Genomic DNA, 54055 nt, shown 5'->3' on the forward strand with positions numbered 1-54055 from the left:
GGGCTGGTCGCGCAGTTCCCCGCGCCCCTGGAAAAAGCGGGGCTGCGCCCCGGCTTTTTCCAGGCCCGCAGGGCCTGGAGCTTTTAGGGGCGCGGGGAACTGCGCGAGAAGCCCCCACCCACCCGCACCCGAACAACCGGCCCGCTTCAGACCCGCATCGGCTGTGGGGACTCGCGGCGCGACGCGTCCGGGCCCTCGTACTCTCGGATGATCTCGTACCTCGTGTTGCGTTCGACGGGGCGGAAGCCGGCGTCGCGGATGAGGTCCAGCAGGTCCTCGCGGGTCAGCTTGTTCGGCGTGCCGTAGTTGTCCGCGTCGTGGGTGATCTTGTATTCGACGACCGAGCCGTCCATGTCGTCGGCGCCGTGCTGGAGCGCCAGTTGCGCGGTCTGGACGCCGTGCATGACCCAGAAGACCTTGACGTGGGGGACGTTGTCGAACAACAACCGCGACACTGCGAAGGTCTTGAGGGCCTCCGCGCCCGTCGCCATCTGGGTGCGGGCCTGGAGGCGGTTGCGGACCTTGCCGTCCTTCATGTCCACGAAGTCGTGCTGGTAGCGCAGGGGGATGAAGACCTGGAAACCGCCGGTCTCGTCCTGGAGTTCACGCAGGCGCAGAACGTGGTCGACCCGGTGGCGCGGCTCCTCGATGTGGCCGTAGAGCATGGTGCTCGGGGTCTTGAGGCCCTTCTCGTGCGCCAGGCGGTGGATCCGCGACCAGTCCTCCCAGTGGGTGCGGTGGTCCACGATGTGCTGCCGGACCTCCCAGTCGAAGATCTCCGCGCCGCCGCCCGTCAGCGACTCCAGGCCCGCGTCGATCAGCTCGTCCAGGATCTCCGACGCCGTCAGACCGCTGATCGTCTCGAAGTGGTGGATCTCCGTGGCCGTGAAGGCCTTCAGCGAGACGTTCGGGAGGGCGGCCTTCAGCTCCTTCAGGGAGCGCGGGTAGTAGCGCCACGGGAGGTTCGGGTGCAGGCCGTTGACGATGTGCAGCTCGGTGAGGTTCTCGCCCTCCATCGCCTTGGCGAGCTTCACGGCCTCCTCGATGCGCATCGTGTACGCGTCCTTCTCCCCCGGCTTGCGCTGGAAGGAGCAGTACGCGCAGGAGGCCGTGCACACGTTGGTCATGTTGAGGTGGCGGTTGACGTTGAAGTGGACGACGTCGCCGTTCTTCCGCGTCCGGACCTCGTGCGCCAGACCGCCCAGCCAGGCCAGGTCGTCCGACTCGTACAGCGCGATGCCGTCCTCGCGGGTCAGCCGCTCACCGGAGCGGACCTTCTCCTCCAGCTCGCGCTTGAGCCCGACGTCCATGCCCACACCCTCCACCGATCAACCGCCTCTACGACCTCACCCACCGTACGCCTACCGCCCTACTCCTCTTCCGGCAGCTCACCCACCCGGTTCTCCCACTTCGTGGAGAGGATGATCGTCGTACGAGTGCGGGAGACGCCCTTGGTGCCGGAGAGCCGGCGGATGGTCTTCTCCAGGCCGTCGACGTCGGGGGCGCGCACCTTGAGCATGTACGAGTCGTCGCCCGCGATGAACCAGCAGTCCTCGATCTCGGCCAGCTCCCGCAGCCGGTCCGCCACGTCCTCGTGGTCGGCGGCGTCGGAGAGCGAGATGCCGATGAGCGCGGTCACGCCGAGACCGAGGGAGGCCGCGTTCACGGTGGCGCGATAGCCGGTGATGACACCGGCCGCCTCCAGCCGGTTGATGCGGTCGGTGACACTGGGTCCCGACAGTCCGACGAGGCGCCCCAGCTCCGCGTAGGAGGCCCGGCCGTTCTCCCTCAGGGCCTGGATGAGCTGCCTGTCCACCGCGTCCATGCGATCGGTTGCCTTCCGCTGAAGAGTTGAGTTGTGGGTACTGCTCGGTAGTTCGTCAGTGGTGCGAGATACGGGACTGCGACGGGACCACGAGAACGGGCCGGGGGTGGGTGTGGTGCGGGCCGGGTGAGCGCGTACGGCTCAGTCGGTCGCACCGGAAGCGCGCGCCCCGCCCACCTCGCCCTCCCAGCGCCGGTACAGGGTGTGCGGGACGCCCGCCGCGTCCAGCGCCCGTCCGGCGACGAAGTCCACCAGGTCCTGGATGTGCGTGGCCCCCGCGTAGAACGCCGGGGACGCGGGCAGTACGGTCGCGCCCGCCTCGTCCAGGGTCACCAGGTGCCGCAGGGTCTGCCCGTTCAACGGGGTCTCGCGTACGGCGACCACGAGCCGCCTGCCCTCCTTGAGGGTCACGCTCGCCGCCCGTTGCAGCAGGTCCTTGGAGAGCCCGAGGGCCACGCCCGCGACGCACGCCGTCGACGCGGGGACGATCAGCATCCCCTTGACGGGGTACGAACCCGAGGAGGGTCCGGCGGCCAGGTCGCCCGCGCTCCAGTGCCGTACGCGTTCGCCCTCGACGTCCACCGGGAAGGTCCCGGGCTTGCCGTCCGCGCCACGGGACAGCCATTCCCGCAGGTCGTCGCGCCAGTGCGCGTCCCGGAAGGGGATTCCCGTCTCGTCGAGCAGGGTCAGCCGCGAGGCCCGGGACACCACGAGGTCGACGCTCTCGCCGGCGGCGAGGAGCGCGCGCAGCACAGCCGCAGCGTATGGGGTGCCGGATGCGCCGGACACCCCTACGATCCAAGGCGTACGCGGCGTCTTCCCTGGCTTGACTGGGTTCACGACACCGAGCCTATCCGGCGGCGCGCGGCGGGAACCGGTCAAGGGGGCCCGGCCGTTTCCACGAAGGACGCGTGAGGTCGGGACGGGGGTTCGACATGGCAGGTGGAGTGCGGGGAGCGCTGAGCCCCGAGCGGGAGTGGTCGCGCGGGGACCGCGCGAAGGCGGCGGCCAAGCTGATGGTGGGCTGGGTGGCCCTGCTGTGGGTCCTGGAGGTCGTCGACGTGGCGACCGGCCATGCCCTGGACGACTTCGGGATCGTGCCGCGTTCGGTGCCCGAGCTGGTCGATGTCGTGCCCGCGTCGTTCATCCACTTCGGCTTCGGCCATGTCGCGGCGAACAGCGTGCCGTTGCTGGTGCTGGGGTTCCTCGCGGCGCTGGGCGGGCTGCGCCGGTTCGCCGCCGTGTGCGCGCTGATCATCGTCGCGGACGGGCTGGGGGTCTGGCTGATATCGCCCGACCACACCAACACCGCCGGTGCGTCCGGTGTCGTCTTCGGGCTCTTCGGTTTCCTCGTCGTCACCGGCTTCGTCGAGCGTCGGCTGCTGGGGGTCGCGGTGGGCGTCCTGGTCGCGGCCGTCTGGGGCGGCGCGATCCTCGGCGGCATCGCCCCCACCGAGACGGGGATCAGCTGGCAGGGCCATCTGATCGGCCTGGTGACGGGCGTGGTGGCGGCGTTCGTGTTCCGGCGCCGGACCACGGGCCCGGGCCCTGGTTCCTCGGTCGCCTGACGACTCGGGGGTGCGGGTTCTTGGGCGGGCGCGGGTCCGGTGGGGGTTGCTCGCGCAGTTCCCCGCGCCCCAAAAGACACAGGCCCTGCGGGCATGAAAAGCACGGGGCGCGCCCCTGTTTTTCAGGGGCGCGGGGAACTGCGCGAGCAACCCCCACCGGACCCGCAGTCGCCAGTGAACCCGCACCCCCACCCCCTGAGGCGCTCCTAGAACGTCAACCCCCGCACCACCAGATCCAGCAGCGCGCACACGAACAGGGCGATACCGATGAACCCGTTGACGGAGAAGAACGCGCGGTTCAGGCGGGACAGGTCGTGCGGGCGGACGATGGTGTGCTCGTAGACGAACGCGCCCGCGACGATCGCGAGGCCCAGCCACAGGAACGCGCCCGCGTCGGTAAGGACCGCGTACCAGACGAACAGGGCCGTCGTCAGCGCGTGGCAGACCCGGGCCGCCCAGATCGCCGCCGGGATGCCGAAGCGGGCCGGGACCGACAGGACCCCGGACTCGCGGTCGGAGTCGACGTCCTGGCAGGCGTAGATGAGGTCGAAGCCACCGATCCAGACGCCCACGGCGAGGCCGAGGACGACCGCCTCCCACGACCACTCCCCCGTGATGGCGAGCCAGCCGCCGACCGGGCCCATGGCCTGGGCGAGGCCCAGGATCGCCTGGGGGTAGTTCGTGAACCGTTTGCCGTAGGGGTAGACCACCATCGGGATCACGGCGACGGGGGCCAGCGCGAGGCAGAGCGGGTTCAACAGGGCCGCCGAGCCGAGGAAGATCACGACCGCGATCAGGGCGCCGGTCCACGCGTGCTTGACCGACATCGCGCCGGTCACCAGCTCGCGGTGCGCCGTCCGCGGGTTCCGCGCGTCGATCTCGCGGTCGATGATCCGGTTGACCGCCATGGCGAAGGTGCGCAGGCCCACCATGCAGACGGTGACCAGGAGCAGCCGGACCCAGTGGATGTTGCCGTCCAGCTGGAACATGGCGGTGAGCGCGGCGATGTACGCGAAGGGCAGCGCGAAGATCGAGTGTTCGATCATCACGAGGCGGAGGAAGGCCTTGGTACGGCCCGGCTGTTGCGGGAGAGCCGCCGACGCGCTGGTCACAGGCCGTACTCCTTCCAGCGGCGGTCGACCAGCGCCGCCGTGGCCGGGTCCGACTCGACCATGTCGGGCCAGCCCCCGTCCCGCGTGTAGCCCTCCTCGATCCACTTCTTCGTGGCGTCGATGCCCGCCTTGCCGCCCCAGAACTGCTGGTAGGAGGCGTGGTCCAGATGGTCCACCGGGCCCTCGACGATGGAGAGGTCGCGGGAGTAGTCCGTGTTGCCGAGGGCGCGCCAGGCGACCTCGTGGAGGTCATGGACGTCGCAGTCGGAGTCCACGACCACGATCAGCTTGGTCAGGGACATCATGTGGGCGCCCCAGATCGCGTGCATGACCTTCTGCGCGTGCTTGGGGTACTTCTTCTCGATCGAGATGATCGCGCAGTTGTGGAAGCCGCCCGCCTCGGGGAGGTGGTAGTCCACGATGTCCGGGACGATGATCTTCAACAACGGCAGGAAGAAGCGTTCCGTCGCGCGGCCCAACGGTCCGTCCTCCGTCGGCGGCCGACCCACCACGATCGACTGGAGCAGCGGGCGCTTCCGCATCGTCACACAGTCGATCTTCAGCGCGGGGAACGGTTCCTGCGGGGTGTAGAAACCGGTGTGGTCGCCGAAGGGGCCCTCGGGGAGCATCTCGCCGGGCTCCAGCCAGCCCTCGATCACGACCTCGGCGTTCGCCGGCACCTGCAACGGGACCGTCTTGCAGTCGACCATCTCGATCCGCTTGCCCGCGACGAACCCGGCGAACAGGTACTCGTCGATGTCACCGGGGAGCGGCGCGGTGGAGGCGTACGTCACGGCGGGCGGGCAGCCGAAGGCGATGGCGACCGGCAGGCGTTCGCCGCGCTTGGCGGCCACCTGGTAGTGGTTGCGGCTGTCCTTGTGGATCTGCCAGTGCATCCCGATGGTGCGCTTGTCGTGGCGCTGGAGGCGGTACAGACCGAGGTTGCGTACGCCGGTCTCGGGGTGCTTGGTGTGGGTGAGCCCCAGGTTGAAGAAGGAGCCGCCGTCCTTGGGCCAGGTGAACAGCGCGGGCAGCCGGTCCAGATCCACCTCGTCGCCCTGGAGGACCACCTCCTGCACGGGCGCGCTGTCCGACTTCACCTTCTTCGGCGGGACGTGCGCCATCGCGCCGAGCTTGCCGAACGCCTCGCGCACGCCCACGAAGCCCTGGGGCAGTTCGGGCTTGAGCAGGCCGCCGATCTTCTCGCTGATCTCGCCGTACGACTTCAGACCGAGCGCCTTCAGCAGGCGGCGGTCGGTGCCGAAGACGTTCATCGCGAGGGGCATCGCGGAGCCCTTCACGTTCTCGAAGAGCAGGGCGGGGCCGCCGGCCTTGTTGACCCGGTCGACGATCTCCCCGACCTCCAGGTAGGGGTCGACTTCGGCCTTGATGCGCTTGAGATCGCCCTCGCGCTCCAGTGCGCGGAGCAGGGAGCGAAGATCGTCGTAAGCCATGGGGTCCAGTATCCCCGAGGGGCTACCCTGACCCCGTCACGGGGCCCGGTGCACGGCCCCGCCACCGCTTCCAGGGGGCTGTTCCATGCTCAGGCTGTTGATGTACCTCGTGCCGTTGGCGCTGACCATCTACGCGTTCATCGACTGCCTCAACACCCCCGAGGACGAGGCGAAGCACCTGCCGAAGATCGCGTGGGTCTTCATCATCCTGCTCTTCTGGATCGTGGGCCCGATCGCCTGGCTCGCCGCGGGCAAGCTCCGCACCGTGCCCGCCGGGGGGCGCACGCCCTCGGAGTGGCACCGCAACCACCGCACGGAGTACGTCGCGCCCGACGACAACCCCGAGTTCCTGAAGTCGCTCGCCGAGGACAACAAGAAGGACGAGTCGCTGCTGAAGAGCTGGGAGGCCGACCTGCGCCGCCGCGAGGAGGAACTGAAGCGGCAGGAACAGGAGAACGGCGAGACGGGCGCCGCCCAGAACGAGAAGCGGGACAAGAAGGACGGCGAGGAGGCGTAACACCGACACCGGTCGGCCGTCGGACACCGGTGGGCCATCGGGCCCCCGGTCGCCTGGCGGGCACGGGTCAGCCACCGGGCACGGGTCGGCCGTCGGGCACCGGCCAGCCACCGGGCCCCAGTCGGCCGGCGGGCTCCGGTTAGCCACCGGACGCCGGTTAGCCACCGGACACCGGTCGGCCGTCGGGCCCCAGCCAACCTCGGGCACCGGGCGGCTGCCGGCCCGGCGGCCGGCGGGCGTCAGTCAGCGTCGGGCATCGGGCGGTTGGCGGCCGGCATCCCGTGTCAGTCCTTCAGTTCCTGGCCCTTCTTGTCGACTACGCCGACCTCCAGCAGGGCCTCGTCGTCCGTGCCCAGGTACTTGAAGGTGTCCTTGTCGAAGACCCACACGTCAGGGTGGTCGACCTCGCCGAAGGCCAGGCCGACGCCCTGACGGCCCACAGCGTCCTCCGCCTTCTCGACGACCCGGACACTGGAGATCTTGGCGGCCACGCGGAAGAGCGCGCCGTTCAGTTCGGGCAGCAGCTGCGCCCCCCGGAGCATCGTCGTGATGTATTCCATGGCGGCCTCCTCATCGGTGGGGCCCTGGCCGCGGGTCTCGGCCCACACCTTCTCGTAGAGCTTGTCGGGGTCCGTGGGAAGCGACCGCAGCTCGTCGTAGTAGCCGTGGTCCCGGTCAGCGCCGAGCGTCATGTACTCGACGTCGTCCGTCGACCGCGCCAGGGGGTCGTCGATCACCTCCCCGTTCATGTCCCGGGGCAGCGGCTGCCCCTCCAGCCAGGTGGTCCGTGCGAGTCCGTTCCGGCTGCCGTCGGCGGAGATCCAGTCGGTCCGCCGGAAGGGGTAGTCGGTCTCCGAACCCGCCATGCTCCACGCCTTCCCCTGTCCGCCCGCCCCCGGCCGTCCCTGTGTCCCCGGTCACACAGGAATCGACCTCCCTCCCCACCCCGACCCGCCCTAGCCTTCCACCCGATGCCTGAAACCGGACCGCCTTCCAGCGCCCCCGTCCGCCTCCGCCCCGTCGACCTCGCCCGGCTCTCCGGTGTCTCCACGCAGCAGATCCGCAACTACGAGGAGGCCGGGGTACTGCCGCCCGTCCCGCGTACGGGCTCGGGGTACCGGTTCTACGGGGACACGCACCGGCGGGCGCTGCTGACGTACCGGGCGCTGTCCAAGGGGTACGGGGCGGTCGTGGCGACGCGGATCATGCGGACCGTGCACGAGGGGGACGTACCGGGGGCGCTGGCGCTGGTGGACGAGGCGCACGCGGCGCTGCACGCGGAGCGGGTGTCGTTGCGCGCGACCGGGGAGGCGCTCCGGGCGCTGGCCGGGGAGCCTCCGGAGGACGACGTTCCCGCGGCCGACCTGCTGATCGGCGAGGTCGCGGCGTTGCTCGGGGTGCGGACGTCGACGCTGCGCGTCTGGGAGGCCGCCGGCCTGCTCTCGCCCCGGCGTGAACGCGGCACCGGATACCGCCACTACGCCCCCGACGAGGTGCGCGACGCCCGTTTCATCCTCGCCCTCCGCCGCAGCCACTACCTCCTCGACGACATCCGACCCGTCCTCGAAGACCTCCGCGCGGAGGGCGGCACCGAGGCCCTGCGCACCGCGATCACCACCCGCCACACCGCCCTGACCGCCCGCACGGCGGCGATGCTGGAGGGCGCGGGCCACCTGCACGCCTACCTGGCACCGCCCGTCCCGTAGCGCGGCCCGCGTCCCGAGGCCTCCGGGGTGGCACATGCCTTGCCCAAGGTCGATGATGGACAAAAGGGTAAGAAGGTGATGATGACGAACGGCCGGGAGTCGGAGAAGCACCGTTCCTCGTCGCGGCAGGAGCCCGCCGAGGAGAGGTTGTCCGCGCCCGAGGCCATGCGGAGTGCGATCGAGCAGCTCTCCCAGTTGCTCGGGCGCGCTCCCGAGTCCGTTTCCGCGCTGAAGCCGACCGACGAGGGCTGGGAGGCCCAGGTCGAGGTCATGGAGCTGGAGCGCATCCCGCAGACGACCAGCGTGATGGCCGCCTACCGGGTGTCTCTGGACCCCGCGGGCAAGCTGCTGGCGTACGAGCGCGGACGCCGGTACACGCGCGCGCAGACCGACCGGGGCTCCCCCCGCTGAGCCGCTGAGCCACGGCCGCCGCCGATGAACCCGGCGGCCGCCGTCGGTGCCATGGCCCGTGGCCCGCGGCCCTCGCCGGAGGCTTCCCGTACTCGGAGGGAAGAGATCGTGACTGTGGTGCCGCAGAGCGAGGGCGGCGCCCTCGCCCCCCGTGGCGGTGGCGGCGGCTCGGGGAACCTCTACGACGTGCTGGAACTCGTCCTCGACCGGGGCCTTGTCATTGACGCGTTCGTCCGCGTCTCCCTGGTGGGCATAGAGATCCTGAAGATCGACGCCCGGGTCGTCGTGGCCAGCGTCGACACCTATCTGCGCTTCGCCGAGGCGTGCAACCGGCTCGACCTGGAATCGGGGCGCAAGGCCCCCTCCCAGCTGACGGACATCGTCGGGGACACCACCGAGTCGGGCGCTCGCGGGAAGAGCAAGGGGGCGCTCACCGGGGCGGTCGAGGCCGTCACCGACTCGCTCCAGAAGAGGCGGGGCGACGACGACGAGGAGGTGGAGGTGGAGCACGCGCCCAGGCGCGAGAAGCAGCGCGCGAGCTCCGGGCGGAGCGCTGCGAGCCGCCGTGTCTCCCGGGACCGTGAGGAGTGAGCGAGCCGATGTCGGTCTACGTCTACGCGATCACCAAGGCGGCGCATCCGCTGGGCCTGGACGACGTCAAGGGCGTCGGCGAGGACCCCACCACCCTGCACGCCGTCAGCAACGGCGAACTGAGCGCCGTCGTCAGCGAGGCCCCCGAGGACCTGTCGGTCAGCCGCCGGGACGTGGAGGCGCACCAGGATGTCCAGCAGCAGCTGTGGGCCGACGGCACCATCCTGCCGCTGAGCTTCGGTTTCGTCGCCCCGGACGAGGCCGCCGTGGAGGCGCTGCTCCAGGAGCAGGCCGACGCGTTCTCCCAGCGTCTGGACGAACTCACGGGGCGCGCGGAGTTCAACGTCAAGGGCGTACTGGACGAGGACACCCTCCTGCGCGCCGTCCTGACGGAGTCCGCGCGGGCGCGCGAGCTGAACGACGCGATCCGTGAGGGCGGCGGCACGTACGAGGACCGCCTCGCGCTCGGCGAACTCGTGGCCCAGGAGGTGCAGAGCCGGCAGGAGGCGCTCGGCGAGGAGGCGCTCGCCGCGCTGCGGCCGTACGCCCTGGACGAGCGGCTCGCCCCGCCCTCCCAGCAGTACTTCGTGAACGTCTCGTTCCTGGTGGACGGCGAACGGGCGGACGAATTCGCCGAGGCCGGCGGGGAGCTGGCCGAGGCCCTGGGAGAGGGGGTGGAACTGCGGCTGCGCGGCCCGCTGCCGCCGTACAGCTTCGTATGAGCTTCGCGTAACCATCCGAGCTTCGTATGACCGTCACATGACCTGGGAGGCGATGTGGTGGGACTGGTCGGAACCATTCTGACGTTGCCGGTCGCCCCGGTACGGGGCGTCGGGTGGGTGCTCGACAAGGTGCGGCAGGCCGCCGAGGACGAGTACTACGACCCGGGGCCCGTCCAGGAGGAGCTGGTGAATCTGGAGCGGGCGCGGACCGAGGGGCGCATCGACGAGGAGGCGTTCGCGCGGCGCGAGGCGGAGTTGCTGGGGCGGCTGGAGGAGATCAGCGCCTACCGGCTGCAGCAGCAGAGGGAGACGGAGTCATGAACAACGCCACCATGGGCGCGGCCGTCCTCGGCGGTTATCTGCTGGGGCGGACGAAGAAGGCCAAGCTCGCCCTCGGCATCGGTGCGCTGCTGGCCGGCTCGCAGGTCCGGCCCGGGCAGCTGGGCAAGGCGCTCGACGCCCCGTTCCTCAGCGACCTCACCCGGCAGGTGCGGGGCGAGCTGGCGGGCGCGGGCAAGGCCGCGGCGACCTCCGTGCTGACCACGAAGGCCGACGACCTCGCGGGCGCCCTGCACGAACGCACCGTGGGACTGCGGGAGCGGGCCGAGGGCGACGGCGGCGCGCCCGACGACGAGACGGCCGACGACGAGACCGCCGAGGACGAGACCGCCGAGGAGCCCGAGGACGAGGACGAGGACGAGACCGCCGAGGAGCCCGAGGACGAGAGCGAGGGCGACGCCGACGAGACCGAGGACGAGGACGAGACCGAGGACGAGACACCCGAGGCCGAGACCAAGGGTGAGAGCAAGGACAAGCGCGAGGGCCAGCGCGAGGGCCAGGGCAAGCGGACCGGCAAGGCGGCCGGATCGGGAGCAGGTTCACGCCGCAAGAGCGCGCCGCAGTCGAGAGGCACCGCGCGTCCGAAGAAGAAGACCGCCGCCGCGAGCCGTGCCAAGAGCAGCAGCGGCACCCGGTCGAGGAGGCAGGAGGATGGCTGAACGCGGAACGGCGAAGGGAGGTTCGGCCGGCGGCACCGACACCCTCAACAGGACGGGTGACGACTCCGGCGTGAACGCGGGCACGACCCGCCTGAAGGAAGAGCTGGAGGAGTACATCGAGGCCCGGCTGTCCCTGATGCTCCAGGACGTGGGCCACGGGCTGGGCGAGGGCGCGCGCAAGCTGGGCGGGATGAGTACGGGGACGCTGACGTCGACCGCGTCCCACGCCAAGGACGTGCTGGTCGACAAGGCGAAGGGCGCCACGGGCAAGGCGAAGGACGTCGTCGGCGACAAGGCCGGGAACGTCATGGAGAAGGCGAAGGATGCCGGCGGCAAGGGGGACGCGAAGAAACCCGAGGGCGGCAGTGGCAAGGGCCACACCATCATCGAGGACGACGAAGAACCCGACGAAGAACCCGAAGGAGAACTCGTAGACGAAGACGAAGAGGACGAAGAACCCGAGCGAGAGGCCAGGTGACCCGTGACCCAGTCCGGCTCCGCCTCCCCCGTCCCCTCGTCGTCGCGCGGCGCCTACCCGTACGGCGGCGGTCAGGGCTCCAGCGCGAACCTCGCCGATATCCTCGAACGCGTGCTCGACAAGGGCATCGTCATCGTCGGCGACATCAAGATCAACCTTCTCGACATCGAGCTGCTCACCATCAAGCTGCGCCTGCTCGTGGCCTCGGTCGACAAGGCCAAGGAGATCGGCATCGACTGGTGGGAGCACGACCCGGCCCTCTCCTCCCGCGCGTCCCGCTCCGACGGCCGCCGCTCCCTCGCCGACGAGAACGAACGGCTGCGCGCCGAGGTGAAGGAGCTGCGCCGACGCGTCGAGGAGTCCCCACGGGAGCTGTCCCCGAGCGCGTCGACCGAGCGCCCGCGCAGGGAGCCCCGCCGCAAGGAGGCCGCGGAGGCCACCCGTCCGCCGGAGCCCCGCCGCAAACGGCGCAAGCCGGTGAACGTCGACGCCGAGGACGAGGGCGACGACCGTGGCTCCCGCGGCTGAGGAAGGCCCCGGCCGACCATGAGCGCGTACAGCGACCGCGACGCGTACGACGACCACGACGGCCCAGCCACGTACGACGACCACGGCGGCCCAGCCGCGTACGACGACAGCGACCGCCCCATCAGCGGACGCCAGGTCGCGCTGATCGATCTGCTCGACCGGCTCCTGAGCGGCGGTGTCGTCCTCACCGGGGACCTGGTCCTGAGCATCGCGGACATCGATCTCGTACGGGTGTCGCTGCGCGCGGTGATCGTCGCCGTCCGCGAACAGCTGGACGAACAGTGGGCGCTCCCGCTGTCGGAGCGGCCGCCCGTGGAAAGCGTGGAAGGAGGCGGCGACCATGGCGACCCCGACGCCCCTGCCTGACGGCGGCCCCCACATCGACCGTCTCCGTGAGGTGTCCGCGGCCGCGACCCGCGCGTTCTCCCTGCTGCCCGCCCGGCCGGAAGAGGTCGCACCGCCGCCCCCGACCCGGGGCGAAGCCGTGGCGCGCCGGTTGCGCACCGACCCGGACACGGTCGAGCGGGACCTCGTCCGGCTCGTCCTCACCATCGTCGAACTGCTCCGCCAGCTGATGGAGCGCCAGGCCCTGCACCGCGTCGACCGGGGTGGGCTGACCGAGGAGCAGGAGGAGCGCCTCGGCATGACCCTGATGGTCCTGCACGAGCGCATGACGGAACTCTGCGACCGCTACGACCTCACCCTGGACGACCTCAACCTCGACCTCGGCCCCCTGGGCACCCTCCTCCCGCCGCCCTGATCCCGCGCCGTGCCGCGCACGTGACCGCGGCGCGTCGCGGGCAGAGTGGGGTCATGGACCATTCTGTGACACCGGGGAGCACGCCCCGTGTCCCCACCATCGATCTGCGCCCCTGGCTCGACGGCGGCCCGGAGGACCGTGCCGGGATCGCCCGGACCGTCGACGAGGCGCTCCAGAGCGCCGGTTTCCTGCTCGTCACCGGCCACGGCGTCGATCCGGCCCTCCGCACGCGCATCCGGGAGGCCGCGCGCACCTTCTTCGTCCTGCCGGTGGAGGCCAAGCAGGCGTACGAGGTGAAGGTCGGCGGACGCGGCTGGCTGGGGCCCGGCGCCGAGGCGAACGGATACGCCGAGGGGACGGAGACCCCGCCGGACCTCAAGGAGTCGCTGACGTTCGCGACGCACGAGCCGTTCGACGACCCGGTCGTGAACGCGGAGTGGTACGCGCCGAACGTGTGGCCGGCGGAGGTGCCGGAGCTGCGGGCGCTCTGCGAGGAGTACCTGGCGCGCATGGCCGAGCTGGAGAACCTGCTGCTCTCGCTCCTCGGGGAGGCCCTCGGGCTGGAGCCGGACTTCTTCTCCCGCCACATGAGCCACCCCACCTACGGCTTCAACATCAACTGGTATCCGGGGACGGACGTCATCGGCGACCCCGTGCCGGGGCAGTTCCGGATCGGCCCGCACACCGACTTCGGCACGGTCACCATCCTCGACCGGCAGGCCGGGAAGGGCGGGCTCCAGGTCTACACGGACGAGGGCGGCTGGGAGGACGCCCCGTACGACCCGGACGCCTTCACCATCAACATCGGTGATCTGATGGCCCGTTGGACCGGCGACCGCTGGCGGTCGGGGCGCCACCGCGTGCTGCCGCCGCCGGCCGACGAGCCCGCCGAGGAGCTGATGTCGCTGGTCTACTTCGGCGAGTGCACCCCGGGCACGGTCGTCGAGTCGGTGCCCGCGCCGGTCGGACGGGTGGCGTACCCGCCGGTGGACTCGCACGTCTACCTGCGGGCGCAGCTGGACTCGATCACCGTCGACTGACCACGCGCCACGGAACCCTTCCCGCCCCGGAACCCTTCCGCCCCAGAACCCTTCCGCCCCAGAACCCTTCCGCCCCAGAACCCATCCACCAGGGAACCCCTCCGCCCCGGAACCCGTCTTCCCCCGCGTCACCTTGTATCGAGTGTTTGACACAAGATCCCGGGCCACGGCATCTTGTACCCACCGCTTGATACAAGATGATCCGGGGGGATCCACCCATGCTCGACACCGCCCCGCTCCAGGATCGGCTCCTCGACCACGCCGATCACTACGCCCGCTGGTCCGGCCTGGCCATCGGCCTGGTGGTCGCGCAGGCGCTGTCCACGTTCGGGCACATCGAGTTCGAGCAGCGCGTGGTGTTCTGCCTCACGGCCTTCGGCCTGTGCGCGGTGGCCGGTGTCCTCCTCGCCGACGCCCTCACCCTGCGCCCGCAGGAGGCGGTGCGCACGGCGAGTCTCGCCCCGCGCCTGGTCAGAGACCATGTGCCACCGCGCATGGGCCCCCTGATCGCCCTCCAGGGCGTCTCCCTGGTCGTCCTGCTGGTGATCACGGCCGCCACGGCGTCCGGCGACCCCGACCGGATGTTCATCACCGGCAAGGTCGTCGATGTCACCTGCAACGGGATGCGCGCGTCCCTCGGACCGTGGCCCGGCCTGTTCTACAGCCTCCCGATGTTCGGCGCGCTCGCCATAGCGACCCCCACCTGCGTCTGGGCCCTGCGCCGCATAGCGCACGGCCCGGGCGAGGAACAGCAGCGCCGCGACCGCGCGTGGGCGGTCACCGGGGCCTGGGGCCTGCTGGTGTCCAGCCAGCAGCTGTACGCCGTCCTGATGATCTCCGTCTCGCTGACGGAGACGGGCTGCGCCGGCACGCTGGGCGCGATCACCTTCTGGGTCTTCTACCCGCTGGCCCTGCTGAACGTGTTCACCGTCGCCTGGTCCCTGGTCACCGTGGTCGCGCCCCGCGCGGTCGAGGACGGGACGGCCGAGGACGAGGCTGCCGAGGACGGGGCACCCCGACGATGAATGAGGCCGCCGTCCGCGTCGACACCACCAGCCAGGTCCCGCCCTACGAGCAGATCCGCGCGCAGCTCGCCGCGCTGATCGTCACCGGCCGGCTGGCCGAGGGCGAACGGCTGCCGACCGTACGCCAGTTGGCCACGGACCTCGGTCTGTCGCCGGGTACCGTGGCCCGCGCCTACCGCGAGCTGGAGGCCACCGAGCTGATCCGCACCCGCCGGGGCGCGGGCACCCGGGTGGCGGCGCCCCGGACCGGCCCCACCCGCCCGCACGCCGCCCAACTCGCCACCCTGGCGCGTGACTTCACGTCCTCCGCCCGCGCTCTGGGCGCCGACACCGAGGCCATCCTGACCGCCGTCCGCGACGCCCTGGGCCCGGACAGGCCCTAGCTGGACCCGCGCCTCCAGAAGGTGACACCGAGGACTCCGCCCACGCCACTGCCCAGCGCCAACCCCATCGCCAGACTGTCGAAGGCCGCCGCTCCCAGCGTGATTCCGACGGCGACACCGAACAGCCTGCCCACGGCAAGCCCGACACTGACACGGCCACCCTCAGGAGGGAGCCTCCTCCAACGGCTCCAGCACCGAGTAGTCCCCAAAACTGCGCCGGTAGCGCAGGTGCCGCGTCTCCTGTGTGTGCCTGCGCTGCCACTCCTCCACGGCCGCCGGATCACTCTGCACGCCCGACTCCGCGCCGCACTCCTTCTCGTCGCCCGACACACACCGCGCCTCGTACTCCGGCTCCGCCGTCACGTCCTGCGCGATGACGTACGGCACGTAGCGGAAGACGCGGCGGGTGCGGGTGCCTCCGCCGTGCTCCCGTCGCTGATGGTGACGGAGCAGCACGTTCGCGGCCGTCTCCGCGCTCCGGTCGTACCGCGCCCGCGCCTCGTCCCGCCGTACGGCCAACTCGGCGCACGCCGTGCACCCCGTCACCGGAACGGGGGGCAACCCCAGGGGCTCAAGTTGACGCAACGTCACACCCTCCTCTTCGTACGGCGGTTGGCCGCCCCGACCTGCGCGGCGAGTCGCTCCGCGGGAGTCGCCGGCCGCAACGTCGCCGGATCCGCCTCCCACTCCCGGCCGCCACCCACGGGACGCAGCATCGCGTACGGCCCGACCCTGTCCCGGTACTCCCCCACGCGCCGCGTCCGCGGATCGTAGACAAGCTGTCCCTCTGGTTCCACGCGCACTCCACAGCCCTGTTCGTCACTCTGGGTGTATCCAGCGTCGCCGACGGGAACGGTCGATATCAACGCGGGACGTGTGGCACTGGGCCATTGCCACACTCGGCACGAGGGGGCGTCATGACGAGGCGGAACGCGGACGGGGCCGTCGGCGGCGGGAGTTCGGTGCTGTTCGGCGAGGTGCTGCGGCACTACCGCGAGGCGGCGCTGCTGACGCAGGAGGCCCTGGCGAGAGAGATCCCGTGCGACCGCTCCCAGGTGGCGAAGATCGAGGCGGGCACGAGGGTCCCGAGCGACCAGTTCGCGAAGCGGTGCGACGAGGTGTTGGGGACGGGTGGGGTGTTGGCCCGGATGTGGGCCAAGGTGGACTGGTATCCGGAGGTCCAGCATCCCGATTGGTTCGCGCGCCGGGTCGAGCTGGAGGAGCGGGCCGCGACCCTACGGGAGTACCAAGAGCAACTTGTCCCGGGCCTGTTGCAGACGGCGGGCTACGCACGTGCGCTGTTCTCGCGAGTGTCGGTCGCTGATGAGCTGGACGAACGCGTCCGGGCCAGGATGAGCCGCCAGCCGCGCTTCCTGGCCCCCGACGGCCCTCTCTACATCGCGATCCTGGACGAGAGCTGTCTGCGCAACGGTGTCGGGGCCCCGGAGGTGATGCGTGAGCAGTGCGCGCATCTGCTCAGCGTCGGCCGACATCCCAACATCCGCATCCAAGTGGCCCCTTCGGGCCTCTTCGGGCTCATCCGACCCCGCGTTTCCATGTCCTTGATCGAGCTGCCCGACGAGCGCTGGATCTACTCGGAGTCGCAGGGCTACGGCCACTTCATCAACGATCCGGCGCTCTACGAACGTGGCAGCCGGATTTATGATGTGCTCAGGGCGGACATTCCGTCAGCCCGCGAGTCCGCCGCTCTGATCAGCGACGTGATGGAGGGGTACGAGCATCATGCACAGGTACGAGCTGAGCTCCGCGACCTGGATCAAGAGCAGCCACAGTGGCGAGGACGGCGGCAACTGCATCGAAATCGCCCCCGGTATCCCCGCCGTCGTCCCCGTCCGCGACAGCAAGAACCCTGACGGGCCCGTACTGGTCATCAACCGTCCCGCCTGGCTCTCCTTCATCGACGCCGTACGGTCGGAGTCGTAAGCGAACGGGCAGGACTCGTCGTACTCCGAAACAACTGCCCCTCCCTCCACAGCTGTTGATAACCACAGCAGCTATGACAACGGCAACGACACCGACCCCCGCCCTCTTCGACATACCCAGGGCGTACGAACACTCCCCCGAACTCCCCTTCGTGGTGCTGGCGGGGGCGCGTGGCCTCGGCAAGAGCACCGTGCTGCGGGAGCTGGGCGCGGCCTTCCGGGGGCGCAGCCCCGTCGCGTGGGTCGACGGGGAGGAGAGCCGGTTCGACCGGCCTCCCCCGGGCCGGCCCCCCACGTCGTGGTCACCGGCGTACGAGGCGGTGACCGTGGTCGCCGAGCAACTGGCGGAGCCACTGGGCGCGGCCGGCCGGATCACGTTCCCCCGGCTGGCGTGCGGGCTGCTCGCCGTCGCGGCCGGTGGCTGGGGGGACCGTGGGCTGTCGCGGATCTGCGCGGAGGCGGAGCGGGTGCTGCTGCTGAGCGACACGGGCGGCTGGCTGGCGGGGCGGTGGGTGGGGAAGGCCGTGGCGCGGCTGGTGTCGTCGCTGTCGGACCAGGGGCCGGTGGTCGAGGCGATCATCGAGGCCGCGTTGGAGGCGTTCAGCGAGGGGATGTCGTCCTCGCACCGGCGACTGCGCAGAGGTGCCGTCTGGTATCGCGACCACCCCTGCGCGGCCGGGAACCCCAAGCTCGGCCTGGTCCTCCTCTCCCGGCACTTCCACGCGGGCGGCGACGCCCGCACCCACGCCGAACACCACCTCGTACGGGCGCTGCTGGCGGACCTCGACGACGCGTACGCGGGGGTCTCGGGGGTCGTACCGCGTCCGCAGCGGGCCGGGCGGCCGGTGGTGCTGCTGGACAACGTGCAGGAGGCGGCGGGGCGGCGGCTGATGGAGTCCGTGCTGCGGGCCCGCGCGGACGGCCGGGCCGACCAGGTGGCGTTCTACGCCGGACTGCGGGGGCAGGGCCACCCCGCCCTGCGGAACGCGACGCGCCGCACGCTCGCGGAGGCGACCCGTGGGGCCGACTGGGCGCCCGGCGGTACGCCCTCCTCGCACGCCCTGCTGGTGTCGTTGCCGCCGCTCTCCCCCGACGACACCCGGCACGCCGTGGAAGCGGCCTGCCCCGGGCTGACGGTCCCGCCCCCACTGCCGTACGCCGTCCACCGGTTGACCTGCGGTAATCCCCTCGGCACGGCGCTCCTCGCCGCGTCGGCCGGACGGCACCTCCCCCGGGGGCTCACCACGCCGGCCGATCTGCTGCTGGCGGAGGACTCCGGACGCCGCGCCTACGAGTCCGTGCTGAATCGCCTCCTCCCGGACGAGGACCACCTCGACGAGCTGGCCGTCCTCTCCCTCGCCCACGACCACGACTCGGCGGTCCTCCTGGCCGAGTCCCAACTCCCGGTCGGCTTCGGCGAGTCGGGCGTACGGGCTCTGTCGGGCCGCCTGGCGGCGGAGGGCCACGCGCCCTCCCCCGACCACTTCGTGGGTGACCCGTTCCTCCGGGCCCTGCTCCTGCTGCGCCTACGCCACGGGACCGCCGCCCGACCTGGCCGCCGCCCGGACCGCCCGGCATGGTGGGACGCACACCGCACCCTGGCGGCCCACTACGGCAGCGCCCACCCCCTGCACCGCGCCCATCACGAACTCGCCCTCGGAAACCCGGACTTCGCGGTCGCCCACCTCCACGACACATACCACTCCACGGCCCCCAGGGACTGGCTCACGTCCCTCACCTTCATCACCTCGGCCCCGCACCACACTCCCGACGACACCCGTATCCCCACCGCCCTCGACGCGGCCGGCCCGGACCCCGACCTCCGGCTGCGCGTACGCCGCGTCCTCCACGCGGCCCGCCGGACGACGGATCCCTTCTCCCCACCGGCCCCCGAGGCCGCCGACCGCCTCCGCCGCGACCTGGCGTCCCTCCTCCCCGAAGCGGCCCTCTAGACGGCGGGGGCCGGGGTCAGCGCTTGAGGGTGAAGGTGAAGTCGTCGGCGAGCTTGCCGCTCAGCCGTTCCGCCGAGACGAGCCTCCCCTCCGCGATCAGCCTCTCCACCTCGGCCCGCGCCAGACCGCACCCCTCGGCGATCAGCCGCACCGGCCGGAGCGGGATCCGCGACGTGAAACGGACCGAGACGTCGATGACCTCACGGTCCAGGTGATCCGCCCCGCCGGTGTCGAGGCGCCAGGCGCCCGTCCAGTCGAGGGCGACGCGATTCCGGCACCGCAGGACCGGATCCTGGAGCAGCTCGGCCGCCAGGCGAGGATCGTTGTCGTGCAGCCGGTCCCGTACGGCGGCGCGGCTCCACCGGTTTTCCGGCGCCACGCCGCCGATCACGGTTGCCGCTAAGGCCGTTCGCTGACCCGGTCGACCACCGTGCGTTCCAGGACCGCCACCGACGAGACGAGGTCACCCGCTTCGAGCGTGTCGCAGGAGTCGGCCGGAGGGTCGAGCTTGACGGTGTCCGCGGCGAGGAAGGCCAACGTCCGCATGTGGAAGAGCAGTTCGTGCCGGGTGGGCCCGTGGCCGCGATCCTCGGGCCAGTTGCCCTCAAGGCCGACGGAGATTCCCGTACGGCCCGCCGCGTCGACGGACCCCTCGTACACGGTCAGTCCCGGAATCCGCGCGACGGCCCGGTACAGCGCGACCTCCACCTTCGGCGGCAGCAACTGCTCGGCGAGCAGCGTGGACGCCTTGTCGAAGGCCTTCCGGTCGGCCGACTTCGCGCCGGACGCCCGCTCGTCGCCCTTCAGCCCGTACAGGTAGCGGTACATCTCGTCGACGTCGGTCGGCAGTCCGTCCTCGACCTCCCGGAAGAAGTTGACGCCGTTCTCGGCGGGCTGCTTGGGCACGGACCACTCCTCCACCTCGCCGTCCGGCCCACGCCCCCGGTACCGCCCGGTGTGCTGCCCGTCCACCGACGACCAGAACTCGCGCACGCCGTAGGGGTACGCCTCCAGGGTCATGGGGCAGGGCATGTCGTTCTTCTCGGAATCCATCTTCCAGTGGTAGTCGTCCCGTTCGGTGTAGACGAACTGGTCGTCCCGTACCTCGGGCAGGCTCCGCTTCGCGGCCGCCTTCGCCACCTGCGCCAGCAGATCGGCCGCGCTCTCGTCGCTGCGCGTGGCCTCGCCCCGGCGCCGGCCGTCGGAACTGTCCGCATGTGTCGTCAGCGGCCCGGCCGCCTGCTGGGTCACCGCGGCGCCCATCACGACCGCGACGGTCAGCGCGGCGGCCACGGCGGGCCCCACGAAGGCGGGCCGCCGCCAGAGCGCGGTACGCGGCCGTACGACCGGGGTCTCGTCGCCGTTCTCGATCTCACGCATCAGCTGCTCCCTGAGGACACGATGACGGCCCGGGGGGAGGTCCCGCTCGACGGCGGCGGGGACGCCGGCACCGGCCGGCTCGTCCTCGTCCCGGGGGGACGGGTTGTCGTTCACGGGTTCCCCTCCTGGATGGGCCCGGCCACGGAAGTGCGGCCGCCTCTTGTCTGTCCTCGGCGGGCGTCGGGTTCCCGGGCGTCGGGTTCCCGGGCGCCGTCCGCTCCGGCGCCCTTCGCCCCGGCACCCTGGTCCCCCGCGCCCCGTTCCCCGGCCGCCAGCTGTGCGGCGAGTTTGGCCCGGGCGCGGGAGAGGCGGGAGCGCACGGTGCCGACGGGGATGCCGAGCGCCTCCGCGGCGGCCGCGTAGTCGAGGCCGCCCCACGCGCACAGCGCGAGCACCTCCCGTTCGGGCCGCCGCAGCCGGTCCAGCGCCGTGCGCACGGCCCGCAGATACGCCTGGTCGTCGAGGTTCCCGGCCACCTCGTCGGCGAAGTCCCGCACGGACTCGGGTCTCGGCAGCCGTGCCACGGCGGCGGCATGGCGCCGTCCGGCCCGACGGGTGTTGCGGGCCACGTTGGTGGCGATGCCGAGCAGCCACGGACGCGGCGAACCGCCCTCCGCGTCCAGCCGCCCCCGTAGCCGCCACGCCTCCAGGAAGGTCAGCGACACGACATCCTCCGCCGTCGACCAGTCCCCCGTCAGCCGGTAGGCATGGTTGTAGACCGACCGCGCGTACGCGTCGAAGACCTCCCCGAACGCCTTGGCGTCCCCGTCCCTGATCCGCGCGCGCAACGCACGCCGGTCCCCCGTGTCCCCGTCATTCGTCTCCACGTCCTCCCCCTGTCCGTACGCCGAAGGCCGGTTCCCGTGACCCACGTCACAAGAGAACCGGCCTTCGGTGTGTTCCTCGGCGGACTCAGCCGACGTCGGCGTAGGAGTGCTTGCCGCTGACGAAGATGTTGACGCCGTAGTAGTTGAACAGCCAGCAGGCGAACGCGGCGAGCGCGATGTACGCGGCCTTGCGGCCCTTCCAGCCGGCCGTGGCACGGGCGTGCAGGTAGGCGGCGTAGCACACCCAGGTGATGAACGACCAGGTCTCCTTGGGGTCCCAGCCCCAGTAGCGGCCCCACGCGTCGCCCGCCCAGATCGCGCCCGCGATGATCGTGAACGTCCACAGCGGGAAGACGGCGGCGTTCACGCGGTACGAGAACTTGTCGAGCGAGGCCGAGGCGGGCAGCCGCTCCATCACCGAGCTCGCGAACCGGCCGGGCCGGCCGCCGCTCGCGAGCTTGCTCTCGTAGGAGTCCTTGAACAGGTACAGGATCGTGCCGACCGCGCCGACGTAGAACACCGCGCCGCAGAAGATCGCCGTCGAGACGTGGATGTACAGCCAGTACGAGTGCAGGGCGGGAACCAACTGGTCGCTGGCGGTGTACAAGACAGTGACGGCGAGACCGAGATCGAGGAGGACGGTCGTGATGAGCGGCAGCCCGAGCCAGCGGACGTTCTTCTTCAGCGCGAGCAGCGCGAGGTACACCCCGACGGCCACGGTGGAGAAGGTGATGTTGAACTCGTACATGTTGCCCCACGGCGCCCGCTGCACCGAGAGGGCCCGGGTGAGCACCCCGCCGAACTCCACGAGGAAGGCGAGCACCGTGAGGGACACGGCGATACGGCCGTAGAGGTCGCCCTGCTCGTCCCCGCCGTGGGCGCCGGGCCCGTCCGGCACGTCCCGGGAGCCGGTGGCGGCCCGCACGACCACCTTCGGCCGCTCCAGCACGGACGTCCCGCCGGCCGTCTTCACCGTCACCGCGGGCGCGTCCGCCTTCTTGGTCGCGGCGGCACCGCCCTCGGCGGTCAGCGCGGCGGCCGTACGGCCCACCTTGCTCCGGCTCCCGAAGAGCCACTCGGCGATGTAGGCGAAGAAGGCCAGGGTGTACACGGCCATCGCGGAGTAGATCAGCGTATTGCTGAGGTTCGCGAGGTTTTCGTTGCTGGCGGCGGCGAGAGTCACTTCTCAGCCCCTTCGGAAGGTACGGCTGGGGGTTGGGGGGTATCCGGGCCCGCACTACCTGCGGGCAATCGGGCCGCTGGGGCGGCACGGGTGGGCGCAGCGGCACCCGGCAAGCGCCGGTCAGCGTCACCGCCCTCAGGCTCATCGGCAGCGGATGGCTCACCGTCCGACTCGGGCTCGGCGGCAGTGGGCGCCTCGGCGTGCACGACCGCCGCCAAGTCACCCAGTTCCTCGGGCACCTTCGCCGACTCACTGCGCCCAAGGCCCGCCATCTCCACGACGGTGACTCCGTCCGGCCCGGTCACCGCCCGCACCCACACCCGGCGGCGCTGGACGAAGAGGGACGCGGCGAGCCCCAGGATCGCGGTGACGGCTCCACCGAGCGCCCACCCACTACCGGGCTGCTGGGTGACCTGGAAGCCGGCCCACTCCTTCACCCCGTCGAAGGTGACCGTGCCGTTCCCCCCGGGCAGCGTCATGGTCTCGCCGGGCTTCAGGTTCTCCCGTACCTGCGCGCCCTTGGAGTCCTTGTACGACGTCAGCTTCCGCTTCTCCAGCCGGTACACACTCTGCGGCACACCCGAGTCGACCCCGAGATCGCCGTGGTAGGGCTCCAGGTTGAGCACGGGGTTGAGCAGCGCGGGGAACTGCGAGACGACGGCCGTGTCGGCACCGCCGTAGGACGGCAGGAAGAACGCCTGGAAACCGAGCTGCTCCCGCTTCCCCTCGGCGTTGGTGTAGCCGTCCATGACCTTGATCGCGCCGGAGGAGGTGACATTGGAGTCCAGCGGCAGCAGCGGCGCGGCATCGCTGAAGACGACCTTGCCCTTGCCGTCCCGCACCGTGATCACGGGCGCGTAGCCGTGGCTGACCAGGTAGACCTTGGAGTCGCCGATCTCCAGCGGCTTGTTGACCTCGATCTTGGTCGACCGCTGCTTGCCGTCGGCGCCGACGGTGTAGTCGATGTACGCCTCGTAGATCCGAGGCGTGCCCTTGTTCGGCCCGCTCACCTCGTAGGTGCCGCGGAAGTTCTTGAGGTCGAAGCTGAAGGCGTTGAGGTCCTCGGCGGTGAAGAGGTTGCCGGACTTGAAGTCGTCGTACTGCGTGAGGACGTTGGCGAAGCCGCCGCCCTCGACGATCAGCTTGTTGCCCTCGGACCGGTAGAGCTGGCCCCAGGCGAAGGCGACGAGCATCACGATCAGGGCGACATGGAAGGCGAGGTTGCCCGCCTCCCGCAGATAGCCCTTCTCGGCGGCGACCGCGTCGCCGACGAGGTGCGCGCGGAACCGACGCTTCTTCAGCGCCCTCAGTGCCGCCTCGCGGACCTGCTCCGGCTGGGCCTCGGTGCGCCAGGTCGCGTAGGCGGGCAGGCGGGTCAGCCGCTTGGGGGCGCCCGGCGGGCGGCCGCGCAGCTGGCCCACGAACTGCCAGGTGCGGGGCACGATGCAGCCGATGAGCGAGACGAACAGCAGGATGTAGATCGCCGAGAACCACACCGAGCTGTAGACGTGGAACAGCCCGAGCTTCTCGTAGATCGGCCCCAGGGTGTCGTGCCGCTCCATGAAGTCGGCGACCCGGGTCTCGTCCTGCCCGGACTGCGGGATCAGCGAGCCGGGGATCGCCGCGAGCGACAGCATGAACAGCAGGATCAGCGCGACCCGCATCGAGGTCAGCTGCCGCCAGAACCAGCGGGCCCACCCGAGCGCGCCCAGGGCGGGCAGGTTGGGCGCGTCCTCCTGCGGAGCGGTGGACAGCTGAGATCCGGCGGCACCGAGGTCGTTGTCGTCGGCGGCCGCGCCGCCGCGGGGTGCGGTCTTCTCGCGGTTGCCGGAGTCGGTCGTCGTCATTGGCTCAGATCCCAGGGGTGAAGCCGGAGGACCAGACCTGCATCTCCTGAACGATGCGGTCCCAGGCGCCGGTCAGCATGAGCAGTCCGATCGTGATCATCATGCCGCCGCCGATGCGCAGCACCCACGCGTAGTGCCGCTTGACCCAGGCGAAGGCGCCGAGCGCCTTGCGGAAGGCCACTGCGGCGAGCACGAAGGGCAGGCCCAGCCCCAGACAGTACGCCACCATCAGCAGGGCGCCGCGACCGGCGCTGGCCTGTTCGAGGGCGAGGGCGTTGACCGAGGCGAGGGTGGGTCCGATGCAGGGCACCCAGCCGATGCCGAAGAGCGCGCCGAGTATCGGGGCGCCCACCAGACCGGTGGTGGGCCTGGTGTGGAAGCGGAACTCGCGCTGGGTGAACCAGGGCATCAGCCCCATGAAGAACAGGCCCATGGCGATCATGAGGACGCCGAGCACCTTGGTGAGGATGTCCTGGTGCTCCAGCAGGGTCCGGCCGAAGTAGCCGAAGAGCGCGCCGCTGGAGACGAACACGAAGGTGAACCCGAGCACGAACAGCCCGGCGCCGGCCACCATCCGGCCGCGGCGGGCGTCGACCAGGTCGGTGCCGCCGACTCCGGTGACGTACGACAGATAGCCGGGCACCAGCGGCAGGACACAGGGCGAGAAGAAGGAGACGAGCCCGCCGAGGACGGCGATCGGCAGCGCCAGCAGCAGGGCCCCGTTGAAGACGGTCTCGTTCAGCTCGGCGGCGCTCGTGGTGAGCGCGGCAGCCAGCACCTGATCGGACATTCCCGACACGGTCACGTCACTTCTCCGCGAGGATCGGCTTGAGCATCTTGCGCAGCTTCTCCTCGCTCAGCGCCTGCTGCGTGCGCGCCGCGAGCTTTCCCTCCCGGTCGATGACCAGGGTGGAGGGGATCAGCTGCGGGTTGAGCGAGCCCTTCTCGAAGCGCAGCAGCAGCTTGCCCGTGGGGTCGTACAGGCTCGGGTACTCGACCTTGTACTGCTCCTCGAAGGCGACCGCGGGCCGGGTGCTGGTGTCGCGGGTGTTGATGCCGACGAACTGCACGCCCTGGTCGGCGAGGTCCTCGGAGACCTTCGCCAGGTTGGGCGCCTCGGCGCGGCACGGCGCGCACCAGGAACCCCACACGTTCAGGACGATGATCTTGCCCTGGTAGGCGGAGAGGTCGAGCTGTTCGCCGTCGATGGTCTTCCCGGAGAGGTCGGGCGCGGTGTCCCGGTCCCCCTTCTTCACCGTCGCGATCCCGTCGGATCCGGTGATGAACCCGGCCTGACCGCCACCGCCCTCGATGCCTCCGCCCGCGCAGGCGGAGAGCGTCAGCGCCAGGGCGGCGGCCCCGGCGGAGAGCAAAGCGGCACGACTACGGCTCGTACGGACACTCATGTGAAAAGTTTCGCATGCCCGTTTCGAGGGCTTACGGCGGGGTCGGCGGCCCCCTTGTCCGCAGGTCAGGCGGCCGAGCCGGCCCCCAGGAACTCCTTCCACCCACCCGTCGGCCGCTGTCCCACACCGAGGGTCTGGAGCTTGGCGAGCACGTCCGGCGTCTGGGCGTCGATCCAGTCCACGAACTGCCGGAAGGAGACGATCCGTATCTCCCCGTCCCTGGCCTTCTCCTTGGCCCGCGCGATGTGCTTGAGGGCCTCCTCGACGGCGTCCATGTAGACCCCGCCGTTCCACTCCTCGAAGTGGTTGCCTATGAAGAGGGGCGCGCGGTTCGTCTCGTACGCCCGCTGGAACCCGGCGACGTACGCGCCGGTCGCCTGGGTGCGGTAGGCCGGGTAGTTGGCGGGCGGGGCCTGGGTGGAGTTCTGGGACTGGTTGTACATGATGTTGTAGTCCATGGAGAGCACCTCGAAGCTCCGCCCGGGGAACGGCACGGACTGCAGGGGCAGGTCCCACAGGCCCTGCTTCTTCTTCGGCCAGACCTGGAGGCCGCCGGGCGAGGAGGAGTCGTAGCGCCAGCCCAGCTCGCGCGCGGTGGGCAGCAGGTTCTCCTGCCCCAGCAGACATGGCGTCCGCCCGCCGACGAGTTCCTTGTCGTAATCGAACGGCAGGGGCTCGACGTCCGTCCACCCGCTGTTGGTCTTCCACTCCTTCACGAACGCCTTCGCCTGGTCGATCTCGTCGCGCCACTGCTTGGGCGTCCAGTTGCCGACCGAGCCGCTGCCGCCGCAGAAGTGGCCGTTGAAGTGGGTGCCTATCTCGTGCCCGTCGAGCCACGCCGTCCGCAGGTGTCCCAGCGTCGACTTGATGTGCTCGTCCGTCAGATAACCGATGTCGGAGGCGCCGGGCGCGTTGTTCGGCGGAAGGTACACGCGCTTCTTCGACTCGGGGACGAGATAGATCCCGGAGAGGAAGAACGTCATATGGGCGTCGTGGTCCCGCCCGGCCTTGAGGAACCGCTCGAAGAGGCCGTTCCCGACGTCTCCGGCCCCGTCCCAGGAGAAGACCACGAACTGCGGCGGCGTCTCGCCGGGCGCCAAGGCCCGCGGCTTCTCCGGCTGGTTCGGCTGCTTCCCCGTGTACGAGGTCGACCCGTCACCCAGCGGCTTCGCCGTCGTCCCCGGCTTCTTCCTCCCCGAGCCCTTGCCACCGCCACCGGCCCCGCCGGCCTCGCTCGGTGTGCCCCCGAGCCCCGTACCGCACCCGGTCAGCCCCAGCCCGGCCGCCGCCCCCGCGCCGAGCCCCAACACTCCCCTTCGCGACAGTTCGCGCATTACGTCCCCCTTGGTCAGCTCACGCACCAGTTCACGCGAAGCACACCGTTTTAGAGGGATGCCAGGAAGCGACGGTTCCTTTTGATCTCGGACGAACAAGAATCTTTTAGGGCCGCTGGTAACCGCGCCCCTTCAGGGGCGCGGGGAACTGCGCGAGAAGCCCCACCGGACCCGCAGTTCCCCCACAACCCCAGCCGACCAGTAACCAGTAACCGGCCCCCAAGCGGAGCGCTCACGCACCGAAGGCCTTGTCCTTGCCCTTCACCGCCTTCGCCCCCGCCAGCAGATGCGGCGGCACCAGATCCCGCGCCGGCTCGCTGTAGCCGACGGAAACGATCCTGTCGCCCTGGTACGTGAACGTGGTCAGCGACGCGAGCGTGCACTGCCGCCGCCGCGGATCGTGCCACAGCCGCCGCTTCTCGACGTACGACCGCACGATCCAGATCGGCAGCTGATGCGAGACCAGCACGGCCTCGTGCCCGCGCGCCGCGTCCTTCGCCGCGTCCAGCGCCCCCATCATCCGGACGACCTGGTCGACGTATGGCTCACCCCACGACGGCTTGAACGGATTGACCAGGTGCTTCCAGTTCTCCGGCCGCTTCAGCGCGCCGTCGCCGACCCCGAAGGTCTTGCCCTGGAAGACGTTGTCCGCCTCGATGAGCCGCCCGTCGGTGGCGAGGTCGAGCCCGTGCGCCTTGGCGATCGGCGTCGCCGTCTCCTGTGCCCGCTCCAGCGGGGAGGCGACGACGTGCGTGATGTCACGCGGCGCCAGGTGCTCGGCGACCCGGTCGGCCATGCGCCGCCCGAGATCGGAGAGGTGGTACCCGTGCAGGCGCCCGTAGAGGATCCCGTCCGGGTTGGCGACCTCGCCGTGCCGCATCAGGTGGACGACCGTGATGTCACTCATGCTGCCGAAGCCTCCGCTGCTGCCCGCGCCGCCGCCGGAAGGGCGTCGGCGATCCGCTGAACCGCCCGCTCGTCGTGCGCGGTCGACACGAACCACGACTCGAACGACGACGGCGGCAAGTAGACGCCCTGCGACAGCATCGAGTGGAAGAAGGCGTTGAAGCGGTACGACTCCTGCGCCTTGGCCTCCTCGTAGTTCCGCACGGGCGTCTCCGTGAAGAACACGGAGAACATGTTGGAGGCGTTCTGCAGCGTGTGCGCGACGCCCTCCTTGCTGAGCGCGTCGCCGACGAGCCCCTGGATCTGGACGGACACCGCGTTCACGGTGTCGTACGCCGCCTCGTCCAGCAGCCGCAGCTGCGCGAGTCCGGCGGCCGTCGCGACCGGGTTCCCGGAGAGTGTGCCGGCCTGGTAGACGGGCCCGGCGGGCGCGAGGTACGCCATCACGTCGGCGCGGCCGCCGAACGCCGCGGCGGGGAAGCCGCCACCCATCACCTTGCCGAAGGTCATCAGGTCCGGGACGACCCCGTCGATCCCGAACCACCCGGCGCGACTGGTCCGGAACCCGGTCATCACCTCGTCGGAGACGTACAGCGCGCCGTTCTCCGCGCAGACGTCCTTGAGCCCCTGGTTGAAGCCCGGCAGCGGCGGCACGACGCCCATGTTGCCCGGGGAGGCTTCGGTGATCACGCACGCGATCTCGCCGGGGTGGGCGGCGAAGGCGGCGCGTACGGCGTCGAGGTCGTTGTAGGGCAGGACGATGGTGTCGCCGGCCTGGGCGCCGGTGACGCCCGGGGTGTCGGGGAGCGCGAAGGTGGCGACACCGGACCCGGCGGCGGCGAGCAGCGAGTCGACGTGACCGTGGTAACACCCGGCGAACTTCACGACCTTCGCACGGCCGGTGAAACCGCGGGCGAGGCGGATCGCCGACATGGTGGCCTCGGTCCCGCTGGAGACCAGCCGCACCTGCTCCAGCGGCCCGACCCGGCCCACCATCTCCTCGGCGAGCGCGACCTCGCCCTCACCGGGCGTACCGAAGGACGTGCCGCGCGAGACGGCGTCCTGGACGGCGGCGATGACCTCGGGACGGGAGTGCCCGAGGATCATGGGACCCCACGAACACACAAGATCTACATACTCGCGGCCGTCGGCGTCCGTCAGATACGGACCGGTACCGGACACCATGAACCGGGGCGTACCGCCCACGGCGCGGAAGGCGCGCACGGGAGAGTTCACGCCGCCGGGCGTGACGGCCGCCGCGCGCTCGAAAAGAGTCTGCGAAACTGGGGCTTCGTACGGATAGCTCACACAGGCCATGGTGTCAGAGGCTCCGAAGATCCTGCCGACTGGTGTTTGCGCGCACGTTTCGGCGAGCGGTCGCGGGGGAGGTCACTGACACGATGATCGGGTTGCGCGGCGGGGGTCACGCGGCCCAGAAATGCGTTCGGGTGGAGATATGCATCGCGGTGGCGGACTGGGCGAGGGGACCGGTGACCTCGGTCCTCGTCGTGCCCGGCGGGGCAGGCACCGGCGCGAGGCGGAGGAGGCCGCGGAGACACGGCAGGAGCGGGGCGGGTCGACCGAGCGGAGCGCGCCGGGCGAGGTGAGCGGGCCGGCCGGGCCGGGCTCGCAGGCATCGTCCCCGGGTCCGCAGGGTGCGCCGCCGGTCCGTCCGGTGGGACCGCCGACGCCGCCCGTGCCGCCGCTTCCCTCCGTACCGCCGCCGCCCGTGGGGTCGCCGGGGTCACAGCCCCCGTACGCACCGCAGGAGCAGCCGGGCGTGTACGGTCCGCAGGGTGCACACGGCACACACGACCCACTCGACCCCCTCGCCCCGCGCGACTCCTTCGACGCGCGTGACGCGCGCGGTTCGCGGGACCAGCGGCAGGAGGCCCAGCCCCGCTCGCGTCGCCGACGCGGCGCGCAGGGCGACACCGACCGTTCACAGCCCGGTCCCGGCTCCGCTTCTGGTTCCGGCCCCGGCCCCGCTTCCGGTTCCGACCGGATCGAGGGTGGAATCGACCGAGGTGAGGGCGGACTCGACCGGTCCGACACCGGCCTCGGCCGGTCCGAGGACGGTTCCGATCGAATCCCGCCCGGTGGCTCCGACCGGATCCAGAGCGGTGGCTCTGAGCGGATCGGGCGGCGCAGCCGTATGGACGGTATGGACCGTATGGATCGTGCCGATCATGTGGATCGTGTCAATCGTGTGGACGGAATGGATCAGACGGACCGGATGGACCGGCCTGACCTGGTGGATCGCAGGACGCGCGCGGAACGCAGGAGCCGCGCGGACCGCAAGGACCGTACGGACCGCATCGAGAGTGCGGACCCCACGGGCCGTGTGGAGGGCCTGGACCACGTGGTCAACCGGCTCCGGGCGGGGAGCGGGAATGGTGGTCGGGTGGGGGTGACGTACAAATACTTCGGCGCGCCCGACGGCGCGACCGCGGCCCGCGTCCCGATCTCGATGCGCCCCGAGGAACTCGGCGGCGACGAGCTGGGCATGAACGGCATGTTCACCAAGATCAAGCCGGAGACGATGGCCGCGATGGTGCTGACCGGCATCGAAGGCGTCCCCCTCCACAAGGTGCCCCCGCTCGAACTGGTCGTGCTGCACCCCGACTACGCGGTCGTGAAGCTGCCGATGACCGTCGTCGACCCGCTGCGCGGCATCGGCGAGGAGGCGGTCGGCGCGGCGGCGTTCATCTGGTCGACGGTCCCGGACCGCGGCGGCCCGCGCGACGCGTTCAACGTCTACCAACTGCTCCACGAATGGCAGGACTTCAGCCACCGGTTGCACGAGGCGGGACACCAGCCGTACTGCCTGGTCTGGCCCTGACCAGGGCCGAGACCGAGCCTCCGTGAACTGCGGGCGGGGTTCCTGGAACCCCGCCCTCGTCATGTGCCGGGGGCACTCGGTGACGGCGAGGGGTCAGGGTCCCTGTCGCGCCACGTACTCGTCGAGTGGCTGCAACGCGCCCCAGGACTGGTCGAAGATGGACGCGTAGTGCGCCAGGAAGACCGGGCCTTCGACGCTGAGCCCGGCGAGTTGCTGGCGGCCGGCGCCGGAGAAGGAGAGAAAGGTGACCGAGTCGTCCAGGAGTCCCGTGTTGTGCCAGGAGCAGGAGTTGTTCCAGGACATCACCCGTGCCTCGTAGGCGTACACGTCCCTGACCTCCGCCTGGTGCTCCCGCAGCCAGGCCAGATAGGAGGGCACCGGCGCGCCGTTCCGCTCCGGGACACCGATGATGCGCCGGACGCTGGCGGACCCGTCAGCGTGCTCCCTGGCCCACTGCAGCACGGTCTTGTAGTAGGCGTCCGCCTCCGAGTTGAGCCACTGGCCGGGCGGATGGACCCGTACGTAGGTCAGCCGGATCTCGCGGCGCGCAGCGCGGATGGCGGTCGCCGCGGCCCGGTAGAAGGAGGGGGCGTCCGGATAGCTGACCATGTCGGCCCGCAGGGTCCTCGGCGGGGTCTCGGGCGTGTGATGCTTCAGCTCGTCCAGTTCGGTGCGGACGAGCCGCCAGAGTTCCTTCCAGCGCGCCCAGTCGCCATCCAGGGCCATGACCAGGCGCCGGGTGACCGTCTCGCTGGGCAGGCGACGGCCGTTGAGCGCCTCGGAGACCGTCGCCTGACTGCACTGGGCCCGTGCGGCGATCGTCTTGAGCTGCGGGTCACCGGCCGCGATGCGCAGCCGTCGTAACTCGGCGGCGAACCGCCGCACCGGCGGCAGCGCGCCGCCCGGGTAGCCATCCACGATTCCCCCCATGCGACGGACACCAACCGGATGGCCGAGATGATTGCACCCCGCCCACCAGCGGCGCCGAACTTCACCGAATTCCACTGAAGAAGGCCGAAATTCTGGTCCTCTTCCCGGCACATCGGGGCCTGTCGGATTTCCTGGACCCGTCGGCGGACCTGCCGGTCGAATGGAGGTCAGCTCAACCGGAGTCCACGAAAAAGGGAGAGAACGTGCCGATCGATCTCGCGGCGTCACTTCGCCGCCACCATGTGACCTTTCTCGCCGTCCTCGTGATCGGCATCGTCCTCATCATCGTCTGCGGCGGAGCGTCGCGGGTCGCCGCGTTCTACGTGGACTGCGCGCTCGGCGTGGCGGGTCTGCTCAGCGCCTACGCGCTCGCACCCGGCCGGCACCGGCGTCCTGTGCGCCGACGCCGCCGCCCATGACGGAACCTGGTGGGAGGCAATGGCGTCTTCGCGAGTCGGACAGAGATCACGACGACCGGTACGGAGACGACCTTGGTGACCACGAGAACACATTCCCGGCCCCTCCCTCGCCGTCGCACGGTGCTCGGCCTCGGTGGGCTGGTGGGGGTGGGCGCGATCGGCGCGTTCGGTTCCGGGGCGGCGTACGCCTCGGCCGGCACCGGCGGGGCGGGGCTCTCCCGGCAACTGGCGGAGCTGGAGCGGGAGTACGCGGCGCGGCTGGGGGTCTACGCCCATGACACGGCGACGGGGCGCACGGTGGCGTACCGCGCGGACGAGCGGTTCCCCCTGTGCTCGGTGTTCAAGACGCTCGCCGCCGGGGCGGTGTTACGGGACCTCGACCGCGACGGTGAGTACCTCGCGAAGCGGATCCACTACACGAAGGAGTACGCCGAGGCCGCGGGCTACAGCCCGATCACGGGCACGGCCGCGAACGTCGAGGCCGGCATGACGGTCGGGGAGCTGTGCTCCGCCACGGTCTCGCACAGCGACAACGGGGCGGGGAACCTGCTGCTGCGTGAGCTGGGCGGGCCGAGCGCGATCACCCGCTTCTGCCGCTCGCTCGGCGACCGGACGACCCGTCTCGACCGCTGGGAGCCGGAGCTGAACACGGCGGAGCCATGGCGGACGACGGACACGACCACGCCTCGGGCGATCGGCGGGACGTATGCGCGGCTCCTCCTGGGCCGGGTCCTGCCGGACGCGGACCGGGAACTGCTGACCGACTGGCTGATCGCCAACTCGACCAACGTCCAGCGGTTCCGGGCCGGCCTGCCCGCCGACTGGACGCTCGCGGACAAGACCGGCGGTGGGTCGGCGTACGGAGTCGCCAATGACGTCGGCGTCGTGTGGCCCCCCGACCGCCCGCCCTTGATCCTGTCCGTCCTCTCGACGAAGCACGACCCCGCGGGCCCCACGGACAACCCGTTGGTGGCGAGGACAGCGGGCCTGGTGGCCGGGGCCCTTACGGCGTAGCCGTCCGCCCGCCGCGGGCGCACTGCCGTGCCGGCGCGTGCGGGACGACGGTGCCTCATGGGTTTGGGGGCGGGGTTCGTCGGCGGGCGCGGGCTGGTGGGGCTTCTCGCGCAGTTCCCCGCGCCCCTGAAAAGCAGGGGCTGCGCCCCGTGCTTTTCAGGGGCGCGGGGCCGTGGTCTTTCAGGCCCGCAGGGGCCTGATGCTTTTTTTCAGGCCCGCAGGAGCCTGATGCTTTTAGGGGCGCGGGGAACTGCGCGAGAAGCCCCACCGGACCCGCAGTCGCCCACGGACCCGCACCCCCCGACCCATGGGGCGCTCACCTGTCCGAACCTCGGTCCTCGCTGGCCTCCGGGACCCCCCGGGCCGCAGCATGGGCCGTATGAGCAACACGAGCAGCAGTGCGGGCAGCGCGGGCGGGGTACGGGTCTCTCGGCGGGCCCGTGCCGTCGCGCCCTTCTACGCCATGGAGTTCGCCAAGCAGGCCGCCGCGCTGACCGCGCAGGGGCACGACGTCGTCAAGCTCAGCCTCGGGGAGCCGGACTTCGGCGCACCCCCGGCCGTCGTGGAGGCGATGCGGGAGGTGATGGACGGGCGGCCGATGAGCTACACGGCGGCGCTCGGACTGCCCGCCCTGCGGGAGGCCATCGCCGGCTTCTACGGCGACCGGCACGGCGTCGAGGTCGACCCGGGCCGGGTCGTCGTCACGGCGGGCGCCTCGGCCGCGCTCGTGCTGGCCACCGCCGCGCTCGTCGACCCCGGCGACGAGGTGCTCATCGGCGACCCGTCCTACCCGTGCAACCGCCAGATCGTCGAGAGCTTCGGCGCCGACGTCACGCTCGTGCCCACCACCGCCGCGAGCCGGTTCCAGCTGGACGCGGCGGCGGTGCGGGCGCACTGGACCGACCGTACGCGCGGGCTCATGGTGGCCACCCCGTCCAACCCGACCGGCACCTCCGTCCCCGCCGACGAACTCGCCGCCCTCTGCGACCTGACCCGCGAGCGGGACGCGTGGCGCCTCGTCGACGAGATCTACCTCGACCTCGGCGACCACGACGAGCGGGGCCGCCCGCCGCGCAGCGCGCTGTCGTACGACCCCGGTGCCGTCGTGATCAACAGCTTCTCGAAGTACTTCGGGATGACCGGCTGGCGGCTCGGCTGGTGCGTCGTCCCCGAGCCCCTCGTACCGGCCCTGGAGCGTCTCGCCCAGAACTACTTCCTCTGCGCCTCCGCCCCGGCCCAGCACGCCGCGCTCGCCTGCTTCACCCCCGAGTCCCTGGCGGTGTGCGAGGCGCGCCGGGTGGAGTTCGGCGAGCGGCGGGCGCTCGTCCTGGACGGGCTGGCACGGATCGGGCTGCCGGTCCCGGTGCCGCCCGACGGCGCGTTCTACGTCTACTTCGACGTCAGCGGGACGGGCCTGACCTCCTGGCAGTTCTGCGAGCGGGCGCTGCGGGAGGCGCACGTGGCCCTCACGCCCGGCCGGGACTTCGGCACGCACACCGCCGACACCCACGTCCGCCTCTCCTACGCGGCCTCGTCGGACGAACTGCGCGAGGGGATCGCCCGGTTGGGGAAGTTCATGACCTCGCTGCGGTGAGCCTGGAGGGCGAGGGTCGGGGGCTCAGGGGGTGGGTGCCCCTCCCTTGTCGGTCGAAGAGCTCGCCGTCGATCCCTCCAGGTCGTCCCGGTGCCCCGGGACGACCTGGAGGGATACGGTCAGCGCGATCATGGGGGCCGGCTTGCGGGTGACGGCCGCGCGGGCGACGGCGTACGGCACCGTTGGCGGGCGGCGGCGGGGTGCGCTGAAGCGTATGCGCGCGGACCCGCATATCTTGGCGCCCATGCAGTCCTACACGATCGGGCAGGCCGCGCGGCTGCTCGGGGTCAGCCCCGACACCGCGCGGCGCTGGGCGGACGCGGGCCGGGTGGCGACGCGGCGCGACGAGAGCGGGCGTCGGCTCATCGACGGGAGGGACCTCGCGGCCTTCTCGGTGGAGCTGGCCTCGGACACCGCCGACGAGGCCGACGCCCCGTACACCTCGGCGCGCAACGCCTTCCCCGGCATCGTCACCGCCGTGAAGCTCGGGGACGTGGCGGCCCAGGTCGAGATCCAGGCGGGCCCGCACCGCCTGGTCTCGCTGCTCACCCGGGAAGCCGTGGAGGAACTGGGCCTGGAGGTCGGCATGGAGGCCACGGCCCGGGTGAAGTCCACGAACGTCCACATCGACCGGACGTGACCGCCGCCCCGCTCGCCCGAGGAGGGCCGGTCACCACTCGAGGGCCAGGGTCTCCACCAGCCGGGAGACGGCCACGGGGTCCGGCAGCCTCCCCTTTCCCAGCAGCTCCACGACCTGACCGTTCGCGAACTCCCGCTGTTGCGGGGTCACCTCCGGATCGATCGCGCACTCGGCCTGGACCCGCAGATAGTTCAGATCCGTCGCGAAGAGCATGGAGAAGGACTCCATGCCCTTGACGACCCCGGGTCCTCCGGCGTCCAGATAGCCGCGCACCAGCCGCCGGGCGTCGTCGGCGCGGAAGTCGTTACCACCGGCCCACACATGGACGGCACGGGCGAGTTCACGTGCCGCCGAGACGGGTCCGGCATTGTCCCAGTCGAGCAGAGAGGGCCCGGACGGACCGACCAGCACGTTCTGCGGCCGCATGTCGAGATGGGAGATCACGGTGTCCCCGCCTCCGGCCGGAGTGACGTGACGCGCCAGTTCCTCCGCTTCCGTGGCCGCGAACCGCTCCAGCGCCGCAGCCCACGGCACCCCGGCCCGCCGTACCCCCTCGCACACCCTTGCCCACTCCTCCGCCCCGGGGCACCGCTCGTACCAGCCGTTCGGTGTCTCCGCGGTGCCTTCCCCGGCCCGGTGCAGCAGCGCGAGGGTCCGCCCGCACCAGGTGAGCAGCTCCGGATCGCGGGGGTCCCCCTCGCTCCCGTCCACCCAGCCGTACACCTTCACATACGCCCCGCCCATCGGCTCCGGGAGCCGCGACACATAGGCCCCGTCCCGGTCCGCGAGGAACCTCGGCGCCGAGATCCCCAGTTCCTCCGCCGCGTTCCGCAGCCCGGCCTCCCGAGCCACCTGTTCCTCGTCACACCCGAACAGCAGCTCCTTGACCGCCCACACCCCACTCTCTCCGGACAGCCGCCAGATCTGCCCCAACGCCCCCCGGGCTGCAGGCGCCATCTCCCACGCTCCGCCGCCCAGCCCGTACACATCCGCTATGAACCCGGCCCTGCTCCGCATACAGCCATCCTCCAGTCGACCCGGCCATGTCATACGCGAACCCCACCGGCCGCAAACGGATTTACGCGGGAGCCCGGCCCGAGCGTCTGGTCAGGGACGCGCTCGGTGCCGCCAGGTCGAACCAGACCGCCTTGCCGTCGGGGTGGACGAGGCCGCCGCCGTTCGGGAGGGCGGCGGCGGTGCCCCAGTGGCCCTCGGTGAGGGCGTCCACGAGGTACAGACCGCGCCCACCCTCCTCCCAGCCGCCGGGGGTCAACTCCCTTATGACCGGCGGGCTCTCGTCACCGTCGTAGACGATCACCCTGACCCGCCAGGTCTCCACCGCGAGCCAGAGAACCGATCCTCCACCTTTGGCGTGCACACAGGCGTTCGTGACCAGTTCGGAGGTGCACAGGGCGGCGGCGTCGACCAGGGCGTCCAGGCCGAGCGCGCGCAGGACGCTGGTGACGAAGTCGCGGGCGATGTGCGGGGAGCTGTCGAGGGGCGGACAGAAGAGCGTGTACGTCGTCGCTCCGGGCGAGAGCCGGGTTGGGGCGGGGCGGCCTGGGGCAGTTTCGGTCATGGGTGATCAACTCCGTTGCGACGAGAAGGGCTTGCTCGGTCCCCACCGCGCCGGTGACTCCTCGCGGGATGCGGGAGAAATGCACTTCAGTAATCAAACGAGCACTCTCCGTGAGCGCAGGAATGACCGTAGTCGGCGTGTTCGCGCCGCCGCAATGGGGTCGGTGGAAGTACTACGAAAGCGCGTCGTCGACGCCGCATGAGCCTCGGCCCGACCCTCACCCAGAGTGGCCCGCGCCCGGTCGGGCCGTCGTGTGATGATGAGCCGAGGGCGCCCGCAGGGGACGGGCGGCGTTCCCCCCCGCGAGGGGGAACGGGCAGGAAGCGGAACGGGGACGGGGACGGGACCGCCATGACCAGTCGGCTGCTCATGTCGTACAACGCGCAGACCAAACGGGCCGGGGTGCCCGCCAGGGAGCCCGACCGCGTGGCCGGGTCCACGCGGGCCACGGCGATCCTGGACCACGACGATCCCCGGGTGGGGGCACTCGCGCGCCGGGTGGAGAGCGAGGCGACTCCGCGTGACGCGCTGCGCTCCGCGCACCGGATCATCGCCCGGCACGTCCGCCCGGTGTACTCGGTCGAGGACGGCCGCCCGGTGTCGCGGACCCTGCGGCTCGGGCGCGGCTCGTGCAGCCAGCGGATGGCGGCGCTGGAGGCGGTCGCACGCGCGGTCCGGGTGCGGACGCGGGTGCGCGGACTGCTCGTGGACGGGACCTACTGGTATCCGCGCTTCCCCCGGCTGAAGCCGTTCGTCCCGGAACAGGTCCTGCTGGCCTGGCCGGAGTTCAGGATCAGCGGCGCGTGGGTGCCGATCGGCGAACTCTTCGAGGCCGCCGCGCCCGCCTCCGGCGGCAACGGCAACCGCGACGGCTTCACGAACAAGGGCGGCGAGACCCTCTTCGACGCGGTCGCCCGTACCGGTGTGCGCTGGGACGCCTGCGGGACGGCGTCGGCCGCCGCCTGCGACCTGTCCGCCCAGGTCGTCGCCGACCTCGGCCACTTCGACGACCGCGACGAGCTCTTCGCCCGCCACGGCCAGACTCTGTGCTGGACGGCCCGCACTCTCAGCGAACCGGTCCTCGGCCGCTGGAGCGCGGGAGCGACCCGACCGACCGCCTGACGCCCCCTCGGGAAGCCCGCGACCGGTCACACGGTCACGGAATGGCCACCCCTCCCACACTTCCCCCACATCCGGCCCCGCCGGGCACTACGGTCACTCCACCCGAAACACCCAGGGGGGACGAGATGACCAACCCGTACGCCGGCGCCACGCCGCCCACACCGCCCGTACCGCCCACGCCGCGCCCGCCCGACACCCGCCCGCTGCACAAGCGCGTCCTCGTGTGGATCGGCGGCGCGGGCCTGCTCATAGCGGGCTCGGTGATCGGTTCGGCGGGGAACGACGGGCAGGAGGCCGTCCAGGCCGCCACCAAGCCCAGAGCGACCGTCACCGCGACCGTGACGGCCACGCCCGAGCCCGCTCCGACCGTCACCGAGACCGTCGAGGCCAAGGCGAAGCCGCGCCCCACCGTCACGGTCACCAAGACCGCCACCGCGAAGGCGGCCGAGGCCGACACCAGTGACAGCGGCAGCGGCAGCGGCAGCGGCAGCGGCAGCGGCAGCGGCGGTCAAGAGGACCCCGGCACCTGCTCGATCGTCTCCAACTCCGGCAACTGCTACTCGGCGGGACAGTTCTGCCGGAACAGCGACCACGGGGCCGTCACCACCACCGAGGACGGCACGGAGATCAAGTGCGCCTACAGCTCGAACGCCTGGCGCTGGACCTACGCCTGACCCGACGGACGATCGCCCCCGTCCGCCCCCCGCACCGTGAACCCGGTGACCAACCCCCCGCCCTCCCGTCGGAACGCGAACGGGGCGCCCTCGTGGGCGGACGCCACGGCTCGGACGATGGAGAGGCCGAGGCCCGAACCGGGCAGGCTGCGGGCGTCGGGGGCCCGGTAGAAGCGGTCGAAGATGCGTTCGAGATCGCAGTCGGGGACACCGGGGCCCCGGTCGAGGACCTCGACGCGCACGATGCCGGAGTCGTCACCGGGTTCGCCCGGACCGGCGAGTCCGCCGAGGTCGCCGTGGTCCCCGAGCTCGCCCAGTTCGCCCAGCTCACCGAGGGCCCCCGCCGACCCCCGGGCGACCACGACCTCGATCACCCCCGAACCGCCGCGGTCGAACTTCGCCGCGTTCTCCACCAGGTTGGAGATCGCCCTCTGGAGCGCGCCCGCCCGTCCCTCGACGGTCGTGTCCCCGGCCACCCGGACGACGACCTCGCGTCCGGTGCGTCGGCGCGCGGTCCCCGCGACGTCCTCCGCGAGGTCGGCCAGCTGCACCCGCTGCACCGGCTCGGTGCTCGACTGCCCGGCCGCGAGGTCGACCAACTCGTTGACCAGGTCGGTCAGTTCGAGGGCCTCCTGGGAGAGGTCGTCGACGAGCTCCTCGCGCATCCGGGGCGGCAGTTCGTCGATGCGCCGGAGCAGCGAGATGTTGGTACGGAGGGAGGTGAGCGGGGTGCGCAGCTCGTGGCCCGCGTCCTGCACCAGCCGCCGCTGGTCCTCCTCGGACTGGGCGAGGCGGACCAGCATCCGGTCGAAGGAGCGGCCGAGCCGCCCCACCTCGTCCCGGCCCGCGACCGGCACCTGGATGCCGAGGTGCCCGGTCCGGGCCACGTCCTCCGCCGCGCCCGCAAGCTGCACCAGCCGCCGGGTCTGCCGCCGCGCGAGCCACCACCCGAACAACCCGGCCGAGATGACGACACCGGAAACGAACAGCAGGGTCCGCTGTTGCAGTTCCCGCAGCAGGTCCTCCGTGTCGCTGAACTCCTGCGCGACCTGCACCGCTCCCCGGCCGCCGCCGAGCGCGACGGTCACCACGCGGTAGCGGTCGTTGCCGACCTCGACCTCACCGTGCTCGACCGTCACTCCTGCCAGTGCCGCGTCGGCCGTACGGCGGTCGGCGTCACGGACGGGCAGGCCGGGAGCGCCCTTGTCGAGGATCTCCCCGTGCGGGCCGAGCACCTGGACGTCCGTACGGCCGGAGCGGATCAGGTCGTCGCGCGGGCCGCCGCTGTCGCTCGGCGCGAAGTCCTCCGGCGTCAGCGGATCCTGCACCACCAACTCCCGCAGATCACGCACGACTTCGGCGAAGACGGTCTGCTCGTCGACCCGCACCAGCCGCGCCGCCGCGCTGTAGCTGAGGATCCCGACGAGGACGGTGACGACACACGCCACCGCCACGAACGACACGGTGAACGTGGCCCGCAGCGAGGGCACCGGCTTCAGCCGGGAGAGCAGCCGGGACACCCGGACGCCACGGGGCGGCGGCATCGCGCGCCGCCCTCAGTCTTCCCGCAGCGCGTACCCCACACCCCGCACGGTGTGGATCAGCGCGGGCGCCCCGGGCTCGTCGAGCTTGCGGCGCAGATAACCGACGTAGACGGCGAGGTTCTTGGACCCGGGCCCGAAGTCGTAGCCCCAGATCCGGTCGTAGATCGTCGCGTGGTCGAGGACGATGCCGGCGTTGCGGACGAGCAGTTCGAGCAGGTCGAACTCGGTCCGCGTCAGCTCCAGTTCCCGCGCCCCGCGCCACGCCCGCCGCGCCTGTACGTCCATGCGCAGCCCGGCGGCCGTGAGGTGACCGCCGGTGTCCGGGGCCGCGCCGGCGGACGAGGACGGGGCAGCCGCCGAAGGGGCCGGCGCCGTGAACCCGTCCGCACTGCCCGTCCGCCGCAGCAGTGCCCGCAGCCGCGCGAACACCTCTTCCACGTCGAACGGTTTGACGACGTAGTCGTCCGCGCCGGCGTCGAGACCGGCGATCCGGTCGGCGGTCTCCACGAGCGCGGTGAGCATCAGGATCGGCGTCCTGTCCCCCTCCGCGCGCAGCACCCGGCAGACCTGGAGGCCGTCTATGCCGGGCATCATCACATCGAGCACGAGCACGTCGGGCCGGTTGCGGTGCGCCTGGGCGAGCGCCTCGACGCCGTCGGCGACCGCCGTGACCTCGTACCCCTCCAGGGTCAGCGCGCGTTCCAGGGCATGGCGGATGGCGCGGTCGTCCTCGGCGAGCAGCACGTTCTGGGGCACCCCACCAGTCTGCCAAGGTCACGGGCCCCCACCACCTCGTCGGAGACGCCCGACCGCCCTTCTTACCGGCCTCTCACCCCGACCGCGCGTCGGACTTACTCCTCCGGAGCAGCGTGTCCGTGTGACACCTCTCCGCACGGGAACCCGAGCAGAGCGAGCAGATGGAGTACAAAGGGTCCGAACCATCTCCAAACCGGATGACAGACGCGACACCTCACATCCGTGACATCCACAACCGCATCGCCGAGGCCGTCGGGAAGGTAGTGCTTTGAGCCGCCGCAAGAAGATCGTGTTCCTGCTGCACAACGCGTACGCCATCGGCGGCACCGTCCGTACGACGCTGAACCTGGCGTCGGCGCTCGCGGACCACCACGACGTGGAGATCGCCTCGATGGCCCGCCACCTGGACGAGCCCCGCTTCACGGTCGACCCGCGGGTCCGGCTCGTGCCCCTGGTGGACATCCGCCCGTACAGCCCCGACCTGCGCGATCCGGCCCAGGCGCAGCCCGCGACGGACTACCCGGCCGAGGACAAGCGGCACCGCCAGTACAGCCGTCTCACCGACCTCCGGGTCCGCGCCTACCTGGCCGGCTGCGACGCGGACGTCGTCATCGGCACCCGCCCCGGCATCAACGTCTACGTCTCCCGGTTCGCGCCCCGCCGCGCCCTGCGCATCGCCCAGGAACACCTGCGCCACGACGCCCACACCAAGCAGCTGCGCAAGGTCCTCGCCCGCCACTACCGCACCCTGGACGCGGTCGTCACGACCACGGCGGCGGACGCGGCGGTGTACCGCGCACGGATGAAACTGCCGGGCGTACGGGTGATGTCGGTGCCCAACATCGTCCCGGAGGCCACGGTCGCCCCGTCGGACGGCACGGCCCCCGTCATCGCGGCAGCCGGCCGCCTCGCCCGCGGCAAACGCTTCGACCTGCTCCTGGAGGCGTTCGCGAAGATCGCCCCGAAGGAACCGGACTGGCAGCTGCGCATCTACGGCGGCGGCAAGCAGCAGGGGCGCCTGGAGACCCTCATCCAGGACCTCGGCCTCACCGACCGGGCCCATCTGATGGGCCCGCACACCCCCATCGAGGAGGAGTTCGCGCGGGCCTCCCTCGTCGTCAGCGCCTCCGACGCCGAGTCCTTCGGCATGACCCTCGTCGAGGCCATGCGCTGCGGGGTCCCCGTCGTCAGCACCGACTGCCCGCTGGGCCCCGCCGAGATCATCACCGACGGCGTCGACGGCCGCCTCGTCCCGGTCGACGACCCGCACGCCCTGGCCGACGCCCTCCTGGACCTCACCGCGGACCCCTCCCTGCGCCGCGCCATGGGCCGAGCCGCCCTGGCAAGCGCCCACCGCTACGACCCGGCCCCCATCGTCAGCAAGTACGAGCACCTGTTCGCAGAGCTACACGAAACGAAGCTCCAACGCACCTGGGAACGGAGCTCGACGAGGGCGAAGGGCTGGCTGCGACGGAGGGTGCGCGCCTGGAAGACGGCAACACCCGCGCCCTTCAGGGGCGCGGGGAACTGCGCGAGCAACCACAAACAACCCGCGGCCTGACGACACCCGCGCCCCTACGGCGAATCTCAGCCCTGAAGCGCAGCCAACTGCTCCTCAAAGGGAACGACAACGAACCCCTCGGGCTCGACCGGCTCGACAGTCACCCGTCGGGGCAGCCCAGTCATCAACGCGGCCAACTCCGATCCCGCCCGCTCGATCCGCCCGGCGAGCCCCTCCGCCCCCCAGTCCTCCGACGCGGCGTACACCCCCGTAGGCACGACAACAGCCCGCAGATACGCGAACAACGGCCGCAGCGCGTGCTCCAGCACCAACGAATGCCGAGCCGACCCCCCGGTCGCGGCGATCAACACCGGCTTCCCGGCCAGCACGTCCCGGTCCAGCACATCGAAGAAGGACTTGAACAGCCCGCTGTACGACGCCGAGAACACCGGCGTCACCACCACGAGCCCGTCGGCCCCCGCCACCGCGTCCGACGCGGCGGCGAGCCGCCGACCCGGGAACCCGTTCGTGAAGTTGTGCGCGATCTCCACCGCGAGGTCCCGCAGTTCGACCACCTCGACCTCGACCGACGCATCCCGCGCGACCACGGCGGCGGCGAGGCGGTCCCCCAACAGCCGCGTGGACGAGGGCACACTCAGCCCGGCCGAGACGACGACGAGCTTCACGCCACACTCTCCTTCTTCTCCGCGCCCTTCTCTGCCGCGTCCTTCTCCGCCGCGTCCAGCAGCGACCCGTGGGTCGGCGCGTCCGGCACGTCCGCCGGGCGCCCCTTCGCGAACTCCTTCCGCAGCACCGGCACGACCTCCTCGCCGAGCATGTCGAGTTGTTCGAGGACGGTCTTCAGCGGCAGCCCCGCGTGGTCGACCAGGAACAGCTGCCGCTGGTAGTCACCGGCGTACTCGCGGAACGCCAGCGTCTTCTCGATCACCTGCTGCGGCGACCCGACGGTGAGCGGCGTCTGGTCGGCGAAGTCCTCCAGGGAGGGCCCGTTGCCGTACACCGGCGCGACATCGAAGTACGGCCGGAACTCCCGTACCGCGTCCTGCGAGTTCTTCCGCATGAAGATGTGTCCGCCGAGGCCGACGATCGCCTGCTCGGGCGTGCCGTGCCCGTAGTGGGCGTACCGCTGCCGGTACAGCTCGACCATGCGCTGGGTGTGCTCGGCCGGCCAGAAGATGTTGTTGTGGAAGAACCCGTCGCCGTAGTACGCGGCCTGCTCGGCGATCTCGGGCGAGCGGATGGAGCCGTGCCAGACGAACGGCGGTACGCCGTCCAGCGGGCGGGGCGTGGAGGTGAAGCCCTGGAGCGGCGTGCGGAACTTGCCCTCCCAGGTGACGACGTCCTCGCGCCACAGCCGGCGCAGCAGCGCGTAGTTCTCGATGGCGAGGTTGATGCCCTGCCGGATGTCCTGGCCGAACCACGGGTACACCGGCCCGGTGTTCCCGCGCCCCATCATCAGGTCCACCCGCCCGTCGGCCAGGTGCTGGAGCATCGCGAAGTCCTCGGCGATCTTCACCGGGTCGTTGGTGGTGATGAGCGTCGTGGAGGTGGAGAGGATCAGCTTCTCGGTGCGCGCGGCGACGTAGCCGAGCATGGTCGTCGGCGACGACGGCACGAACGGCGGGTTGTGGTGCTCACCGGTGGCGAAGACGTCGAGGCCGACCTCCTCCGCCTTCAGCGCGATCGCGACCATCGCCTTGATGCGCTCGCGCTCGGTCGGCGTCCGGCCCGTGGTGGGGTCCGGCGTCACATCACCGACGCTGAAGATCCCGAACTGCATCATCGCTGCCACCCTCTCCAGGTTGTTTACGATTCAACTATACCCATGAACGAGGACCCCCTCTCCACTATTCCTCCCGGGACGGCGGCCCTGTCAGTGCCCGTCCTTACGATCGGTCCATGGCCGCCCCACGCCGTGACACCCGAGGCATCGTCGACGCGCCCGAGCTCTTCGCCCGGGTCCGCTTCCGCCGCCGCGAGCCCGCCGAGCCGCTGCGCCCGTACCTGGAGCACTACTGGCTCATCGACTGGGACCTGCCCGAGCCGTACGTCACCCAGGTCGTCCCGCACCCCTCGGTCAACATCGTCTTCCAGCGGTACGAGGGACAGGAGCCCTTCGCGGAGATCTCCGGCATCGGCCACAGCCTCTTCACCCAGAAACTGGAGGGCAGGGGCCGGGTCTGCGGCATCCAGTTCCGCCCCGGCGGCTTCCGTCCCTTCGCCCCGGCCCACCCGGCGACCCACTGGACCGGCCGCCGGGTACGGCACCCCGAGGCCTTCCCCGACGCCTTCCCCGACGCCTTCCCCGACCTCTTCCCGGTGGCCTTCTCCGGCACGGCCCCGGCCCTCGATCCGGCCGCGATCCTCGCCCCGGACGACGAGGACACCCGGGTCGCCGCCCTCGACGCCTTCCTGACCGGGCTCGACCCGCGCCCCGACCCGCAGGCCGACCTCGCCATGACCCTCGTCGACCGCATCCGCACCGACCGGACGATCCGCCGCGTCACCGCCTTCGCCCGCGCCGAGGGCGTCTCCGTACGCGTCCTGCAGCGGCTGTTCTCCGCATACGTCGGCGTCGGCCCCAAGTGGGTGATCCTGCGCTACCGCATCCATGAGGCCCTGGAACGCGCCGAGACCGACCGGGCGATCGACTGGGCCGCCCTCGCCGCCGACCTCGGCTACGCCGACCAGGCCCACCTCGTCCGCGACTTCACGGCGACGGTGGGGGTGCCGCCGACGGCGTACGCACAGGCGGCGTCCCCCGGCGGACCTACTTCGCGTGCGTGACCGCGTAGATCATCACGAAGGCGACGAGGTGGATGCCGAAGAGGAAGTACGCGAGGTACCACCACACGTACCGCTCGTTCTTCTTCTCCTCGGCGAGCCGGCGCTTCTCGGGCGTCAGCTCCTCCTCCGCGCTCACAGCTCTCGGTGGACCTTGGTGTTGGAGGCCTGGGCGCGCGGGCGCAGGACCAGGAGGTCGACGTTCACATGGCTGGGCCGGGTGACCGCCCAGGTGATCGTGTCGGCGACGTCGTCGGCGGTCAGGGGCTCGGCGACGCCCTGGTAGACGCTCTCGGCCTTCTCCTTGTCGCCGCCGAAGCGGGTCAGCGCGAACTCGTCCGTCTTCACCATGCCGGGCGCCACCTCGATGACCCGCACCGGCGTCCCGACGATCTCCAGCCGCAGCGTCTCCGCCAGGACGTGCGCGCCGTGCTTGGCGGCGACATAGCCCGCGCCGCCCTCGTACGTCCCGTGCCCGGCCGTCGACGAGACCACGACCACCGTGCCGTCACCGCTCGCGGTCAGCGCGGGCAGCAGGGCCTGGGTGACATTCAGGGTGCCGATGACGTTCGTCTCGTACATCGTGCGCCAGTCGGCCGGATCGCCCGTCGCCACGGGGTCGGCGCCGAGCGCGCCGCCCGCGTTGTTGACCAGCACACCGATCTTCTTGAACGCGGTCGCGAACTCGTCGACCGCCGCGCGGTCCGTGACGTCCAGGGGGTACGCGGTGGCCTGCCCGCCGCCGTCGTTGATCTCCTCGGCCAGCGCCTCGATCCGGTCCTTGCGCCGCGCGGTGAGCACCACCCGGTACCCGGCCGCGGCGAGCTGCCGGGCCGTGGCGGCGCCGATCCCGCTGCTCGCACCGGTGACGACGGCGATGCGGGAGGCGGCGGACGGTACGGCGGTGGCCATGAGCTGCTCCTGAGGCGGTACGAATCGAACGTCGGTCTCTGCCCGGCCAGGATAGGCGTGCGGTGGGACAATGAGAGAGGTGATCCCCGGTACAGGAGGTGGATCATGGGACAGGCGCGCGAGCTGATGGACCAGCTCACCGAGGCGCTCACCACACACCAGGACCCCAAGACCCTCGCGAACCTCTTCGCGGAGGACGCGGTCGCCCACACCCCGGACGGTGGAGAGCTGCACGGCCGGGACGCCATCGCCGAGTACTGGCAGCAGATGACGGACGCCGTGCCCGAGGCCACGTACGAGTCGCTCTCCTCCTTCGAGGTCGGCGACACGGCCATCGACGAGGGAATCTTCAGCGGCACCAACACCGGCCCGCTGGCGTTCCCCGACGGAACGTCCATCCCCGCCACCCACAAGGACATCAGGATCCGCGGCGTGGACTTCGCCACCGTCCGGGACGGCCAGATCACCAGCTACCGGCTCTACTTCGACCAGCTGGGCTTCCTGGACCAACTCGGCCTGCTGCCGGAGGAGTTGGCACAGCCGTCCTAGCCGGCGGCCGCCCTCACCCACCGCGCGGCGCGTACATGATCACGGCCATGCCCGCGAGGCAGATCAACGCGCCCGTCACGTCCCAGCGGTCGGGCCGGTAGCCGTCCGCGACCATCCCCCAGGCGATCGACCCGGCGACGAAGATCCCCCCGTACGCGGCGAGGATCCGCCCGAAGTGCGCGTCCGGCTGGAACGTCGCCACGAACCCGTACGCCCCCAGCGCCACGACCCCGGCCCCGATCCACACCCACCCCCGGTGCTCCCGCACCCCCTGCCACACCAGCCAGGCCCCACCGATCTCGAACAACGCGGCGAGCAGGAACAGGGCGGCGGAACGGGCGATGACCATGTCCTCACCCTGCCACGGTGAGCCCAGGGGTCGCCGCGAGGCGGGGCGTCAGCCCTTCACGCACACGACCTGCTTCAGCTTCGCCACCACCCGCACCAGGTCCCGCTGCTGGTCGATGACCTGCTCGATCGGCTTGTAGGCGCCCGGGATCTCGTCCACGACGCCGGAGTCCTTGCGGCACTCCACGCCCCGCGTCTGCTCCTCCAGGTCCTTCGTCGAGAAGCGGCGCTTGGCGGCCGTCCGGCTCATCCGCCGACCGGCGCCGTGCGAGGCCGAGTTGAACGCCTTCTCGTTGCCGAGACCCTGCACGATGTACGAACCGGTGCCCATCGAGCCCGGGATGATCCCGTACTCACCGGAGCCCGCGCGGATCGCGCCCTTACGGGTCACCAGCAGGTCCATGCCGTCGTAGCGTTCCTCGGCCACGTAGTTGTGGTGGGCGCTGATCTCGGGCTCGAAGGTCGGCTTCGCCTTCTTGAACTCCTTGCGGACGACGTCCTTGAGGAGCGCCATCATGATCGAGCGGTTGTACTTCGCGTACTCCTGCGCCCAGAACAGGTCATTGCGGTACGCCGCCATCTGCGGGGTGTCCGCGATGAAGACGGCGAGGTCGCGGTCGACCAGACCCTGGTTGTGCGGGAGCTTCTGGGCGATGCCGATGTGATGCTCCGCCAGTTCCTTGCCGATGTTGCGGGAGCCGGAGTGCAGCATCAACCAGACGGAACCGGTCGTATCCGTGCAGATTTCGACAAAATGGTTGCCGCCACCAAGCGTTCCCATCTGCTTTTCCGCACGGTCATGACGGAACTTGACCGCCTCCGCCACCCCGTCGAACCGTCCCCAGAAGCCGTCCCAGCCCCCGGCAGCGAAGCCGTGCAGGTGTCCCGGGTCGACCGGGTCGGCGTGCATCCCCCGGCCGACCGGGATCGCCTGTTCGACCTTCGACCGCAGCCGGGACAGGTCCCCGGGGAGGTCATTGGCCGCCAGGGACGTCTTCACCGCCGACATCCCGCAGCCGATGTCGACGCCCACCGCCGCCGGACACACGGCCCCCCGCATGGCGATGACGGACCCGACCGTCGCGCCCTTGCCGTAGTGCACGTCCGGCATGACGGCGAGGCCCTTGATCCAGGGGAGCGTGGCGACGTTGCGGAGCTGCTGGAGCGCCCCCTCCTCCACCGACGCGGGGTCGGTCCACAGACGGATGGGTACCTTCGCACCCGGTATCTCGACGTACGACATTTCGCCCTCATCCCCCTGGAAAACCCATCAAAGTCACAGAACGCAAAACTGTCGCCAAGGTCTACGAATGGGATACCGGACCGGCGTTCACAGCAGTGCGTGCGATACACATGGTGCCCGGGGGTCACCCCCGGGCGGCAAGTGAATAACCACAGGCAGGACTGCGCAGGCGTCCCGAGGGACCCCGTCGAGAGGAGCCCCACCGTGCAGCGGAAGGCGTACGTACCCGGCGTCGCCGTGCTCCTCGCGGCACTGCTGGCCGCGTGCACGGGATCGAGCGACGACGGTTCCCCCGACGACCCCCGCCCGGGCGAGGCCACCGCCTCGGCCACCGTCGCCCAGCCCGGCCGCTACGACACGCTCCCGGAACCCTGCGCCTCGGTCGACCAGGACACCCTCGACACCCTCCTCCCCGGCATCGGGCAACTCCCCGACGAGGTCAGGCGCCAGCAGGCGTATGAGGGCAACGCGACGCAGGCGTACGACACGGACCGCAAGGCCGGCTGCCGCTGGAAGGTGGAGTCCGCGGACGCCACCCACTACCTCTTCGTCGACTTCGAGCGCATCGTGTCGTGGGGCAACGGGGTCAGCGACGACAGCAAGGCGCAGGAGGTCTACGGCGGGAAGGTCGAGGCGGCCGACCTGCCGGAGCCGACGCCGTCCGTGTCGGCGGAGGACAGCGAGGGCGCAGACGAGGGGACCGACGAGCCCGAGGAGACGCAGACGTCGGGCGGGGCCACCGCCGATCCGTCGACGAGCTCCTCGGCCTCCGCCTCCGGATCCGCCGCGTCCTCCGGATCCTCCTCCCCCTCCCCGAGCGCCTCCGGCACCCCCGCCTCCCTCCAGCCCCGCACGCTCGACGGTCTCGGCGACGAGGCGTTCCTCGACGACGCGCTCGGCACGAGCAAGCAGCGGACCGTGACTGTGGTGTTCCGCACGTCCAACGTGCTCGTGACCGTCGAGTACGAGGAGCAGCCGGCGACCACGACGGTGGTGCCGGACAGTGAGGAAATGCAGGACAGGGCCCGGAATCTGGCGGAGCGGCTGGCCGAGGCGTTCGACGACTGACGGCCGCCCGGGGGCGGTTCGGGTGCCCGCACGAACCATCTGAACCAGAACCGCACTTCTTCTTCACCGCGTACGGTGGCCTCTCGGAATCCCGATCCGATTGTCCGTTTGTCCGATTGCGAAGGAACCATGCGACGAGCCGCAGAGTCAGACCAGCATCAGTCACCGCGCAGCGAGCGTTCGCCACGGGTGGCGCGCCTCGGACAGATGGCGCGCCTCGGCCGGCACGAGCGTCCGGGCCGCTCCCGGGCCCTCGTCGGCGCGGCGGTCGTGCCGGTGATGCTGCTGGCGGTCGGCTGTTCGTCGGACTCCGGCTCCGACAGCGCCTCCGGTGACGAGACCCCGGCGGGCGCGGAGCAGTCGGTGAAGGAGAGCGCCACGCCGGAGGTCGTCGCCGCGAAGTACGCGTCGCTGCCGGACGCGTGCGAGGTGTTCCCCGACAAGACGCTGAAGTCGCTGGTCCCCGAGGGCGTGAAGTCCGGCAAGGCGATCAACAAGGCCGAGGCGGACGTGACCGGCGACTGCCGCTGGATCAGCCTCGACAACAACGGTGTGGACGGCTCCCAGTACCGCTGGCTGAGCGTCTCCCTGCACCTGCTGCCCTCGGACGCGGCGAACGGCCCGGGCGAGGACCGCGCGGCCAAGGCGCTCGAGTCGAAGGTGACCGCGGCGAAGGCCGTGGACGGGGCGAAGAACGTCAAGACGGAGCCGGCGACGGGCCTGGGCGACCAGGCGACCGTGGTCAAGTACGACCTGAAGAAGGACGGGGACACCTTCAAGCAGCAGACGATCGTGGTGCGCACGGAGAACGTGGTCATCACGCTCGACTACAACGGTGCCGGTCTGGCCGGTGAGAAGACCCCGGACGCGGCCGCGCTGCTGAAGTCCGCGAAGTCCGCCGCCGAGGACGCCGTGAAGGCGATCGAGGACGCGAACGACGGCACGGACACGTCGGCCTCGCCGTCGGCGTCGCCGTCGAAGAGTGCTTCCAAGACGCCGTCGAAGGAAGCGACGAAGGCGGCGGCGTCGGGTGGTTCCGGCGCGGACGTGAGTTCCGACGCAGACGGTGGCTCGGATTCCGATTCGGACTCGGGTTCGTCCACCTCCGGCAGCCGGAAGACCAAGTCGTAGCCCCACCTCACCTGGTGGTTCGTCGGAGCCCGGCCCCCGCGGAGGCCGGGCTCGACGCCCTCCGGCAACTCGTTCGCCGTACACATGTGCCACTCTGTTGCGCGCAACAACACGCAAGGGGAGGGGAGTACGGGTGGCCGCGCCAATGCAGCTGACTCGAATGCACCGCGTTCTCATCGGCGTGGTCGTGTTCGGCGCCGTCATCATCGCCGGGATCGGCTTCGCGGGTTCGTACGCGGCGGTCCGGGAACTGGCGGTCCAGAAGGGCTTCGGGAACTTCTCGTACGTCTTCCCGATCGGTATCGACGCGGGCATCTGTGTGCTGCTCGCCCTGGACCTGCTGCTGACCTGGATCCGCATCCCCTTCCCGCTGCTGCGCCAGACGGCGTGGCTGCTGACGGCGGCGACGATCGCGTTCAACGGCGCGGCAGCCTGGCCGGACCCGCTGGGCGTGGGCATGCACTCGGTGATCCCGATCCTGTTCGTCGTCGCGGTCGAGGCCGCCCGGCACGCGGTCGGCCGGATCGCCGACATCACCGCCGACAAGCACATGGAGGGCGTCCGCCTCACCCGCTGGCTGCTCTCCCCGCTCCCCACCTTCCTGCTCTGGCGCCGGATGAAGCTCTGGGAGCTCCGCTCCTACGACCAGGTCATCAAGCTGGAGCAGGAACGTCTCGTCTACCAGGCCCGCCTCCGCTCCCGCTACGGCCGCGCCTGGCGCCGCAAGGCCCCGGTCGAATCCCTGATGCCCCTCCGCCTGGCCCGCTACGGCGTCCCCCTGGCGGACACGGCCCCGGCGGGTTTGGCGGCGGCGGGCATAGAACCGGCGCTACTGCCGCCGGCCCCGCAGGTCGAGGTCGAGGTCGCCCCAGCTGCGGGCAGTCGTGCCGCTGGGGCGGCACAGGTGGGCGCGGCGGCACCTCCCAGCGAGCAGCGCCCTCAGCTGGAGAGCACCCGCACCCAGCAGCGGCTGGACCACGCCGGGCAGCGGGAGCAGGGCTATGCCGAGCAGGAACCCCCGGTCGACGAGAGCCCATGGCTCCACGCCCGCCACCCCCAGGAGGTCCCCTACCAGGGCGGCTACGACCCCTCGTACGACCCGGAGGAACAGTACGAGGGGTGGTACGAGGAGCAGGACCCGGAGCAGTACCAGCGCTTCGAGCCGGACCCCCGGGATCCCCGCTTCCAGCAGCAACAGTTCGAGGCCCCCGAACTGCAGCAGCAGCCGGAACCCTCCCCCGAGGAGACCGGCAGCTTCCCCATCCCGGCCGGCCCCGGCCGCACGCGTGAGCTGGGCGAGGGCGGCGGCACCCCCGAACCCGCCGCCCCGGACGAGGAGTCGTACTACCAGGTCTTCAAGAAGTCGATCAACGGCAGCTACCCGACGCCACGCGAGTTCGTCGACAACGTGGAGGCCGAGTTCCGCGTCACCCTCCCCGCGGAGGAGTCGAGGCGGATGGTCAACCGCTTCACCAACCGCCACACCGCGGAGCTGGAAGAGGACCACATCGCCTGAGCCACGCGCAGACGGCGATGGGGCGCCCGGTGGTCACCGGGCGCCCCATCGCCGTATCACGCGGTCTACTCCCCGAGCAGGGCCCGCACCCGCTCCTGCCCCACCGCCAACAGCAGCGTGGGCAGACGCGGCCCCGTGTCCCGCCCGACGAGCAGGTGGTACAGCAGGGCGAAGAACGACCGCTGGGCCGTCTTGATCTCCGCCGGCAGCTCCTTGGGCGTGGCGTCCGCCGAGAACCCGGCCTGCACCTTGGGCACGCCGTAGACGAGATGCGTGAGCCCGTCGAGCGACCAGTGCTCGGCGAGCCCGTCGAGCAGCAGCCGCAGCGACTGCTGGGACGCCTCGTCGAGGGACTTCAGCAGCTCGGCGTCGGCCTCCTGGCGCACGATGGTCCGCTGGTCGGCGGGGACGTGCGTGTTGATCCAGGCCTCGGCCCTGTCGAGCCGCGGCCGCACCTCGTCGAGACCGGACAGCGGGTCGGTGGGGTCGAGTTCGCTGAGGATGCGCAGGGTCTGGTCCTCGGCACCCGCCGTGATGTCGGCGACGGACGCGAGGGTCCGGTACGGCATCGGGCGGGGCGTGCGCGGCAGCTCACCGGCGGCCGTGCCCACCGCGCGGGAGTGCGCGGCGACATCGGCCGGCAGGGCGGACCCGTCCGCGACCTTGGCGTCGAGCTTGTCCCACTCGTCGTAGAGCCGCTGGATCTCCTGGTCGAAGGCGATCTTGAAGGACTGGTTGGGCCGGCGGCGGGCGTAGAGCCAGCGCAGCAGCTGCGGCTCCATGATCTTCAGCGCGTCGCCGGGTGTGGGCACCCCGCCCTTGGACGACGACATCTTGGCCATGCCGCTGATGCCGACGAAGGCGTACATCGGCCCGATGGGCTGCTCGCCCCCGAAGATCCCGACGATCTGCCCACCGACCTGGAAGCTCGACCCCGGCGAGGAGTGGTCGACGCCGCTCGGCTCGAACACGACGCCCTCGTACGCCCACCGCATCGGCCAGTCGACCTTCCAGACGAGCTTGCCGCGGTTGAACTCGTTCAGCGCGACGGTCTCGGAGAAGCCGCAGGCGGTGCAGGTGTAGGTCAGCTCGGTGGTGTCGTCGTCGTAGGCGGTGACGGTGGTGAGGTCCTTGCCGCACTGCCCGCAGTAGGGCTTGTACGGGAAGTACCCGGCGGAGCCGGAGCTGCCGTCGTCCTCACCGGCGGCGCCGGACCCCTCGGCGGCCTCGATCTCGGCCTCGTCGAGCGGCTTCTGCTGCTTCTGCTGCTTGGCCGGGGCCTTCTTGGTCCGGTACTGGTCGAGGATCGCGTCGATGTCGCCGCGGTGCTTCATGGCGTGCAGGATCTGCTCGCGGTACACGCCGGAGGTGTACTGCGCGGTCTGGCTGATCCCGTCGAACTCGACGCCCATCTCGGCGAGCGCGTCGACCATCGCCGCCTTGAAGTGCTCGGCCCAGTTGGGGTGGGCGGAGCCCTGGGGGGCGGGCACGGAGGTGAGCGGCTTGCCGATGTGCTCGGCCCAGGAGCCGTCGACGCCGTCGACGCCGTTCGGGACCTTGCGGTAGCGGTCGTAGTCGTCCCAGGAGATCAGATGCCGGACCTGGTGCCCGCGGCGGCGGATCTCGTCGGCGACGAGGTGCGGGGTCATGACCTCGCGGAGGTTGCCGAGGTGGATGGGGCCGGACGGCGACAGGCCGGACGCGACGACGACCGGTTTGCCCGGGGCCCGACGCTCCGACTCCTCGATGACCTCATCCGCGAAACGGGAGACCCAGTCGGTGGTCTCGGTGCTCTGAGCCACGATCGGCACGTCCTCTTTTCCTGGAGTTTCCATGGCCGCCGGTTACGGTCCCGGGCGACCGCGCCATTCTCCCAGCCTTTCACTCCGTGGGTCGAACCGGGCGCCTAATAAACGGGGGGTACGGGTGCGTGGGCGACCGCGGCCCGGCGGGGGTTGCTCGCGCACTTCCC

The 54055-nt window shown here is 71.1% G+C and carries 62 protein-coding genes and 1 pseudogene; 31 read left to right on the forward strand and 32 right to left on the reverse strand.

All coding sequences use genetic code 11. The annotated features are described in order from the left end of the window. Window positions 1–146: 146 nt before the first annotated feature. The 3 genes from mqnE to PUR53_RS04885 all read right to left on the reverse strand — a co-directional run bounded on the left by mqnE (window position 147) and on the right by PUR53_RS04885 (window position 2665). Complete coding sequence (gene mqnE, locus PUR53_RS04875; protein WP_329895221.1) at window positions 147–1310, reverse strand: aminofutalosine synthase MqnE; 1164 nt, start codon at window positions 1308–1310, stop codon at window positions 147–149. 59 nt (window positions 1311–1369) lie between these two features. Further along, window positions 1370–1825, reverse strand: coding sequence for an Lrp/AsnC family transcriptional regulator (locus PUR53_RS04880; protein WP_184904854.1), 456 nt, complete (start codon window positions 1823–1825; stop codon window positions 1370–1372). A gap of 141 nt (window positions 1826–1966) precedes the next feature. Continuing rightward, window positions 1967–2665, reverse strand: a complete 699-nt coding sequence (locus tag PUR53_RS04885) for a UbiX family flavin prenyltransferase (protein ID WP_329895220.1) — start codon at window positions 2663–2665, stop codon at window positions 1967–1969. 95 nt (window positions 2666–2760) lie between these two features. Here PUR53_RS04885 and PUR53_RS04890 point away from each other — a divergent pair, with 95 nt between their 5' ends. Then, window positions 2761–3393, forward strand: coding sequence for a rhomboid family intramembrane serine protease (locus tag PUR53_RS04890; RefSeq protein ID WP_329907475.1), 633 nt, complete (start codon window positions 2761–2763; stop codon window positions 3391–3393). Window positions 3394–3599: 206 nt separating this feature from the next. On the opposite strand, the gene mqnP is transcribed toward PUR53_RS04890, so the two are convergent. Both mqnP and PUR53_RS04900 read right to left on the reverse strand, forming a co-directional pair. Then, on the reverse strand, window positions 3600–4505 hold the full coding sequence (mqnP, locus tag PUR53_RS04895; protein WP_329907476.1) for a menaquinone biosynthesis prenyltransferase MqnP: 906 nt from the start codon (window positions 4503–4505) through the stop codon (window positions 3600–3602). Beyond that, window positions 4502–5959: a menaquinone biosynthesis decarboxylase gene (locus PUR53_RS04900; protein WP_329895217.1), complete on the reverse strand. Its 1458-nt coding sequence runs from the start codon at window positions 5957–5959 to the stop codon at window positions 4502–4504. The genes mqnP and PUR53_RS04900 overlap by 4 nt, the downstream gene beginning before the upstream one ends. 85 nt (window positions 5960–6044) lie before the next feature. On the opposite strand from PUR53_RS04900, the gene PUR53_RS04905 reads away from it, so the two are divergent. Continuing rightward, on the forward strand, window positions 6045–6476 hold the full coding sequence (locus PUR53_RS04905) for a PLD nuclease N-terminal domain-containing protein (RefSeq protein WP_329907478.1): 432 nt from the start codon (window positions 6045–6047) through the stop codon (window positions 6474–6476). A gap of 284 nt (window positions 6477–6760) precedes the next feature. Here PUR53_RS04905 and PUR53_RS04910 read toward each other — a convergent pair whose 3' ends face one another. Further along, complete coding sequence (locus PUR53_RS04910; protein WP_329907480.1) at window positions 6761–7342, reverse strand: CU044_5270 family protein; 582 nt, start codon at window positions 7340–7342, stop codon at window positions 6761–6763. A 105-nt stretch (window positions 7343–7447) separates the two neighbouring features. Here PUR53_RS04910 and PUR53_RS04915 point away from each other — a divergent pair, with 105 nt between their 5' ends. From PUR53_RS04915 to PUR53_RS04975, 13 genes are all read left to right on the forward strand, one after another. Next, entirely contained in the window at window positions 7448–8182 is a 735-nt protein-coding gene (locus PUR53_RS04915) for a MerR family transcriptional regulator (RefSeq protein ID WP_329895214.1), read from the forward strand. An 81-nt stretch (window positions 8183–8263) separates the two neighbouring features. After that, complete coding sequence (locus PUR53_RS04920; RefSeq protein WP_329895228.1) at window positions 8264–8593, forward strand: gas vesicle protein GvpO; 330 nt, start codon at window positions 8264–8266, stop codon at window positions 8591–8593. A 114-nt stretch (window positions 8594–8707) separates the two neighbouring features. Next, window positions 8708–9184 carry a gas vesicle structural protein GvpA gene (locus PUR53_RS04925; RefSeq protein WP_329907526.1) on the forward strand — a complete coding sequence of 159 codons (477 nt, stop codon included), beginning with the start codon at window positions 8708–8710 and terminating at the stop codon, window positions 9182–9184. Window positions 9185–9192: 8 nt separating this feature from the next. After that, entirely contained in the window at window positions 9193–9906 is a 714-nt protein-coding gene (locus tag PUR53_RS04930; protein WP_329895212.1) for a GvpL/GvpF family gas vesicle protein, read from the forward strand. Between the two features lie 57 nt (window positions 9907–9963). Continuing rightward, entirely contained in the window at window positions 9964–10227 is a 264-nt protein-coding gene (locus PUR53_RS04935; protein WP_329895211.1) for a gas vesicle protein GvpG, read from the forward strand. Beyond that, a complete protein-coding gene (locus tag PUR53_RS04940; RefSeq protein WP_329907481.1) occupies window positions 10224–10904 on the forward strand; it encodes an ABC transporter substrate-binding protein in 681 nt (226 codons plus the stop codon). The genes PUR53_RS04935 and PUR53_RS04940 overlap by 4 nt, the downstream gene beginning before the upstream one ends. Continuing rightward, window positions 10897–11382, forward strand: a complete 486-nt coding sequence (locus tag PUR53_RS04945) for a hypothetical protein (protein ID WP_329907483.1) — start codon at window positions 10897–10899, stop codon at window positions 11380–11382. The genes PUR53_RS04940 and PUR53_RS04945 overlap by 8 nt, the downstream gene beginning before the upstream one ends. A gap of 3 nt (window positions 11383–11385) precedes the next feature. Continuing rightward, window positions 11386–11910: a gas vesicle protein GvpJ gene (gene gvpJ, locus PUR53_RS04950; RefSeq protein ID WP_329895208.1), complete on the forward strand. Its 525-nt coding sequence runs from the start codon at window positions 11386–11388 to the stop codon at window positions 11908–11910. Between the two features lie 18 nt (window positions 11911–11928). Further along, the gene (locus PUR53_RS04955) at window positions 11929–12276 is read left to right on the forward strand and encodes a gas vesicle protein (protein WP_443080260.1); all 348 of its coding nucleotides are present in this window, start codon (window positions 11929–11931) and stop codon (window positions 12274–12276) included. After that, window positions 12251–12670, forward strand: a complete 420-nt coding sequence (locus PUR53_RS04960) for a gas vesicle protein K (protein WP_329895207.1) — start codon at window positions 12251–12253, stop codon at window positions 12668–12670. The genes PUR53_RS04955 and PUR53_RS04960 overlap by 26 nt, the downstream gene beginning before the upstream one ends. 53 nt (window positions 12671–12723) lie before the next feature. After that, window positions 12724–13710: an isopenicillin N synthase family dioxygenase gene (locus PUR53_RS04965; protein ID WP_329907485.1), complete on the forward strand. Its 987-nt coding sequence runs from the start codon at window positions 12724–12726 to the stop codon at window positions 13708–13710. Between the two features lie 218 nt (window positions 13711–13928). Beyond that, entirely contained in the window at window positions 13929–14735 is an 807-nt protein-coding gene (locus tag PUR53_RS04970) for a hypothetical protein (protein ID WP_329907487.1), read from the forward strand. Further along, window positions 14732–15118, forward strand: a complete 387-nt coding sequence (locus tag PUR53_RS04975; RefSeq protein ID WP_329895204.1) for a GntR family transcriptional regulator — start codon at window positions 14732–14734, stop codon at window positions 15116–15118. The genes PUR53_RS04970 and PUR53_RS04975 overlap by 4 nt, the downstream gene beginning before the upstream one ends. A gap of 162 nt (window positions 15119–15280) precedes the next feature. On the opposite strand, the gene PUR53_RS04980 is transcribed toward PUR53_RS04975, so the two are convergent. Both PUR53_RS04980 and PUR53_RS04985 read right to left on the reverse strand, forming a co-directional pair. Further along, window positions 15281–15709: a DUF7848 domain-containing protein gene (locus PUR53_RS04980; protein ID WP_329907489.1), complete on the reverse strand. Its 429-nt coding sequence runs from the start codon at window positions 15707–15709 to the stop codon at window positions 15281–15283. Next, entirely contained in the window at window positions 15706–15915 is a 210-nt protein-coding gene (locus tag PUR53_RS04985; RefSeq protein ID WP_329895202.1) for a hypothetical protein, read from the reverse strand. The genes PUR53_RS04980 and PUR53_RS04985 overlap by 4 nt, the downstream gene beginning before the upstream one ends. Before the next feature lie 120 nt (window positions 15916–16035). On the opposite strand from PUR53_RS04985, the gene PUR53_RS04990 reads away from it, so the two are divergent. The 3 genes from PUR53_RS04990 to PUR53_RS05000 all read left to right on the forward strand — a co-directional run bounded on the left by PUR53_RS04990 (window position 16036) and on the right by PUR53_RS05000 (window position 19013). Next, complete coding sequence (locus PUR53_RS04990) at window positions 16036–16992, forward strand: helix-turn-helix domain-containing protein (RefSeq protein ID WP_329907490.1); 957 nt, start codon at window positions 16036–16038, stop codon at window positions 16990–16992. After that, the gene (locus PUR53_RS04995; protein WP_329907530.1) at window positions 16940–17062 is read left to right on the forward strand and encodes a DUF397 domain-containing protein; all 123 of its coding nucleotides are present in this window, start codon (window positions 16940–16942) and stop codon (window positions 17060–17062) included. Before PUR53_RS04990 ends, PUR53_RS04995 begins: the two co-directional genes overlap by 53 nt. Before the next feature lie 73 nt (window positions 17063–17135). Beyond that, window positions 17136–19013, forward strand: a complete 1878-nt coding sequence (locus PUR53_RS05000; RefSeq protein WP_329895200.1) for a hypothetical protein — start codon at window positions 17136–17138, stop codon at window positions 19011–19013. A 16-nt stretch (window positions 19014–19029) separates the two neighbouring features. Here PUR53_RS05000 and PUR53_RS05005 read toward each other — a convergent pair. From PUR53_RS05005 to PUR53_RS05055, 11 genes and pseudogenes are all read right to left on the reverse strand, one after another. Next, window positions 19030–19368: pseudogene (locus tag PUR53_RS05005) on the reverse strand (DUF1062 domain-containing protein); the annotation flags it as partial. A gap of 44 nt (window positions 19369–19412) precedes the next feature. Next, a complete protein-coding gene (locus tag PUR53_RS05010; RefSeq protein WP_329907491.1) occupies window positions 19413–20507 on the reverse strand; it encodes a CU044_5270 family protein in 1095 nt (364 codons plus the stop codon). Beyond that, window positions 20504–21220, reverse strand: coding sequence for an RNA polymerase sigma factor (locus PUR53_RS05015; protein WP_329895198.1), 717 nt, complete (start codon window positions 21218–21220; stop codon window positions 20504–20506). Before PUR53_RS05015 ends, PUR53_RS05010 begins: the two co-directional genes overlap by 4 nt. An 85-nt stretch (window positions 21221–21305) precedes the next feature. Beyond that, window positions 21306–22403, reverse strand: a complete 1098-nt coding sequence (gene ccsB / locus PUR53_RS05020) for a c-type cytochrome biogenesis protein CcsB (protein WP_329895197.1) — start codon at window positions 22401–22403, stop codon at window positions 21306–21308. Beyond that, entirely contained in the window at window positions 22400–24250 is a 1851-nt protein-coding gene (gene resB / locus PUR53_RS05025; protein ID WP_329907492.1) for a cytochrome c biogenesis protein ResB, read from the reverse strand. The genes ccsB and resB overlap by 4 nt, the downstream gene beginning before the upstream one ends. Window positions 24251–24254: 4 nt before the next feature. After that, the gene (locus PUR53_RS05030) at window positions 24255–25040 is read right to left on the reverse strand and encodes a cytochrome c biogenesis CcdA family protein (RefSeq protein WP_329895195.1); all 786 of its coding nucleotides are present in this window, start codon (window positions 25038–25040) and stop codon (window positions 24255–24257) included. A gap of 16 nt (window positions 25041–25056) precedes the next feature. After that, entirely contained in the window at window positions 25057–25656 is a 600-nt protein-coding gene (locus tag PUR53_RS05035) for a TlpA family protein disulfide reductase (RefSeq protein WP_329895194.1), read from the reverse strand. A 65-nt stretch (window positions 25657–25721) separates the two neighbouring features. Continuing rightward, the gene (locus tag PUR53_RS05040) at window positions 25722–26990 is read right to left on the reverse strand and encodes a hypothetical protein (protein ID WP_329907493.1); all 1269 of its coding nucleotides are present in this window, start codon (window positions 26988–26990) and stop codon (window positions 25722–25724) included. Window positions 26991–27222: 232 nt separating this feature from the next. Next, on the reverse strand, window positions 27223–27897 hold the full coding sequence (locus tag PUR53_RS05045; RefSeq protein WP_329895192.1) for a histidine phosphatase family protein: 675 nt from the start codon (window positions 27895–27897) through the stop codon (window positions 27223–27225). Continuing rightward, window positions 27894–29213 carry a glutamate-1-semialdehyde 2,1-aminomutase gene (gene hemL / locus PUR53_RS05050; RefSeq protein WP_329907494.1) on the reverse strand — a complete coding sequence of 440 codons (1320 nt, stop codon included), beginning with the start codon at window positions 29211–29213 and terminating at the stop codon, window positions 27894–27896. The genes PUR53_RS05045 and hemL overlap by 4 nt, the downstream gene beginning before the upstream one ends. Window positions 29214–29838: 625 nt before the next feature. Then, window positions 29839–30087, reverse strand: coding sequence for a hypothetical protein (locus PUR53_RS05055; protein ID WP_329907495.1), 249 nt, complete (start codon window positions 30085–30087; stop codon window positions 29839–29841). 213 nt (window positions 30088–30300) lie between these two features. Here PUR53_RS05055 and PUR53_RS05060 point away from each other — a divergent pair, with 213 nt between their 5' ends. Beyond that, window positions 30301–30738: a hypothetical protein gene (locus tag PUR53_RS05060; protein WP_003974483.1), complete on the forward strand. Its 438-nt coding sequence runs from the start codon at window positions 30301–30303 to the stop codon at window positions 30736–30738. 93 nt (window positions 30739–30831) lie between these two features. Here PUR53_RS05060 and PUR53_RS05065 read toward each other — a convergent pair whose 3' ends face one another. After that, entirely contained in the window at window positions 30832–31656 is an 825-nt protein-coding gene (locus PUR53_RS05065) for a helix-turn-helix domain-containing protein (protein WP_329907496.1), read from the reverse strand. Between the two features lie 215 nt (window positions 31657–31871). Between PUR53_RS05065 and PUR53_RS05070 the strand changes: the two genes are divergently transcribed. From PUR53_RS05070 to PUR53_RS05080, 3 genes are all read left to right on the forward strand, one after another. Next, the gene (locus tag PUR53_RS05070) at window positions 31872–32087 is read left to right on the forward strand and encodes a hypothetical protein (protein WP_329895188.1); all 216 of its coding nucleotides are present in this window, start codon (window positions 31872–31874) and stop codon (window positions 32085–32087) included. Between the two features lie 75 nt (window positions 32088–32162). Then, the gene (bla, locus tag PUR53_RS05075) at window positions 32163–33101 is read left to right on the forward strand and encodes a class A beta-lactamase (protein WP_443078039.1); all 939 of its coding nucleotides are present in this window, start codon (window positions 32163–32165) and stop codon (window positions 33099–33101) included. Window positions 33102–33480: 379 nt separating this feature from the next. Continuing rightward, window positions 33481–34695, forward strand: a complete 1215-nt coding sequence (locus PUR53_RS05080) for a pyridoxal phosphate-dependent aminotransferase (protein WP_329907497.1) — start codon at window positions 33481–33483, stop codon at window positions 34693–34695. A 24-nt stretch (window positions 34696–34719) separates the two neighbouring features. Here PUR53_RS05080 and PUR53_RS05085 read toward each other — a convergent pair whose 3' ends face one another. Continuing rightward, window positions 34720–34941 carry a hypothetical protein gene (locus tag PUR53_RS05085; RefSeq protein WP_329895186.1) on the reverse strand — a complete coding sequence of 74 codons (222 nt, stop codon included), beginning with the start codon at window positions 34939–34941 and terminating at the stop codon, window positions 34720–34722. Here PUR53_RS05085 and PUR53_RS05090 point away from each other — a divergent pair. Then, entirely contained in the window at window positions 34940–35335 is a 396-nt protein-coding gene (locus PUR53_RS05090) for a TOBE domain-containing protein (protein ID WP_239756576.1), read from the forward strand. The two genes, PUR53_RS05085 and PUR53_RS05090, sit on opposite strands and share 2 nt — an antisense overlap. Before the next feature lie 30 nt (window positions 35336–35365). Here PUR53_RS05090 and PUR53_RS05095 read toward each other — a convergent pair whose 3' ends face one another. Both PUR53_RS05095 and PUR53_RS05100 read right to left on the reverse strand, forming a co-directional pair. Further along, window positions 35366–36352, reverse strand: a complete 987-nt coding sequence (locus PUR53_RS05095) for a phosphotransferase enzyme family protein (RefSeq protein ID WP_329907498.1) — start codon at window positions 36350–36352, stop codon at window positions 35366–35368. A gap of 61 nt (window positions 36353–36413) precedes the next feature. After that, complete coding sequence (locus PUR53_RS05100; protein WP_329895184.1) at window positions 36414–36914, reverse strand: ATP-binding protein; 501 nt, start codon at window positions 36912–36914, stop codon at window positions 36414–36416. Window positions 36915–37265: 351 nt separating this feature from the next. Here PUR53_RS05100 and PUR53_RS05105 point away from each other — a divergent pair, with 351 nt between their 5' ends. Together PUR53_RS05105 and PUR53_RS05110 are read left to right on the forward strand one after the other, a co-directional pair. Further along, window positions 37266–38036, forward strand: a complete 771-nt coding sequence (locus PUR53_RS05105) for a transglutaminase domain-containing protein (RefSeq protein WP_329907499.1) — start codon at window positions 37266–37268, stop codon at window positions 38034–38036. A gap of 125 nt (window positions 38037–38161) precedes the next feature. Then, window positions 38162–38710, forward strand: a complete 549-nt coding sequence (locus tag PUR53_RS05110) for a hypothetical protein (protein ID WP_329907500.1) — start codon at window positions 38162–38164, stop codon at window positions 38708–38710. Here the strand turns inward: PUR53_RS05110 and PUR53_RS05115 are convergent. Together PUR53_RS05115 and PUR53_RS05120 are read right to left on the reverse strand one after the other, a co-directional pair. Then, window positions 38701–40254, reverse strand: a complete 1554-nt coding sequence (locus PUR53_RS05115) for a HAMP domain-containing sensor histidine kinase (RefSeq protein WP_329895181.1) — start codon at window positions 40252–40254, stop codon at window positions 38701–38703. The genes PUR53_RS05110 and PUR53_RS05115 overlap by 10 nt on opposite strands. Window positions 40255–40266: 12 nt before the next feature. Further along, a complete protein-coding gene (locus PUR53_RS05120) occupies window positions 40267–41010 on the reverse strand; it encodes a response regulator transcription factor (RefSeq protein ID WP_329895180.1) in 744 nt (247 codons plus the stop codon). A gap of 268 nt (window positions 41011–41278) precedes the next feature. Between PUR53_RS05120 and PUR53_RS05125 the strand changes: the two genes are divergently transcribed. Further along, window positions 41279–42571 carry a glycosyltransferase family 4 protein gene (locus PUR53_RS05125; RefSeq protein WP_329895179.1) on the forward strand — a complete coding sequence of 431 codons (1293 nt, stop codon included), beginning with the start codon at window positions 41279–41281 and terminating at the stop codon, window positions 42569–42571. Window positions 42572–42597: 26 nt separating this feature from the next. On the opposite strand, the gene PUR53_RS05130 is transcribed toward PUR53_RS05125, so the two are convergent. Both PUR53_RS05130 and PUR53_RS05135 read right to left on the reverse strand, forming a co-directional pair. Further along, on the reverse strand, window positions 42598–43197 hold the full coding sequence (locus PUR53_RS05130; RefSeq protein WP_329895178.1) for an FMN reductase: 600 nt from the start codon (window positions 43195–43197) through the stop codon (window positions 42598–42600). Further along, window positions 43194–44312: an LLM class flavin-dependent oxidoreductase gene (locus tag PUR53_RS05135; RefSeq protein ID WP_329907532.1), complete on the reverse strand. Its 1119-nt coding sequence runs from the start codon at window positions 44310–44312 to the stop codon at window positions 43194–43196. The genes PUR53_RS05130 and PUR53_RS05135 overlap by 4 nt, the downstream gene beginning before the upstream one ends. Window positions 44313–44431: 119 nt before the next feature. Between PUR53_RS05135 and PUR53_RS05140 the strand changes: the two genes are divergently transcribed. Continuing rightward, on the forward strand, window positions 44432–45319 hold the full coding sequence (locus PUR53_RS05140; protein ID WP_329907501.1) for a helix-turn-helix domain-containing protein: 888 nt from the start codon (window positions 44432–44434) through the stop codon (window positions 45317–45319). Here PUR53_RS05140 and PUR53_RS05145 read toward each other — a convergent pair. Both PUR53_RS05145 and PUR53_RS05150 read right to left on the reverse strand, forming a co-directional pair. Next, window positions 45303–45455 (reverse strand): hypothetical protein, encoded by a 153-nt coding sequence (locus PUR53_RS05145; RefSeq protein WP_329895176.1) that lies wholly within the window; start codon window positions 45453–45455, stop codon window positions 45303–45305. The genes PUR53_RS05140 and PUR53_RS05145 overlap by 17 nt on opposite strands. Further along, the gene (locus tag PUR53_RS05150) at window positions 45452–46228 is read right to left on the reverse strand and encodes an SDR family NAD(P)-dependent oxidoreductase (protein WP_239756561.1); all 777 of its coding nucleotides are present in this window, start codon (window positions 46226–46228) and stop codon (window positions 45452–45454) included. The genes PUR53_RS05145 and PUR53_RS05150 overlap by 4 nt, the downstream gene beginning before the upstream one ends. Window positions 46229–46333: 105 nt before the next feature. Between PUR53_RS05150 and PUR53_RS05155 the strand changes: the two genes are divergently transcribed. Next, window positions 46334–46777 carry an ester cyclase gene (locus tag PUR53_RS05155; RefSeq protein ID WP_329895175.1) on the forward strand — a complete coding sequence of 148 codons (444 nt, stop codon included), beginning with the start codon at window positions 46334–46336 and terminating at the stop codon, window positions 46775–46777. A 13-nt stretch (window positions 46778–46790) separates the two neighbouring features. On the opposite strand, the gene PUR53_RS05160 is transcribed toward PUR53_RS05155, so the two are convergent. Beyond that, window positions 46791–47126, reverse strand: coding sequence for a YnfA family protein (locus PUR53_RS05160; RefSeq protein WP_239756558.1), 336 nt, complete (start codon window positions 47124–47126; stop codon window positions 46791–46793). A gap of 48 nt (window positions 47127–47174) precedes the next feature. Beyond that, window positions 47175–48368 carry an RtcB family protein gene (locus PUR53_RS05165; RefSeq protein ID WP_329907502.1) on the reverse strand — a complete coding sequence of 398 codons (1194 nt, stop codon included), beginning with the start codon at window positions 48366–48368 and terminating at the stop codon, window positions 47175–47177. Between the two features lie 204 nt (window positions 48369–48572). Here PUR53_RS05165 and PUR53_RS05170 point away from each other — a divergent pair, with 204 nt between their 5' ends. The 3 genes from PUR53_RS05170 to PUR53_RS05180 all read left to right on the forward strand — a co-directional run bounded on the left by PUR53_RS05170 (window position 48573) and on the right by PUR53_RS05180 (window position 52083). Beyond that, a complete protein-coding gene (locus PUR53_RS05170) occupies window positions 48573–49436 on the forward strand; it encodes a DUF3558 domain-containing protein (protein WP_329895173.1) in 864 nt (287 codons plus the stop codon). A 207-nt stretch (window positions 49437–49643) separates the two neighbouring features. Next, window positions 49644–50567, forward strand: coding sequence for a hypothetical protein (locus PUR53_RS05175; RefSeq protein WP_329895172.1), 924 nt, complete (start codon window positions 49644–49646; stop codon window positions 50565–50567). 160 nt (window positions 50568–50727) lie between these two features. Then, window positions 50728–52083, forward strand: coding sequence for a DUF2637 domain-containing protein (locus tag PUR53_RS05180; protein ID WP_329907534.1), 1356 nt, complete (start codon window positions 50728–50730; stop codon window positions 52081–52083). Window positions 52084–52148: 65 nt separating this feature from the next. On the opposite strand, the gene lysS is transcribed toward PUR53_RS05180, so the two are convergent. Then, on the reverse strand, window positions 52149–53894 hold the full coding sequence (gene lysS, locus PUR53_RS05185; RefSeq protein ID WP_329895171.1) for a lysine--tRNA ligase: 1746 nt from the start codon (window positions 53892–53894) through the stop codon (window positions 52149–52151). Window positions 53895–54055 lie beyond the last annotated feature (161 nt).

This window comes from Streptomyces sp. SP18BB07 (genome assembly GCF_036322545.1).
GTDB lineage: Bacteria > Actinomycetota > Actinomycetes > Streptomycetales > Streptomycetaceae > Streptomyces > Streptomyces deccanensis.

What these genes read in the sequence shown, in the direction of transcription:
- mqnE (WP_329895221.1), bottom strand. Translation starts at nt 1,310, where the DNA reads ATGGACGTCGGGCTCAAGCGCGAGCTGGAGGAGAAGGTCCGCTCCGGT.
- PUR53_RS04880 (WP_184904854.1), bottom strand. Translation starts at nt 1,825, where the DNA reads ATGGACGCGGTGGACAGGCAGCTCATCCAGGCCCTGAGGGAGAACGGC.
- PUR53_RS04890 (WP_329907475.1), top strand. Translation starts at nt 2,761, where the DNA reads ATGGCAGGTGGAGTGCGGGGAGCGCTGAGCCCCGAGCGGGAGTGGTCG.
- PUR53_RS04900 (WP_329895217.1), bottom strand. Translation starts at nt 5,959, where the DNA reads ATGGCTTACGACGATCTTCGCTCCCTGCTCCGCGCACTGGAGCGCGAG.
- PUR53_RS04905 (WP_329907478.1), top strand. Translation starts at nt 6,045, where the DNA reads ATGCTCAGGCTGTTGATGTACCTCGTGCCGTTGGCGCTGACCATCTAC.
- PUR53_RS04910 (WP_329907480.1), bottom strand. Translation starts at nt 7,342, where the DNA reads ATGGCGGGTTCGGAGACCGACTACCCCTTCCGGCGGACCGACTGGATC.
- PUR53_RS04915 (WP_329895214.1), top strand. Translation starts at nt 7,448, where the DNA reads ATGCCTGAAACCGGACCGCCTTCCAGCGCCCCCGTCCGCCTCCGCCCC.
- PUR53_RS04920 (WP_329895228.1), top strand. Translation starts at nt 8,264, where the DNA reads ATGACGAACGGCCGGGAGTCGGAGAAGCACCGTTCCTCGTCGCGGCAG.
- PUR53_RS04930 (WP_329895212.1), top strand. Translation starts at nt 9,193, where the DNA reads ATGTCGGTCTACGTCTACGCGATCACCAAGGCGGCGCATCCGCTGGGC.
- PUR53_RS04940 (WP_329907481.1), top strand. Translation starts at nt 10,224, where the DNA reads ATGAACAACGCCACCATGGGCGCGGCCGTCCTCGGCGGTTATCTGCTG.
- PUR53_RS04945 (WP_329907483.1), top strand. Translation starts at nt 10,897, where the DNA reads ATGGCTGAACGCGGAACGGCGAAGGGAGGTTCGGCCGGCGGCACCGAC.
- PUR53_RS04955 (WP_443080260.1), top strand. Translation starts at nt 11,929, where the DNA reads ATGAGCGCGTACAGCGACCGCGACGCGTACGACGACCACGACGGCCCA.
- PUR53_RS04960 (WP_329895207.1), top strand. Translation starts at nt 12,251, where the DNA reads ATGGCGACCCCGACGCCCCTGCCTGACGGCGGCCCCCACATCGACCGT.
- PUR53_RS04965 (WP_329907485.1), top strand. Translation starts at nt 12,724, where the DNA reads ATGGACCATTCTGTGACACCGGGGAGCACGCCCCGTGTCCCCACCATC.
- PUR53_RS04970 (WP_329907487.1), top strand. Translation starts at nt 13,929, where the DNA reads ATGCTCGACACCGCCCCGCTCCAGGATCGGCTCCTCGACCACGCCGAT.
- PUR53_RS04975 (WP_329895204.1), top strand. Translation starts at nt 14,732, where the DNA reads ATGAATGAGGCCGCCGTCCGCGTCGACACCACCAGCCAGGTCCCGCCC.
- PUR53_RS04990 (WP_329907490.1), top strand. Translation starts at nt 16,036, where the DNA reads ATGACGAGGCGGAACGCGGACGGGGCCGTCGGCGGCGGGAGTTCGGTG.
- PUR53_RS05000 (WP_329895200.1), top strand. Translation starts at nt 17,136, where the DNA reads ATGACAACGGCAACGACACCGACCCCCGCCCTCTTCGACATACCCAGG.
- resB (WP_329907492.1), bottom strand. Translation starts at nt 24,250, where the DNA reads ATGACGACGACCGACTCCGGCAACCGCGAGAAGACCGCACCCCGCGGC.
- PUR53_RS05030 (WP_329895195.1), bottom strand. Translation starts at nt 25,040, where the DNA reads ATGTCCGATCAGGTGCTGGCTGCCGCGCTCACCACGAGCGCCGCCGAG.
- PUR53_RS05035 (WP_329895194.1), bottom strand. Translation starts at nt 25,656, where the DNA reads ATGAGTGTCCGTACGAGCCGTAGTCGTGCCGCTTTGCTCTCCGCCGGG.
- PUR53_RS05040 (WP_329907493.1), bottom strand. Translation starts at nt 26,990, where the DNA reads ATGCGCGAACTGTCGCGAAGGGGAGTGTTGGGGCTCGGCGCGGGGGCG.
- PUR53_RS05045 (WP_329895192.1), bottom strand. Translation starts at nt 27,897, where the DNA reads ATGAGTGACATCACGGTCGTCCACCTGATGCGGCACGGCGAGGTCGCC.
- hemL (WP_329907494.1), bottom strand. Translation starts at nt 29,213, where the DNA reads ATGGCCTGTGTGAGCTATCCGTACGAAGCCCCAGTTTCGCAGACTCTT.
- PUR53_RS05055 (WP_329907495.1), bottom strand. Translation starts at nt 30,087, where the DNA reads ATGATCGGCACGATCCATACGGTCCATACCGTCCATACGGCTGCGCCG.
- PUR53_RS05080 (WP_329907497.1), top strand. Translation starts at nt 33,481, where the DNA reads ATGAGCAACACGAGCAGCAGTGCGGGCAGCGCGGGCGGGGTACGGGTC.
- PUR53_RS05090 (WP_239756576.1), top strand. Translation starts at nt 34,940, where the DNA reads ATGCAGTCCTACACGATCGGGCAGGCCGCGCGGCTGCTCGGGGTCAGC.
- PUR53_RS05085 (WP_329895186.1), bottom strand. Translation starts at nt 34,941, where the DNA reads ATGGGCGCCAAGATATGCGGGTCCGCGCGCATACGCTTCAGCGCACCC.
- PUR53_RS05095 (WP_329907498.1), bottom strand. Translation starts at nt 36,352, where the DNA reads ATGCGGAGCAGGGCCGGGTTCATAGCGGATGTGTACGGGCTGGGCGGC.
- PUR53_RS05100 (WP_329895184.1), bottom strand. Translation starts at nt 36,914, where the DNA reads ATGACCGAAACTGCCCCAGGCCGCCCCGCCCCAACCCGGCTCTCGCCC.
- PUR53_RS05105 (WP_329907499.1), top strand. Translation starts at nt 37,266, where the DNA reads ATGACCAGTCGGCTGCTCATGTCGTACAACGCGCAGACCAAACGGGCC.
- PUR53_RS05110 (WP_329907500.1), top strand. Translation starts at nt 38,162, where the DNA reads ATGACCAACCCGTACGCCGGCGCCACGCCGCCCACACCGCCCGTACCG.
- PUR53_RS05115 (WP_329895181.1), bottom strand. Translation starts at nt 40,254, where the DNA reads ATGCCGCCGCCCCGTGGCGTCCGGGTGTCCCGGCTGCTCTCCCGGCTG.
- PUR53_RS05135 (WP_329907532.1), bottom strand. Translation starts at nt 44,312, where the DNA reads ATGCAGTTCGGGATCTTCAGCGTCGGTGATGTGACGCCGGACCCCACC.
- PUR53_RS05140 (WP_329907501.1), top strand. Translation starts at nt 44,432, where the DNA reads ATGGCCGCCCCACGCCGTGACACCCGAGGCATCGTCGACGCGCCCGAG.
- PUR53_RS05150 (WP_239756561.1), bottom strand. Translation starts at nt 46,228, where the DNA reads ATGGCCACCGCCGTACCGTCCGCCGCCTCCCGCATCGCCGTCGTCACC.
- PUR53_RS05155 (WP_329895175.1), top strand. Translation starts at nt 46,334, where the DNA reads ATGGGACAGGCGCGCGAGCTGATGGACCAGCTCACCGAGGCGCTCACC.
- PUR53_RS05160 (WP_239756558.1), bottom strand. Translation starts at nt 47,126, where the DNA reads ATGGTCATCGCCCGTTCCGCCGCCCTGTTCCTGCTCGCCGCGTTGTTC.
- PUR53_RS05165 (WP_329907502.1), bottom strand. Translation starts at nt 48,368, where the DNA reads ATGTCGTACGTCGAGATACCGGGTGCGAAGGTACCCATCCGTCTGTGG.
- PUR53_RS05175 (WP_329895172.1), top strand. Translation starts at nt 49,644, where the DNA reads ATGGCGCGCCTCGGCCGGCACGAGCGTCCGGGCCGCTCCCGGGCCCTC.
- PUR53_RS05180 (WP_329907534.1), top strand. Translation starts at nt 50,728, where the DNA reads ATGCACCGCGTTCTCATCGGCGTGGTCGTGTTCGGCGCCGTCATCATC.